This is a genomic window from Actinophytocola sediminis, assembly GCF_054779715.1.
Genome location: NZ_BAAGXS010000101.1, coordinates 1 through 50491 on the forward strand (window position 1 = coordinate 1; position 50491 = coordinate 50491).

At 71.8% G+C, this 50491-nt stretch carries 49 protein-coding genes; 32 read left to right on the top strand and 17 right to left on the bottom strand.

Annotation, left to right across the window (positions count from 1 at the left end; translation table 11 throughout):
- The 3 genes from ACYVIP_RS42605 to ACYVIP_RS42615 form a co-directional block, all read right to left on the bottom strand.
- The coding region (locus ACYVIP_RS42605; RefSeq protein WP_460406810.1) for an HpcH/HpaI aldolase family protein at positions 1–620 on the bottom strand (620 nt) is incomplete at its 3' end.
- Positions 613–1521: a cupin domain-containing protein gene (locus tag ACYVIP_RS42610; RefSeq protein ID WP_460406811.1), complete on the bottom strand. Its 909-nt coding sequence runs from the start codon at positions 1519–1521 to the stop codon at positions 613–615. The genes ACYVIP_RS42610 and ACYVIP_RS42605, both read right to left, overlap by 8 nt.
- Before the next feature lie 14 nt (positions 1522–1535).
- The gene (locus ACYVIP_RS42615; RefSeq protein WP_460406812.1) at positions 1536–2429 is read right to left on the bottom strand and encodes a DUF6282 family protein; all 894 of its coding nucleotides are present in this window, start codon (positions 2427–2429) and stop codon (positions 1536–1538) included.
- A 106-nt stretch (positions 2430–2535) separates the two neighbouring features.
- Here ACYVIP_RS42615 and ACYVIP_RS42620 point away from each other — a divergent pair, with 106 nt between their 5' ends.
- Genes ACYVIP_RS42620 through ACYVIP_RS42640 form a run of 5 tightly spaced genes read left to right on the top strand, consistent with a single transcriptional unit; the run spans position 2536 to position 7324 of the window.
- Positions 2536–3327, top strand: coding sequence for a CoA-transferase subunit beta (locus tag ACYVIP_RS42620; protein WP_460406813.1), 792 nt, complete (start codon positions 2536–2538; stop codon positions 3325–3327).
- Positions 3324–4142: an alpha/beta fold hydrolase gene (locus ACYVIP_RS42625; protein ID WP_460406814.1), complete on the top strand. Its 819-nt coding sequence runs from the start codon at positions 3324–3326 to the stop codon at positions 4140–4142. The genes ACYVIP_RS42620 and ACYVIP_RS42625 overlap by 4 nt, the downstream gene beginning before the upstream one ends.
- On the top strand, positions 4139–4882 hold the full coding sequence (locus tag ACYVIP_RS42630; protein WP_460406815.1) for an alpha/beta fold hydrolase: 744 nt from the start codon (positions 4139–4141) through the stop codon (positions 4880–4882). Before ACYVIP_RS42625 ends, ACYVIP_RS42630 begins: the two co-directional genes overlap by 4 nt.
- Positions 4883–4901: 19 nt before the next feature.
- On the top strand, positions 4902–6452 hold the full coding sequence (locus tag ACYVIP_RS42635) for a class I adenylate-forming enzyme family protein (protein WP_460406816.1): 1551 nt from the start codon (positions 4902–4904) through the stop codon (positions 6450–6452).
- Positions 6449–7324: a CoA transferase subunit A gene (locus ACYVIP_RS42640; RefSeq protein ID WP_460406817.1), complete on the top strand. Its 876-nt coding sequence runs from the start codon at positions 6449–6451 to the stop codon at positions 7322–7324. Before ACYVIP_RS42635 ends, ACYVIP_RS42640 begins: the two co-directional genes overlap by 4 nt.
- Positions 7325–7328: 4 nt before the next feature.
- Here ACYVIP_RS42640 and ACYVIP_RS42645 read toward each other — a convergent pair whose 3' ends face one another.
- Positions 7329–8342 (bottom strand): aldo/keto reductase, encoded by a 1014-nt coding sequence (locus tag ACYVIP_RS42645; protein ID WP_460406818.1) that lies wholly within the window; start codon positions 8340–8342, stop codon positions 7329–7331.
- Positions 8343–8409: 67 nt separating this feature from the next.
- Here ACYVIP_RS42645 and ACYVIP_RS42650 point away from each other — a divergent pair, with 67 nt between their 5' ends.
- The 18 genes from ACYVIP_RS42650 to ACYVIP_RS42735 all read left to right on the top strand — a co-directional run bounded on the left by ACYVIP_RS42650 (position 8410) and on the right by ACYVIP_RS42735 (position 27320).
- On the top strand, positions 8410–9918 hold the full coding sequence (locus ACYVIP_RS42650; protein ID WP_460406819.1) for an aldehyde dehydrogenase family protein: 1509 nt from the start codon (positions 8410–8412) through the stop codon (positions 9916–9918).
- On the top strand, positions 9915–11000 hold the full coding sequence (locus ACYVIP_RS42655; protein ID WP_460406820.1) for an alcohol dehydrogenase catalytic domain-containing protein: 1086 nt from the start codon (positions 9915–9917) through the stop codon (positions 10998–11000). The genes ACYVIP_RS42650 and ACYVIP_RS42655 overlap by 4 nt, the downstream gene beginning before the upstream one ends.
- A 76-nt stretch (positions 11001–11076) precedes the next feature.
- On the top strand, positions 11077–11601 hold the full coding sequence (locus ACYVIP_RS42660; RefSeq protein ID WP_460406821.1) for a VOC family protein: 525 nt from the start codon (positions 11077–11079) through the stop codon (positions 11599–11601).
- Positions 11602–11606: 5 nt separating this feature from the next.
- Positions 11607–12755, top strand: coding sequence for an alpha/beta fold hydrolase (locus ACYVIP_RS42665; RefSeq protein ID WP_460406822.1), 1149 nt, complete (start codon positions 11607–11609; stop codon positions 12753–12755).
- A complete protein-coding gene (locus ACYVIP_RS42670) occupies positions 12725–13954 on the top strand; it encodes an FAD-dependent oxidoreductase (RefSeq protein WP_460406823.1) in 1230 nt (409 codons plus the stop codon). Before ACYVIP_RS42665 ends, ACYVIP_RS42670 begins: the two co-directional genes overlap by 31 nt.
- A gap of 3 nt (positions 13955–13957) precedes the next feature.
- Complete coding sequence (locus ACYVIP_RS42675) at positions 13958–15133, top strand: acyl-CoA dehydrogenase family protein (protein ID WP_460406824.1); 1176 nt, start codon at positions 13958–13960, stop codon at positions 15131–15133.
- Positions 15134–15137: 4 nt separating this feature from the next.
- A complete protein-coding gene (locus tag ACYVIP_RS42680) occupies positions 15138–16751 on the top strand; it encodes an AMP-binding protein (protein ID WP_460406825.1) in 1614 nt (537 codons plus the stop codon).
- Positions 16748–17152 carry an FAS1-like dehydratase domain-containing protein gene (locus tag ACYVIP_RS42685; RefSeq protein WP_460406826.1) on the top strand — a complete coding sequence of 135 codons (405 nt, stop codon included), beginning with the start codon at positions 16748–16750 and terminating at the stop codon, positions 17150–17152. The genes ACYVIP_RS42680 and ACYVIP_RS42685 overlap by 4 nt, the downstream gene beginning before the upstream one ends.
- The gene (locus ACYVIP_RS42690) at positions 17149–17553 is read left to right on the top strand and encodes a MaoC/PaaZ C-terminal domain-containing protein (protein WP_460406827.1); all 405 of its coding nucleotides are present in this window, start codon (positions 17149–17151) and stop codon (positions 17551–17553) included. Before ACYVIP_RS42685 ends, ACYVIP_RS42690 begins: the two co-directional genes overlap by 4 nt.
- Positions 17554–17558: 5 nt before the next feature.
- Positions 17559–18449, top strand: coding sequence for an amidohydrolase family protein (locus ACYVIP_RS42695; protein ID WP_460406858.1), 891 nt, complete (start codon positions 17559–17561; stop codon positions 18447–18449).
- Positions 18450–19943 carry an FAD-dependent oxidoreductase gene (locus tag ACYVIP_RS42700; protein ID WP_460406828.1) on the top strand — a complete coding sequence of 498 codons (1494 nt, stop codon included), beginning with the start codon at positions 18450–18452 and terminating at the stop codon, positions 19941–19943.
- A 40-nt stretch (positions 19944–19983) separates the two neighbouring features.
- Positions 19984–20688, top strand: a complete 705-nt coding sequence (locus ACYVIP_RS42705) for an IclR family transcriptional regulator (protein WP_460406829.1) — start codon at positions 19984–19986, stop codon at positions 20686–20688.
- Positions 20689–20900: 212 nt separating this feature from the next.
- Positions 20901–21848, top strand: coding sequence for an ABC transporter permease (locus ACYVIP_RS42710; RefSeq protein ID WP_460406830.1), 948 nt, complete (start codon positions 20901–20903; stop codon positions 21846–21848).
- Entirely contained in the window at positions 21845–22744 is a 900-nt protein-coding gene (locus ACYVIP_RS42715; protein ID WP_460406831.1) for an ABC transporter permease, read from the top strand. The genes ACYVIP_RS42710 and ACYVIP_RS42715 overlap by 4 nt, the downstream gene beginning before the upstream one ends.
- Positions 22741–23772, top strand: coding sequence for an ABC transporter ATP-binding protein (locus ACYVIP_RS42720; RefSeq protein WP_460406832.1), 1032 nt, complete (start codon positions 22741–22743; stop codon positions 23770–23772). The genes ACYVIP_RS42715 and ACYVIP_RS42720 overlap by 4 nt, the downstream gene beginning before the upstream one ends.
- Positions 23765–24826 (top strand): ABC transporter ATP-binding protein, encoded by a 1062-nt coding sequence (locus ACYVIP_RS42725; protein ID WP_460406833.1) that lies wholly within the window; start codon positions 23765–23767, stop codon positions 24824–24826. The genes ACYVIP_RS42720 and ACYVIP_RS42725 overlap by 8 nt, the downstream gene beginning before the upstream one ends.
- Positions 24827–24879: 53 nt before the next feature.
- Entirely contained in the window at positions 24880–26406 is a 1527-nt protein-coding gene (locus ACYVIP_RS42730) for an ABC transporter substrate-binding protein (protein ID WP_460406834.1), read from the top strand.
- Positions 26407–26423: 17 nt separating this feature from the next.
- Entirely contained in the window at positions 26424–27320 is an 897-nt protein-coding gene (locus ACYVIP_RS42735) for an SDR family NAD(P)-dependent oxidoreductase (RefSeq protein ID WP_460406835.1), read from the top strand.
- Between the two features lie 6 nt (positions 27321–27326).
- Here the strand turns inward: ACYVIP_RS42735 and ACYVIP_RS42740 are convergent, their stop codons facing one another.
- Positions 27327–28982, bottom strand: a complete 1656-nt coding sequence (locus ACYVIP_RS42740; RefSeq protein ID WP_460406836.1) for an FAD-dependent oxidoreductase — start codon at positions 28980–28982, stop codon at positions 27327–27329.
- 99 nt (positions 28983–29081) lie between these two features.
- On the opposite strand from ACYVIP_RS42740, the gene ACYVIP_RS42745 reads away from it, so the two are divergent.
- From ACYVIP_RS42745 to ACYVIP_RS42755, 3 genes are read left to right on the top strand one after another with little or no spacing between them, the layout of a single operon-like run.
- On the top strand, positions 29082–29717 hold the full coding sequence (locus ACYVIP_RS42745) for a TetR/AcrR family transcriptional regulator (RefSeq protein ID WP_460406837.1): 636 nt from the start codon (positions 29082–29084) through the stop codon (positions 29715–29717).
- A 47-nt stretch (positions 29718–29764) separates the two neighbouring features.
- On the top strand, positions 29765–31258 hold the full coding sequence (locus ACYVIP_RS42750; RefSeq protein WP_460406838.1) for a cryptochrome/photolyase family protein: 1494 nt from the start codon (positions 29765–29767) through the stop codon (positions 31256–31258).
- Positions 31259–31301: 43 nt separating this feature from the next.
- Positions 31302–32297, top strand: coding sequence for a LacI family DNA-binding transcriptional regulator (locus ACYVIP_RS42755; RefSeq protein WP_460406839.1), 996 nt, complete (start codon positions 31302–31304; stop codon positions 32295–32297).
- Here the strand turns inward: ACYVIP_RS42755 and ACYVIP_RS42760 are convergent.
- The 8 genes from ACYVIP_RS42760 to ACYVIP_RS42795 are packed head-to-tail and all read right to left on the bottom strand — an operon-like array spanning position 32284 to position 40926.
- Positions 32284–33777: an aldehyde dehydrogenase family protein gene (locus ACYVIP_RS42760; RefSeq protein WP_460406840.1), complete on the bottom strand. Its 1494-nt coding sequence runs from the start codon at positions 33775–33777 to the stop codon at positions 32284–32286. The two genes, ACYVIP_RS42755 and ACYVIP_RS42760, sit on opposite strands and share 14 nt — an antisense overlap.
- A complete protein-coding gene (locus ACYVIP_RS42765) occupies positions 33774–34856 on the bottom strand; it encodes a C45 family autoproteolytic acyltransferase/hydolase (protein ID WP_460406841.1) in 1083 nt (360 codons plus the stop codon). Before ACYVIP_RS42765 ends, ACYVIP_RS42760 begins: the two co-directional genes overlap by 4 nt.
- On the bottom strand, positions 34826–35806 hold the full coding sequence (locus ACYVIP_RS42770; RefSeq protein WP_460406842.1) for a P1 family peptidase: 981 nt from the start codon (positions 35804–35806) through the stop codon (positions 34826–34828). The genes ACYVIP_RS42765 and ACYVIP_RS42770 overlap by 31 nt, the downstream gene beginning before the upstream one ends.
- On the bottom strand, positions 35803–36552 hold the full coding sequence (locus ACYVIP_RS42775) for an ABC transporter ATP-binding protein (protein WP_460406843.1): 750 nt from the start codon (positions 36550–36552) through the stop codon (positions 35803–35805). Before ACYVIP_RS42775 ends, ACYVIP_RS42770 begins: the two co-directional genes overlap by 4 nt.
- The gene (locus tag ACYVIP_RS42780) at positions 36549–37511 is read right to left on the bottom strand and encodes an ABC transporter ATP-binding protein (RefSeq protein ID WP_460406844.1); all 963 of its coding nucleotides are present in this window, start codon (positions 37509–37511) and stop codon (positions 36549–36551) included. Before ACYVIP_RS42780 ends, ACYVIP_RS42775 begins: the two co-directional genes overlap by 4 nt.
- Entirely contained in the window at positions 37508–38338 is an 831-nt protein-coding gene (locus ACYVIP_RS42785; RefSeq protein ID WP_460406845.1) for an ABC transporter permease, read from the bottom strand. Before ACYVIP_RS42785 ends, ACYVIP_RS42780 begins: the two co-directional genes overlap by 4 nt.
- Positions 38335–39303 (bottom strand): ABC transporter permease, encoded by a 969-nt coding sequence (locus ACYVIP_RS42790; protein ID WP_460406846.1) that lies wholly within the window; start codon positions 39301–39303, stop codon positions 38335–38337. The genes ACYVIP_RS42785 and ACYVIP_RS42790 overlap by 4 nt, the downstream gene beginning before the upstream one ends.
- 15 nt (positions 39304–39318) lie before the next feature.
- Positions 39319–40926 (bottom strand): ABC transporter substrate-binding protein, encoded by a 1608-nt coding sequence (locus ACYVIP_RS42795; protein WP_460406847.1) that lies wholly within the window; start codon positions 40924–40926, stop codon positions 39319–39321.
- A 240-nt stretch (positions 40927–41166) separates the two neighbouring features.
- On the opposite strand from ACYVIP_RS42795, the gene ACYVIP_RS42800 reads away from it, so the two are divergent.
- Entirely contained in the window at positions 41167–43086 is a 1920-nt protein-coding gene (locus ACYVIP_RS42800; protein ID WP_460406848.1) for a primary-amine oxidase, read from the top strand.
- A gap of 3 nt (positions 43087–43089) precedes the next feature.
- A complete protein-coding gene (locus tag ACYVIP_RS42805) occupies positions 43090–43695 on the top strand; it encodes an FMN-binding negative transcriptional regulator (protein WP_460406849.1) in 606 nt (201 codons plus the stop codon).
- A 46-nt stretch (positions 43696–43741) separates the two neighbouring features.
- On the opposite strand, the gene ACYVIP_RS42810 is transcribed toward ACYVIP_RS42805, so the two are convergent.
- Entirely contained in the window at positions 43742–44059 is a 318-nt protein-coding gene (locus tag ACYVIP_RS42810; protein WP_460406850.1) for a hypothetical protein, read from the bottom strand.
- Between the two features lie 165 nt (positions 44060–44224).
- Between ACYVIP_RS42810 and ACYVIP_RS42815 the strand changes: the two genes are divergently transcribed.
- The 3 genes from ACYVIP_RS42815 to ACYVIP_RS42825 all read left to right on the top strand — a co-directional run bounded on the left by ACYVIP_RS42815 (position 44225) and on the right by ACYVIP_RS42825 (position 46296).
- Complete coding sequence (locus tag ACYVIP_RS42815; protein WP_460406851.1) at positions 44225–45100, top strand: helix-turn-helix domain-containing protein; 876 nt, start codon at positions 44225–44227, stop codon at positions 45098–45100.
- Positions 45087–45266: a DUF397 domain-containing protein gene (locus ACYVIP_RS42820; protein ID WP_460406852.1), complete on the top strand. Its 180-nt coding sequence runs from the start codon at positions 45087–45089 to the stop codon at positions 45264–45266. Before ACYVIP_RS42815 ends, ACYVIP_RS42820 begins: the two co-directional genes overlap by 14 nt.
- A 166-nt stretch (positions 45267–45432) precedes the next feature.
- Positions 45433–46296, top strand: coding sequence for a hypothetical protein (locus tag ACYVIP_RS42825; RefSeq protein ID WP_460406853.1), 864 nt, complete (start codon positions 45433–45435; stop codon positions 46294–46296).
- A 58-nt stretch (positions 46297–46354) separates the two neighbouring features.
- Here the strand turns inward: ACYVIP_RS42825 and ACYVIP_RS42830 are convergent, their stop codons facing one another.
- Together ACYVIP_RS42830 and ACYVIP_RS42835 are read right to left on the bottom strand one after the other, a co-directional pair.
- Complete coding sequence (locus ACYVIP_RS42830; RefSeq protein WP_460406854.1) at positions 46355–47518, bottom strand: acyl-CoA dehydrogenase family protein; 1164 nt, start codon at positions 47516–47518, stop codon at positions 46355–46357.
- Positions 47515–48621 (bottom strand): CaiB/BaiF CoA transferase family protein, encoded by a 1107-nt coding sequence (locus tag ACYVIP_RS42835; RefSeq protein ID WP_460406855.1) that lies wholly within the window; start codon positions 48619–48621, stop codon positions 47515–47517. The genes ACYVIP_RS42830 and ACYVIP_RS42835 overlap by 4 nt, the downstream gene beginning before the upstream one ends.
- Before the next feature lie 119 nt (positions 48622–48740).
- Between ACYVIP_RS42835 and gabT the strand changes: the two genes are divergently transcribed.
- The gene (gene gabT / locus ACYVIP_RS42840) at positions 48741–50105 is read left to right on the top strand and encodes a 4-aminobutyrate--2-oxoglutarate transaminase (protein ID WP_460406856.1); all 1365 of its coding nucleotides are present in this window, start codon (positions 48741–48743) and stop codon (positions 50103–50105) included.
- Here gabT and ACYVIP_RS42845 read toward each other — a convergent pair.
- A partial coding sequence (locus tag ACYVIP_RS42845) for a PucR family transcriptional regulator (RefSeq protein ID WP_460406857.1) occupies positions 50000–50491 on the bottom strand: 492 nt, incomplete at its 5' end. The genes gabT and ACYVIP_RS42845 overlap by 106 nt on opposite strands.

The window sequence follows — 50491 nt, forward strand, 5'->3', positions numbered from 1 at the left end:
CCGCACGGCTTGCCCGCCGCCGCGGCCGCCGCGCGGCCCGTGGCCAGCAGGTCGCGCACCCGCTCGTCGTTCGGGGTCAGCCCCAGCGACAGCGACAGGTCACCCGCGCCGAGGAACACCGCGTCCACCCCGTCGACCGCGAGGATGTCGGCCGCCGCCTCGAACGCGGCCACGCTCTCCAGCTGCGGGATACAGAGCACGTCCTCGTTGCCGACCCGGACGTACTCCGCGCGGGGACGCAGTCCCCAGCGGCCCGCCCGGCTGGTGCCCCCGGCGCCGCGCTCCCCCAGCGGCGGGAACCGCATCGCGGCCACCGCCCGCCGGGCCTGCTCCGGGGTGTCGACGTGGGGCAGCAGGATGCCGGCCGCGCCAGCGTCGAGGACCCGGCCGAGCGTCGCCGGGTCGTTGGCGGGGACCCGGACCAGCGGGCGGAGCCGCGCGGCCAGGGCAAGGGCGATCATCCTGGCCGTGGTGTCGAGTCCAAGCGGCGCGTGTTCGAGGTCGATGACGACGAAGTCGAACCCGGCGTCGGCCATGATCTCGACGCTCTCGGTGGTGTCCAGCTTGATCCACGTGCCGAGGGCGGGCGTCGCCCCGGTGGCCGAGAACCGGTCAGTCATGCGCCGGCGCCGGGTACTCGTCGGCGTTGCGCACCCAGCCCGGTTTCGCGGAGAAGTCCGCCCTCGGCGGGCTGAAGATGTCGATCAGCTGGTGGCGGCCGGCGCCCATCGCCTGGCTGGTGTGCACGGTCGGCGGCGGGATGATCGTGACGGCGGGGCTGCCCACCTCGGCGTGCTCGTCTGGGAGCCACTGGGACCGCTTCGAGGTCCACGGCGTGCGCACGTGGTGGACGTAGTCACCGGCCACGGTCAGCGAGCACTGCTCGAAGTCGTCGTGGTGGTGCGGGGACATCCGGTCCGGGTCGCGCGGCCCGTCCTTCGGGTCGCCGAAGTTGACCATGAACGCGCTCGACCGGAAGATGCGGCCGAACCGGCCCTGCTCGACCGGGTGGTCGGCGTTGCGGTAGACCCGGACGCGCGGGCCGTCGACCGGGTCGGGCCACGGGTGCAGCGGCGCGACCCTCGGGTGTGCCTCCCGGTAGCTGTCCGCGTTGTGGCACAACGGGAGCAGGTCGGTCGAGCGGAGGTCGAACAGCCGCACCACCTCCGCGTCGGCGTCGAGGGTGACGGCGCTGTCACCGCCGGGGACGATCACCACGCCGCTGTCGCGCAGCGCCGCCGCGCCCGAGGCGTGCTCGATGGCGACGGTCTGGCCGTCCTGGGGCGCCACGATGACGTACTCGTGCGGTTGGGTGCGGCGCAGCGGGTCGCCGGCCACCGCGCGGGAGAAGGCCAGCACGAAGTTCTGGCCGCGGACATACCAGGTGCGGCTCCCCCGGTCGGACACCTCCGTCGGGGGCAGCGTCAGCAGCTCGTAGGTCTGCAGGGCGGCGATCGGCTCGTCGGAGCGGACCGCCGTGCTGGTGGGCAGGCCCGCCCGGGGATCGTTGGAGCTGTACACGGTCGTCCTTCCGGTTACTGGTCGAGGCCGAGGAGGAACGCGGGGTTGTCGCACACGATCCGCCGCAGGTCCTTCTCCGGCAGGCCGAGGTCGAGCAGCGCGCCGCCGACCCGGACGAACGAGTCCACCGGCATCGGTCGGCCCCGCTGGCCGAGGTCGGAGGCCAGCACGGTGTGCTCCGGGCCGACCTGCTCGATCCAGCGCAGCAGGTCGGCCGGGCCGCCGCGCGCCTGCGCGACCTCCGGGTCGTACATGGCGGTCTCGTGCTCGATGTAGGCGCCGAGCGCGGTGAACTCGCGGCAGCGGGCCGCGTCCGAGCCGATCAGGAAGTTGGGGTGGCTGACCACCATCCGCCGCACGCCCCGTTCGGCCGCGACGGTGAACAGCGCGGTGACGTCGTCGGCGGGCAGGTGTCCGGCCGACAGCAGCGCGTCGGCCTCCACGATGAGGTCGAGCACCCCGAACACCTCGGGCACCAGGTCCCCGTCGACGCCGCGCAGGTCGGTCTGGGTGCTGCTCAACGGGATCGTCGGCGTGGGGAAACCGCCGCCGGCGTTGTGGTGGTCGATGTGCGCGGAGGAGGACACGGTCGGGAACCAGACGCACCGGCCGCCCATCCGCAGGCACAGCTCGACGGCGTACGGGTTGATCCCGCCGACCCACTGGTTGAGCGCGATGCCGCCGAACACCTCTGTGGACAGTCCACTGAGGTGCTCGCGCATCGCGAGCAGGTCCATCACCGTGTTGTGGTGGTGGGACTTGGCCAGCAGGGCGCGCATGCCGAGCCGGGCGCCGTCCCGCGCGGCCTCGACGTGGTCGAAGCGTCTCGGCAGCGGGTTGGGGCCGGAGTGGCAGTGCAGGTCGACCAGACCGTGCAGTACCCGCTCGACGGCGGTGGTGGCGGGCATCGGCGACTCCAACTCCGGCCAGTGACGATCGTTGTAACGAAATCCGGACTTGGTGTACGTTAATCGCGAATTCGCTGGCACGCAACGAGGATCTGGAGGCGCCGCGGTGGAGCAGACGTACACCTGGGCCGAGATGATGGCGGTCTCCATCGCGCAGGAGATGTCCGACGGCGAGTTCGGCTCCATCGGCGCGGCCTCCCACATCCCGGCCGCCGGGCTGCGGCTCGCGCAGCTGACCCACGCGCCGGACCTGACGTTCTTCTGCGGCGGCAGCGGCGCGAGCAACCCGAAGATCCGGCGGCTCACCGAGTCCTCGGCGGACTACCGCAACCTGGTGACGGCCGAGTACCAGTACAGCCTGGACGACGTGGTCGACTTCGAGACCGCGATCCGCTTCGACTTCGCCTTCCTCGGCGGGATGCAGATCGACAAGTTCGGCAACCTGAACATGGCGATGATCGGCGACTGGGACCGGCCGAAGGTGCGCGGGCCGGGCACGATCGGGCTGATCTTCACCGGCGGGTTCAAGTCGAGCTTCATCTACACCGAGCACCACACCCCGAGGGTGTTCGTGGACAAGGTGGACTTCGTCAGCGGCGCCGGCTGGCTGTCCGGCGGCGACTCGCGCGCCGAGGTGCTGCGGCCGGAGTCGTCGGGACCGCGGCGGGTGTTCACCCCGCTCGGCGTGTTCGACTTCGAACCGGAGTCCAAGCACATGCGGCTGCTCAAGATCCACCCGTGGACGACCGTGGAGAAGATCCGGTCGGCCACGGGGTTCGACCTGCCGGTGGCCGACGACCTGCGGACGGTCACGCCGCCGACGCCGGAGCAACTGCACCTGCTGCGGACCGAGGTGGACTCCGACGGCGTGCTCGGCCGTTACCCGACGGTCGCATGAGGAGCCGGTACGTCGTCGCCGACGGGATCAGGACCCACTACCTCGACGCCGGGGACGGACCGGCGCTGGTCCTGCTGCACGGCGGCGAGTACGGCGCGGCCGCCGAGCTGACCTGGGAAAGCTGCGTTCCCCTGTTGGCCAGCAGGTTCCGGGTGCTCGCGGTGGACCTGGTCGGCTTCGGGCGCAGCAGCAAGATCCGGGACTTCGCTGGCGGGCAGCGCCGGCTGATGACCAGCCAGGTGGCCGCGGTCCTGCGCACGCTGGACATCTCGAAGGCGTACTTCGTCGGCACGTCGCTGACCGGGCGGATGCTGCTCGACATGGTCAACAAAGCGCACCCGCCGTGGCCGGTCGAGGCGGTGGTGGCCGCGGGCATCGGGCTCGCGCCGCCGCTCGCCGCCGGTAGGAAGGTGCTCGAGGACTTCGACGGCACGCTCGACGGGCTGCGGCCGTCGATGGACGTGTTGTTCCACGACCCCGCGTGGCGCGACAGCGAGGACCTGCTGCGACGCCGGTACGAGTTCGCGACCATGCCGGGTGCCTGGGAGACCGGCGCGGCGGCCGCGCTGCGGTCCCCGGCACGCACGGGTCGTGGTGGTCCGCCGCCCAGCCGCGACTACGGGTCGATCACGGTGCCGGTCCAGCTCGTGCGCGGCGAGCACGACGCGCTGGTCCCGGCGGACACCTGGCGGGCCCTCGCCGACCAGATCCCCGGCGCGCGCACCGTGACCATCGCCGACAGCGGGCACTACCCGCAGATCGAACGGCCGGCGGAGTTCGGCGCGGCCGTGCTCGAGTTCCTGGAGGACAGGTGACGGTGCACCTCGAGCGGGGTGGCGACCGCGGGCCGACCGTGTTGCTGCTGCACGGTTCCGGCGCGACCGGCGCGGTGTGGGCGCCCGTGCTCGCCGAACTCGGTGAGCTGCGCTGGATCGTCGTCGACCTGCCGGGGCACGGCCGGTCCGGGTGGCTGCCGTCGTATCACCACCGTGACTACGCCGCGGCCATCGGCGAGGCACTCGGCCACGAGGAGATCGACCTCGTCGTCGGCCACTCGCTCGGCGCGCTCGTCGCACTGACCCTCGCGGCCGGCTCGCCTGTCGGCGCGGTCACCGCCATCGCGATGAAGGTCGCGTGGACGCCGGAACAACTGGCCGGGCGCGCCGCGCACGCCGGCCGTCCACACCGGACCTTCGCCGACCGCGACGACGCGCTCCGGCGCTTCGCGAAGGTCAGCGGACTGCCAGCGGACTCTCCCGGCCTGGCCACCGGAGTCCGGCACACGCCGGCGGGCCACTGCCTGGCCGCGGACCCCCGGCTCGCCGTCGATCCCCCCGCCACGCCAGCGGAACTGGCCGCCGTGATGGGCCGGGTCACCGTGCCCGTCCGGCTCGCGTGCGGCGACGCCGACCCCGGCATCGACCCCGGCGACCTGGCCGCCGTCCTCGGCCGGGAGGTGACGGTGCTGCCCGGCGCCGGCCACAACCCGCACATCGACGAGCCGGCCACGGTGGCCGCCCTGATCACCACCGACCTCACCGCGGCACGCGGTTGACCTTCGATTCGGAGCCGCCATGCGCATCGAGAACCTCCTGCGGCAGAACGCGGTACGCCGCGGCGACGCGGTCGCCGTCATCGCCGACTCCGCCACGCTGACGTGGGCCGAGCTGGACCGGGAGACCAACCGGCTCGCGCACGCGCTGATCGACCTCGGCCACCTGCCCCAGGAACGCGTCGCGCTCGTGCTCGCCAACGACGTCCAGGTCGTGGTCGCTTACCACGGACTGTGGAAGGCGAACCTGGTGACCGTGGGGATCAACCCCAAGCTGACGGTCCCCGAGATGCGCCGCATCCTGGACCACTCCGGCGCGTCGGCGGTCATCTGCGACTCGCCCGTCGCGGTCGAGGCGGCCAGGGGCGCGCCGGCCGTCCGCCGGATCATCACCGTCGGCCAGACCGAGGGCGGCGAACGTTTCGACGACGTGGTCGCCGCGGGCTCACCCGACCCGGTGCCCGAGCTGGGCAGCGGCACGGACCTGCGCTCGCTGCGGTACACCAGCGGCACCACCGGGGCCGCGAAGGGCTGCATGGCCACCCACGAGCAGCAGCTCGCCAGCACCGCCAACTACCTGTGCGAGGTCGAGGTGCCGCGCGGCGGGCCGACGTGGATCTCGATGCCGCTGAGCCTCGGGGTCGGCGCCTCGTTCGTCACCACCACCGCCTACCTCGGGGTGCCGCTGCTGCTGCGCCGGCGCTTCTCCCCCGAGGCCTTCGTCGACGACGTCGAACGGTACGGGGTCGCGCACGCGTTCCTGGTGCCGACGATGCTGGTGGACCTGGTGGCCGCGCTGCCGGACCTGGACCCCGCCAGGGCGCGCACGCTCGACCTCGTCGGCTACGGCGGCGCCCCGGTGTCCTGGACGCTGATCCGCTCGCTGACCGAGCACCTCGACCTGCGGCTCTACCACGCGTTCGGCGCCACCGAGGCCGGCGGCTTCACCGCGCTGCTGACCCCGGAGGACCATCGGCGGTTCCTGCGCACCGAGGTGTCCTCGATCGTGCCGGTCGGCCGGCCGGCCGCGTTCGCCGAGGTGAAGATCTTCGACGAGCGGGACCAGGAGGTGGCACCCGGCGAGACCGGGGAGATGCGCATCCGCGCCGCCAGCGTCTTCTCCGGGTACTGGTGCCAGCCGGAGGCCACCAAGAAGGTGCTCCAGGACGGCTGGCTGCGGCTGGGCGACATGGCGTGGCGGGACGAGGACGGCTACCTCTACCTCGCCGACCGCGCGCAGGGCGTGATCCGCTCCGGCGCGCAGAACATCTACGCCGGTGAGGTCGAGGCGGTACTGCAGAGCTGCCCGGGGGTGCACCGGGCGGCGGTGGTCGGGGTGCCCGACGAGCGGTACGGCGAGGCGGTCAAGGCGCTGGTGCAGCTGGTCCCCGGCAGCGCGACCACCGCGCAGGACGTGCTGGACCACTGCGCGGTCCAGTTGGCCAAGTACAAGCGCCCGCGCGAGGTCGAGTTCGTCGACACGCTGCCGGTGGACGACGGCGGAAAGATCAAACGAGCGGAGCTGACCAGGGGTACGGGCATGGCCCTGCTCGGCACTAAGGAGACGTCATGAGCAAGGTGACCACGCCGGAGGACGCGGTGGCCGGCATCCCGGACGGCGCGACGATCGCGCTGGGTGGCGTGCATTCGCACAACAGCCCGATGGCGCTGGTGAACGCACTGATCCGGCGCGGGATCCGGGACCTGGAGCTGATTCCCACGCCGAGCGCGGGCGCGCCGGTGGACATGCTGCTCGCCGCCGGATGTGTGCGCAAGCTGCATGTGTCCTATGTGGGCCTGGAGTTTCTCGGACTGGCGCCCAACTTCCGGCGCGCGGCACAGGAGCGCACGGTGGAGATCGTCGAGGCGGACGAGGCCTGGGTGGTGTACGGCTTCCGCGCCGGCGCGAGCCGGCTGCCGTTCCTGCCGCTGCCGCCGCTGTACGAGGGCACCGACCTGCCCAAGGTCAACCCGATGATCCGGACCACCACCGACCCCTACACCGGCAAGACGGTGACCACGATTCCCGCGCTGCGCGCGGACTACGGGTTGTTCCACGCCCAGGTAGCCGACCGCAAGGGCAACACGCAGATCTTCGGCCAACGGCGGTTCGAGGACGTCATGGCCAAGGCGTGCGACCACGTGATCATCAGCTCGGACGAGATCCTCGACGAGTACGCGCCCGCGCCCGATCCCCGGATCGTGTCCATCCCGGGCGCGATCGTGGAGCGGGTGGCGCACGCGCCATACGGGGCCCACCCGCTGTCCTCGCCGGGGCACTACGGGTATGACCGGGACCAGCTCGTCGAGTACCGCGACCTGGCGGCGGCGGACGAGACCGACAAGTACCTCAAGGAGTACGTGCACTCGCGGGCCGACCACGCCGAGTACCTGGAACACATCGGCGTCACCCGCCTGCTCGGCCTGCGCCAGACCTTTCGCTGACGGGCTACCAGGAGTAGGCCTCCGGCGCGGGTCCCCGGCCGGGGAAGATCTCCGCCAGCCGGGCGATGGCCCGCTCGTCCAGCTCGACGGTGAACGCGCCGGTCGCGCTGTCGAGCTGGGCCACCGTGCGCGGGCCGATGATCGTGGCGGACACGCCGGGGCGGCTGAGCAGCCAGGCCACCGCCACGTCCGCCGGGGCGGCGCCCAGCTCGGCGCACAGGTCCTCGTAGGCGCCGATGGCGTCGCGGTGGCGGTCCAGCTTGGCCAGTCGCTTGCCGCGGTGGGTGGCCACCCTGGCACCGGGCAGCGGCTCGCCCATGGTCTTTTCCCGTTCCTTGGCCAGGATCCCGCCGAGCAGGCCGGCGTCCAGCGGCGACCACGCCAGCATGCCGACGCCGTAGTGCTGGCAGGCGGGCAGGACCTCCAGCTCGGCGGTGCGTTCGAGGAGGTTGTAGATGGTCTGCTCGCTGATCAGGCCCTGCCGGTTGCGCCTGGCCGCGGCCTCCTGGCCAGCCGCGATGTGCCAGCCGGGGTGGTTGGACGAGCCGACGTACACGATCTTTCCCTGGGTGCGCAGCACGTCCATCGCGTCCCAGATCTCGTCCCAGGCGACGGTCCGGTCGATGTGATGGGGCTGGTAGATGTCGAGGTAGTCGGTGCCGAGGCGGCGCAGCGACGCCTCGCACGCGCGGCGGATGTGCAGCGCGGACAGGCCCGAGTTGTTGGGCCAGTCGGCCATCTTCCCGTACAGCTTGGTGGCCAGCACCGTCCGTTCGCGCCGGCCGCCGCCGGTGGCCAGCCACTTGCCGATGATCCGCTCGGTGTACCCCTCGCCGAACCGCCAGCCGTACACGTCGCCGGTGTCGACCATGTTGATGCCCAGCTCGTGCGCCCGGTCCAGGATCGCGACGGCGTCGTCCTCATCGGTCTGGGTGCCGAAGTTGTCGGTGCCCAGCACGAGCCTGCTGACCTCCAGGCCGCTGCGCCCGAGATGGGTGTACTCCACACTGACCTCCACCGGCGAACGATTATCGGACTCACTGTCCGATATGTAATGCTGGGCATCGTAGCGTGAGGAGCTGCCCATGAACCAGGTCCTGACCGAACACCTGACCGTCGCCGACCTCCCGCGACAGCACACCTTCCTCAGTGGACGGTTGGTCGCCGGGGGCGGCGCGCCGATGACCGACCGGCATCCCGGCGACGGCAGCGCCATCGCGACCGTCGAGCAGACGGCGCCGGAACTGGTGCGGGAGGCCGCCGCGCACGCGGCCGCCGCACAACCCGGCTGGGCGCGTACCGCGCCGCATGAGCGCGCCCGGGTCCTGCGGACCGCGGCCGACCTCGTCGAGGCCGACGCCGACCGGCTGGTCCGCCTGGTCGCGCTGGACAACGGCAAGACCCTCGCCGAGGCACGCGGGGACGTGTTCGTCGCGGCGGCCCACCTGCGGAGCGCGGCGGCGTGGGCGCCGAGCATCGAGGGCGCCACCCTGCCGGCCGAGGGCGCCGTCCTGCGGATGACCTTCCGCGAGCCGGTCGGGGTGGTCGGCGCGATCATCCCGTTCAACGCGCCGCTGATGTTCGCCGCCCAGAAGGCGGGGCCGGCGCTGGCCGCGGGCAACGCGATCGTGCTCAAGGCCCCCGAGCAGAGCCCGCTCGCTCCCCCACTGCTCGGCGAGCTCCTCACCCGCGCCGGCCTGCCGGACGGTCTGCTGCAGGTGGTCCAGGGCGATGGCGCGGTCGGGCACGCGCTGGTCACCCACCCGGCCGTGACGATGGTGTCGTTCACCGGCAGCACGGACGTCGGCCGCCAGGTGATGCGCGACGCCGCCGACGGCATGAAACGCGTCCTGCTCGAGCTCGGCGGCAAGTCGGCGAACATCGTCTACGCGGACGCCGACCTCGACGCCGCCGTGCACGCGTCGGTCGGCGGGATCTTCCGCAACGCCGGGCAACGCTGCTTCTCCGGCTCCCGCCTGCTGGTCGAGGAGTCCGTTGCCGACGAGGTGATCGCGCGGGTGGTCGCGATCGCCGAGGCCATCCGGGTCGGCGACCCGTTCGACCCCGAGAGCCAGCTGGGCTGCGTGATCTCCACCCGGCAGGAGCGCCGGGTGCACGAGTTGGTCACCACCGCGCTCGCGCAGGGCGCCACGCTGCTGGCCGGCGGCGCGCGACCGGACGGCGTGCCCGCTGGCGGCGCCTACTACCGGCCCACCGTGCTGGCCATCGGTTCGGCCGACACGCCGGACATCGTCCGGGACGAGGTGTTCGGCCCGGTGCTCACCGTGCAGCGGTTCACCTCGGCCCAGCACGCGGTCGAGCTGGCCAACGACTCGCCGTTCGGACTGGTCGGCGGCTGCTGGACCCGGGACCTCACCCGCGCGCTGGACACCGCGCGCGCGGTGCGCACCGGCTACTTCTGGATCAACTCCTACGGCGCGCTGGCGCTGGACGCGCCCATCGGCGGCGTCGGGCTGTCCGGGATCGGCCGCGAGCTGGGCCGCATCGGCCACGAGGCCTACACCGAGCTGAAGACCGTCATCGTCGACACCGCGCCACACCTGACGCCCCACTGGTACGAGGAGCAGCGATGACCGCCACCTACCGCGCCGCCGTCGTCCGGACCGCGCACGGACCCGTGGACATCGAGGCGATCCCGCTGCGCGACCCGGTCGGCGACGAGGTCGCCATCGAGGTGACCGCCTGCGGGCTCTGCCATTCGGACGTGCACTTCATGCACGGCACCTCCGGCACCGACTTCCCGTACGTGGTCGGCCACGAGGTCACCGGCCGGATCACCGCGCTCGGCCCCGACGCGACCGGCCAACGGATCGGCGACACGGTCGTGGTCGCCCCGATGGTCCCGTGTGGACAGTGCGCGCGGTGCACCGGCGGCCGGCCGACCGCGTGTGCCGCCCGGCTGCTGCGCCGCCCCGCGATCCCGCTGGCCGACGGGGTGCCGGGGACCCCGGTGCTCGGCGTCGGCGGGCTGGCCGAACGGGTGCTGGTGCCGGCAAGGAACGTGGTCGCCATCGACCCCCGGGTGCCGCCGGAGATCGCCGCGCTGCTCGGCTGCGGGGTGCCCAGCGGGTACGGCGCGGCGGTGAACACCGCCGAGGTCGGTCCGGCCGACGTGGTCGCGGTGATCGGCGCCGGCGCGGTCGGGGTGGCGGCGATCGCCGGCGCCACCTCGGCGGGTGCCGCCCGGATCATCGCGGTGGACGTGAACGCCGGAAAGCTCGACGTGGCAGGGAAGTTCGGCGCGACGGACCTCGTCGACGCGTCCACTCAGGACCCGGTGGCGGCGGTCCGGGCGCTCACCGGCGGCCGGGGGGCCGACGTGGTGCTCGACGCCGTCGGCGGCGCGGCCACCTTCGGCGTCGCGAACGGCATGCGGGCCACCGGGTCCCGGCTCGTCGTGGTCGGCGCGCCCAAGGCAGGCGAGGAGTTCGCGCTGCCGCTGCGGGACCTGTTCCTCACCGGCGGGTCCATCCGGGTGTCCATCTGGGGCGACTGCGTCGCGGCCCGGGACCTGCCGATGCTCGCGGCCCGCTACCTCGACGGCAGCCTGCCGCTGGACGAGTACCTGACCGGCACGTTCGGCCTGGCCGACGCCGAACGCGGTTACCAGCAACTCCTGTCCGGACAGGTCCTGCGCAGCGTCGTCGTGCCGTAGTTGACAACACCCCTGGCGAAGTCTCACTATCGTTCCTCATAACGGACTCTCTGTCCAATAATCGAGAAGGACTTCGATGACTGGCACTGTCGCTCGTTCCGAGACCCCTGTCCTCCGCGCTCCTCGCTCGCTCAACCACATCGCCTACCCGACGTGGGACTCGCAGCGGACGCACGACTTCTACACCCAGGTGCTGAAGTGCCCGTTCCTCGCCGCGATCAAGCTCGACGTGGTGCCATCCAGCGGTGAGCGCACGCCCTACCTGCACACGTTCTTCGGGCTGAGCGACGGCGGCGCCATCGCGTTCTTCGAGGTCGACGGCCTGCCCCCGGCCCAGCCGGACGGCATCCCGTCCTGGATCCGGCACATCGCGCTGAACGTCGACTCGATGGCCGAGCTGCACGTCTGGAAGGCGCACTTCGAGGCCGAGGGCGTCGAGGTGAACGGCATCGTCGACCACGACGGGGTCTGGGAGTCGCTGTACATCTTCGACCCCAACGGGGTGCGCATCGAGCTGACGCTGCAGACCCGCGACCTCACCGACGCCGACGCGGCCGACGGCGCCGCCGCGCTGCGTGCCTGGAACGAACGCAAGGCCTGACCCCGGTGCTGACCAGAGAACTCCTCGCCATCCCCCTGCCGGCCGGGCAGCGCCTGGACATCAACTCCGGCGTCGCCCGGCTGTCCGGGACGATCTGGGCCGCGCTGTGGCGCGACGACGGGCAGGCGCCGACCACCGCGGTGCTGATCGTGCACCCCGCGTCGAACTTCCTCGGCCACTACGCCCTGCGCGACCTCGCGCGCCGAGGAGTCGCCGCGGTCGGGCTGTGCACCCGCTACGTCGGCAACGACTCGGCGCTCATCATGGAGAACTGCGTGCTCGACATCGGCGCCGCCATCGCGCACCTGCGCCAGCTGGGCTACGCCGAGATCGTGCTCGTCGGCAACTCCGGCGGCGGCGGGCTGGCCGCGCTCTACCAGGAGCAGGCCGAACACCCCACGATCACCCAGACACCCGCCGGCGACCCGGTCGACCTGGCCGCCGCCGGCCTGATCCCGGCCGACCGCCTCGTCATGGCGATGGCCCACCCCGGCCGGGCCACCGTCTACACCGAGGGACTCGATCCCGCGATCACCGACGAGACCCGCCCGTTCGACCGCGACCAGACCGTCGACATGTTCGACCAGGCGAACGGCCCGGCCTACGGCGCCGAGTTCCTGACCAGGTACCGGCAGGCCCAGATCGCCCGCAACGAGCGCATCTCCGACTGGGTACTGGGCCAACTGTCCGAACTGGACACCCACCGGCGGGCGGGGCGCGACGGGGTGAAGACCGGACCGGACGACCTCCCGTTCGTCGTGCACGGCACGGCCGCCGACCCCCGCTTCCTCGACCTGGACATCGACCCGTCCGACCGGCGCCCCGGCACCCTGTGGGGCGACCCGTGGACCGCGAACTTCCAGCCGGCCTCGCTCGGCCACCTCACCAGCCTGCGGTCCTGGCTGAGCCAGTGGAGCTACACCCGCAGCCGGGCCAACGCCTACCGCTGCCTGGCCGGCGTCGACGCCCCGGTCATGGTCGTGTACGGCTCGGCGGACAGCGCCGCCTTCCCCAGCCACGCCACGGGCATGTACGACGCGGTGGCCCACGACCGGCGCGAGCTGGTCGAGATCACCGGCGCCGACCACTACTTCCAGGGCACCCCGGAGCTGGCGAGCGCCATGTGCGACCACATCGTCGAGTGGAGCCGGTGATGGCCGAGCAGAACGTGGCCGTCGTCGGCGCGGGACCGGTCGGGCTGACCGTGGCGCTCGCGCTGGCCCGGCAGGGCGTGTCGGTGACGGTGTTCGAGCAGGACCCCGAGCTGTCCACCGAGTGGCGGGCCTCGACCTTCCACCCGCCGACGATCGAGATCGCGCGCCACCTCGGGGTGGCCGACGCGATGATCGCGGCCGGGCTCGTCGCGGCCAGCTACCAGGTGCGCGACCGCCGGGACGGGCTGATCGCCGAGTTCGACTTCGGGGCGCTGGCCGACGAGACCGAGTACCCGTACCGGTTGCAGCTGGAGCAGTACAAGTACACCCAGATCATCCGCGACGTCCTGGCCGCCGAGCACCCCGGCGTCACGATCAGGATGGGGTCGCCGGTGACCGGGGTACGGGACGCGGGTGACCACGTCGAGCTGATCGCCGGGGGCACCACCACGACCGCGAACTGGGTGCTGGCCGCCGACGGCGCGAGCAGCACCGTCCGCAAGGCACTCGGCTGCCCGTTCGAGGGGCTCACCTACGAGCACCGGTACCTCGTGCTGTCCATCGACCACCCGATCGACGAGGTGCTGCCCGGCATCTGCCTGGTCAACTACATCGCCGACCCGGCCGAGCACCTGCTCGTGCTGCGGGTCCCCGACGTGTGGCGGGTGGTGGTCTCGGTGCCACCGCACGTGGACGCCGCCGACGCGGTGTCCGACGAGTACGTCGACGCCCGGCTGCACGCCCTGTTCGGCGACCAGCCCGACCTGGTGCTGCGCGAACGCAAGACCTACGCGGTGCACCAGCGGGTCGTCGACAGCTTCCGGCATGGCCGGGTGCTGCTGCTCGGCGACGCCGCGCACGTCAACAGCCCGATGGGCGGGATGGGCTTGAACAGCGGGCTGCACGACGCGTTCGACCTGTCCGTGCAGCTGACCGGGTTCCTCGCGGGCGCGGTCGACGAGACCGCGCTGGACCTGTGGGCGACCCGGCGGCGGAAGGCGGCGGTGGAGACCGTGCAGCGGATCACCCACCGCACCACGACCGCGCTCGCCGAGCAGGACGAGCGGGAGCGGCACCGGTTCCAGCGGCAGATGTCGGCGACCGCGGCCGATCCCGAGCTGGCCAAGGCGTGGATGCTGGACGCGGCGATGATCTCCAACGCCCGCGCCTACGACCTCCCGCCACGCGGGCGGGGGTGAGCGGTGGACTTCGCGCTCAATGACGAGCAACGCGACATCCGGGACATCGTCCGGAAGTTCGTGGCCAGTGAGCTGATGCCGAGGGAGGCCGAGTTCCTCCGCCGCGACCGCGATGGCGGTTCCGGCCTGCCGCGCGACGAGCTGCGCGCGTTGCAACTCAAGGCCCGCGAGTTCGGGTTCTGGGGGCTGTCCACGCCGGCGGAGTACGGCGGGATGGACCTGCCGGCGGTGACCAGGGCGCTGATCCAGACGGAGCTGGCGACCACCTGCGTCCCGTTCCGCTTCGGTGGCGCCGCGGACAACATCCTGTTCCACGCCAACGCGGCGCAGCGGGCCGAGTACCTGGTGCCGACCATCGAGGGCGAGCGGCTCGGCTGCTTCGCGCTCACCGAGCCCGGTGCGGGCTCCGACGCGGGCGCCATCACCACCGGCGCCCGCCGCGACGGCGACGACTGGCTGATCAACGGCCAGAAGACGTTCATCACCAACGGGAACGACGCCGACTACGCCATCGTCTTCGCGGTAACCCGGGCCGACGAGCCGGGCGAGGACCGCGGGATCACCGCGTTCCTGGTGGACCGGGCGGCTGGCTGGACCTCAACGCCCATCCCCACGATGGGCAGCTGGCACGAACCCGCCACGCTGTTCTTCGACGACGTCCGCGTCCCGGCGACCGCGGTGCTCGGCGAGGTCCACCGGGGCTTCGCGCTGGCGATGCGCTGGGTCGGCTCCGGCCGGCACGCCATCGCGGCGCAGTGCGTCGGCATCGCCCAGCGGTGCCTGCGGATGGCGGTGGACTACGCGGGCATCCGCACGACCTTCGGCCGGCCAATCGGCGGCAACCAGGCGATCCAGTGGATGATCGCGGACTCGGAGACCGAGCTGGAGGCCGGGCGCTGGCTCGCGTTGCGGGCGGCGTGGGACGCCGACCGGGGCGCGGACGCGCGGCACGCGGGGGCGATGGCCAAGCTGTACTGCGCCGGGATGGTCGGCCGGGTCGTCGACCGGGCGTTGCAGATTCACGGCGGTATGGGCTACACCAAGGAACTCCCGCTCGAATGGTGGTACCGCGCGGTGCGGGTCACGCGGATCTTCGAAGGCACCGACGAGGTGCAGCGCATGATCCTGTCCCGTGACCTGCTGCGCGGGCACACCCGGATCGGAGGACATCTTGCCTAGTTCGGTGAGCACGACGATGAGTGTCGCGGCGGCGCTGCGCGCGGCGGGCGAGGCGGCCGCGGCGGCGCCCGCGGTCGTGCACGGCGACCGGGTACTCAGCCACGCGCAGCTGCACGACCGCGCGAGCCGGGTCGCCTCGGCGCTGGCCGACCGCGGCGTCCGGCCGGGGAACGTGGTGGCCGTGGCGCTGTACAACAGCCCGGAGTACCTGGAGACCGTGCTCGCGGCGTTCCTGCTCGGCGCCGTGCCGGTCAACATCAACTACCGGTACCAGGAGCCGGAGCTGCGGTATGTCCTGGAGTACACCGAGGCCGTGGCCATCGTCCACGACGAGAGCCTGGCCGAACGGATCGGGAACGTCGCGGCCGAGCTCCCCCGGCTCACCGCGGTGCTGCGGGTCGGCGAGTCCTACGACGACTCCTACGACGACGTCGCCACCACCGGACCCGCACTGTCCACTCCGGACCAGGACAGTCCACACGGGATCATCCTGCTCACCGGCGGCACCACCGGCCGGCCCAAGGGCGTGATCTGGGACCGCGACGGCCTGCTCGGCATCCTGACCTCGGTGTTCCGCCAGCACGGCGTCACCGTGCCGACGACCCCGGACGAGGTACGGACCGCGGTCGGCGCGCTGGCCGACCGGGACGGCACCCCGGTGGTGCTGCCGATGTCGCCACTGATGCACGGCACCGGGTTCTTCCACGCGATGCGCACGCTGCTCGGCGGCGGGACCGTCTGCTTCTGTACGTCGCGCTCGCTGGACGGGCACGAGGTGTGGCGCGCGGTCCAGGGTCACCGGATCACCGAGATGGTCATCGTCGGCGACGCGTTCGGCCGGCCGCTGCTCACCGCGCTCGCCGAGGCCGAGGCGGCCGGTTCGCCATACGACATCACCAGCCTCAAGCGGATCACCAGCTCGGGGGTCATCTGGAGCGTCGAGGTGAAGCGCCAGTTGCTGGCCGCCGGGTCGATGACCCTGATGGACAACATCTCCGCGTCCGAGGGCGGGCCGTTCGGCGTCGCGGAGGCCAGGAGTACGGCCGACCTCGCGGACGGCCGGTTCGCGCTGTCGCCGGTGGCCAGAGTGCTCGACGAGCAGGACCGGGACGTGTTGCCGGGCAGCGGGCAGGTCGGCGTGCTGGCCAGTGCGGGCCCGCAGCCGGTGGGCTACCTGCACGACCCGGAGCGCACCGCGCGCACCTGGCGGGTGATCGACGGGGTGCGGTACGCGGTGCCCGGCGACCTCGCGTCCCTGGACGCCGACGGCAAGCTGGTACTGCTCGGCCGGGGCGACGGCGTGATCAACACCGGCGGGGAGAAGGTGTTCCCCGAGGAGGTCGAGCAGGCGCTGCTGGCGCACCCGGCGATCACCGACGCGGTGGTGTTCGGCACCCCGGAGCCAAGGTGGGGCCAGGTGGTCACGGCGATGGTCGCCCCGGCCGACGCCCTGACCGGGTTCTCCGACGAGCAGCTGACCGCCCACCTCGACGAGCGGCTGGCCCGCTACAAGCATCCTCGGCGGCTGGTGCGCGCCGAGGAGATCCCGCGCACCCCGGCGGGCAAACTCAACCGAGCGCTGGCGCGCGAGCTGGCGTCCCAGGAGGTCGCGTCATGACCGAGTTCCCGATCGAACGGGGGCACGTGCTCGCGTTCTCCCGCGCCGTCGGCGCCCAGCCGCCGCCGGATGACGGGGTGCCCCTCACGTTCCCCATCGCCTTCGCCCACTTCGACCAGGACTGGCCGCTGGTGATGCGGCCGGGACAGCCGTGGCACGGCTCGGGCGGCGAGGCGGGCGAGCGCCGAGGCGGCGGGGGCCTGCACGCCGAGCAGGAGTTCGAGTACTTCCGTCCGCTGCGCGTCGGCGAGACCCTGACCGTCCACAAGCGACAGGGCAGGACGTGGACCAAGGATGGCCGCTCCGGCGTGCTGGCCTTCGCCGAACGCCACACCGACTTCCACGACACCGACGGCGAACTGGTCGCCCGCACGACAACCGTGACGGTGGTGCAGAAATGAGCACGGTCAAGCTCGGGGAGACCGCACAGTCGGTCGTGGTCACGGACTTGAAGCGGACCCAGATCGCCATGTACGCCGGGGCGTCCGCGGACTTCAACCCGCTGCACACCGACGAGCCGTTCGCGACGAAGGTCGCGGGCAACCCCACGGTGATGGCGCACGGCATGCTCGTCATGGGCATGGCGGGCGAGGTGCTGGCCGACTGGTTCGGCGTCGCGAACGTGCGCCGGTACCGGGCCCGGTTCCTGGCGCCGACCTGGCCGGGCGACACCATCACGGTGACCGCCACGGTCGAGGCCGTCGCGCACGTGGACGGCGAGCGCCACGCGGAGATCACCCTCAAGGCCACCAGCGAGGACCGGACGGTGCTCACCGGCACGGCGACGGTGGTGGTCCCGTGACCGGCATCGAGCTGGACCGGATCGAGGCCATCGACGTGCACACGCACGTGCACCTCTCGGTCGCCGACGGTCCACAGGGGACCGAGACCGGCGGCGACGGGTTCGCGGCGATGGCGAAGTACTTCAAGGCGGGCAAGGTCAGCCGGTTCACCGTCCCCATGCTCGCCGACTACTACCGGGAACGGCGGCTGGCCGCGGTGGTGTTCACCGTCGACTCGGCGCACCTGACCGGCACGGATCCGCACCCGGCCAACGAGGAGATCGCCGAGCTGGCCGCCGAGCACCGCGACGTGCTCATCCCGTTCGCCAGCGTGGACCCGCACCGAGGCGCCGCGGGCGTGGCGCTGGCTCGCCGGCTGATCACCGAGTACGGCGTGCGGGGGTTCAAGTTCCACCCGACCTCCCAGGGCTTCTTCCCCGACGACCGGATGGCCTACCCGCTCTACGAGGTGCTGCAGGAGCACGGGATGGTCGCGTTGTTCCACACCGGACAGACCGGGGCCGGCGCCGGCCGGCCGGGTGGCGGCGGGCTGCGGTTGAAGTACTCCAACCCGATGGCCGTGGACGACGTGGCCGCCGACTTCCCCGACCTGAAGATCATCCTCGCGCACCCGTCGTTCCCCTGGCAGGACGAGGCGCTGGCGGTGGCCATGCACAAGCCGGGGGTGCACATCGACCTGTCCGGCTGGTCGCCCAAGTACTTCCCGCCCCAGCTCGTGCAGTACGCGAACACGTTGCTCAAGGACAAGGTCCTGTTCGGCTCCGACTTCCCGATGATCACCCCGGAACGGTGGCTGGCGGACTTCGCGAAGGCGGACTTCCGCGACGAGGTCCGCCAGCGGATCCTCAAGGACAACGCGGCCCGGCTGTTCGGCCTCGACGGGGCGGGAGGCTAGGTGCACTTCACCGGAGAGTTCGACGAGCACGTCGACGTCGCGGTGCTGGGGTTCGGCAACGCCGGCGCCGTCGCGGCGGTGACCGCGCACGACGCGGGCGCGCGGGTGCTGCTGCTCGAGAAGCAGCCCGCCGCCAACCACCGGCCCAACAGCCGCTACGCCGCCGGGTTCTTCCTCGTGCCCACCGACGTCGACCGGGCCTGCCGTTACCTCGCGGCCCTGTACGCGGTGAACGGTGAGCGGGTCAGCGAGGCGCTGATCCGGACCTGGGCCGAGCAGACCGCCGCCAACCCGGCGTGGCTCACCACGCACGGCGGCGACTACCGGGTCCTGGATCTCCACGGCGAGCACGACACCCTGCCCGACCACGACGCGGTCACCGTGTACCAGGCACTGCCGAGGACCCCGTACGCCGGTTGCCCGCTGCACGGCTTCCTGCGGTCGCTCGTCGACGACCGCGGCATCGAGGTCCGCCACGACACCGCCGCCACGGCGTTGCTGACCGGACCGGACGGCGAGGTCACCGGTGTCCGGGTACGCCACGGCGACACCGACACCACCATCGGCGTCCGGCGCGGGGTGGTGCTCGCGGTCGGCGGCTTCGAGGGCGACGAGTCGCTGAAACGCCAGTACCTCCCGGTGACCCCGGCGCACTTCTACGGCAGTCAGGACAACACCGGCGACGGCGTGCGCATGGCCCAGGAGATCGGTGCCGACCTGTGGCACATGAACACCTGGCCGGGGCATTTCGTCGCCCGGTTCGACGGCACCGGCTACGGCGGCGGCACCGGGATCGACCTGTGGGGGTCCGGGCGGTTCGGCCCGGCGCCGGCCGGCAACCCCGGCGCGATCTTCGTCGACGGCGCCGGCCGGCGCTTCCTCGGCGAGCCGGGCCGCCAGCACGCCGCCAACCTGGAGCTCCTCGCGATGGACGCGCGGGCGCTGACCCACCCGCGCGTCCCGACGTGGTGGATCTTCGACGACGCCCGGTTCACCAAGGGACCGCTGGTGCCCACGTACTCCGGCCCGGCGGGTCCGGTCGGGGACCACGCCTGGAGCGCCGACAACGTCGCCGAGCTCGAACGGGGCTGGATCCGCGACGGCTCGTCGATCCCGGAGCTGGCGAAGGCCTGCGACCTCGATCCGGACGCGTTGGCCGCGACCGTGGCGCGCTACAACGAACTGTGCGCCCTCGGCCGGGACGAGGACTTCGGCCGCGACCCGGTCACGATCACCCCGCTCACCGGTGACCGCTTCTACGCCGTGCCGCTGTGGCCCGGCGGGTCGCACACCGTTGGCGGACCGCGGCGCGACGAGCACGCCAGGGTGGTCGCGGTGGGTGGTGGCGCCGTGCCGAACCTGTACTCGGCCGGCGAGCTCGGCTCGATCCACGGCCTGCTGTACCCGGCAGGCGGCGCCAGCCTCGCGGAGTGCCTGGCCTTCGGGCGCCTCGCGGGCGCCGGCGCCGCAGCGAACCGGACGGGGGTGCGCTGAGGTGTCCCCACGCGTCGATAGGCTCGGAGAGGTGCCAGAGATGACCAGTAACGGCCGCGACAGCGACGGTCCAACCCAGGGCGGCTCGCTCACCCTCGACCGGGGGCTGCGGCTGCTCGAACTCCTCGCCGTCGAGGATCGCGACATGACGGTCGCGGAGCTGGCGAACTCCCTGGACGTGCACCGGCAGGCGGTGTACCGGCTGCTGGCCACGCTGCGCTCCCACCGGTTCGTGGCCGAGGGCGGCTCCGGCCGCTATCGGCTGGGGCTGGGCGTCATCCAGCTCACCCGGCAGGTCAACCACGAGCTGCGCCGGGCCACGGCCCCGCACCTGCGCCGGCTGGCCCACGAGCTCAGCGCGACCACGCAGTGCGTCGTGGCCGACGGCGGGGACGCGGTCGCGCTCACCGTGGTCGAGCCGCCGGAGTCGGTGTACCACCTCTCCCAGCACAGCGGCGCCCGGCACCCGCTCGACCAGGGCGCCAGCGGGCTGGCGATCCTCATGGCACGCAAGCCCACCCCGGCCGACGCGCCCGCCCTCCAGGACGCGCGCCGCGTCGGGTACGCCGTGTCCCGGGGCAGGCTGACCGCGGGCGCGGTCGGCGTGGCCGTGCCGCTGTTCGACGGCGACGGCCACTCGCTCGACGCCGCCATCGGCATCGTGTCGATGGCGGAGGTCGACGTCGAGCACGTGGCCAGGCGACTGACCGAGGCCGCCGAGCAGATCGCCAACGGCGACAGCTGACCCCACCGGGGACCGACCGCGAGGCCCGTGCCTCGCGGTGCTGCCGGCTGCCCTGGCGACGATGTGCCGCCGCTGGACCGCCTCCTTGACCTGGAGGTTTCCGCGATGCACAATGCTTTCAAAATTTGAACATTCAGTCCTATTATCGGACACTTCTTCGAACACGCAGCTCATCGCGTGTCTCTACCGCCCAGCGCCGGACGGAGAAGACAATGAACGCACGGATGGTCATCCGCCGGGTCGGCGGTGGGCTGCTCGTCCTCTGGCTGGTCTCCCTGCTGACCTTCCTCATGGTCAAGCTCATTCCCGGGGACCCGGCCGAGGTCATCGCGGGCGAGAACGCCACCGTCGCCGACGTCGACCGGATCCGCGAACAACTCGGCCTGAACCGGCCCGTGGTCGAACAGTACGTGTCGTGGCTGGGCGGAGTGTTCCGCGGCGACCTCGGGGAATCGCTGTTCACCGGCCGCCCGGTCACCACGAGCATCCTCGACGCCGCGCCGCCGACGCTGGCGCTCGCGCTCACCGCGATCGTGCTGGCGGTGCTCATCGGGGTCGGCGCGGGCGTGCTCGCCGGGCTGCGCCAGGGCACCTGGCTCGACCGGCTGATCTCGACCATCGCCACGCTGGGCATCGCGATGCCCAGCTTCTGGGTCGCGATGCTGCTGGTGTCGGTGTTCTCGCTGTCGCTCAAGTGGTTACCGGCGACCACCTACGTGCCGCTGGCGAACGGCTTCGGGCCGTGGCTGTCCCACATCCTCATCCCGGCGCTGGCACTGGGCCTGGCCACCGCGGCCGAGCTCGCCAGGCACACCCGCGGCTGCGTGGCCGACGTGCTGGCCAGGCCCTACATCAGAACGGCCCGTGCACGCGGCTCGACCACCACGCGGCTGGTGCGCCGGCACGTCCTGCGCAACGCCGCGATCCCGGTGGTCACCGTGCTCGGGCTGCAGACCAGCCGCCTGCTCGGCGGGACGATCGTCATCGAGGCGGTCGTCGGGATCAGCGGGCTCGGCTCGCTGGCCGTCAACTCGGTCCTGCAACGCGACTACCCCGTCATCCAGGGCTACGTGCTGTTCTGCGCGGTCGTCGTGGTGGTCATCAATCTCGTCGTCGACCTGGCCTACGGCTGGATCAACCCGAAGGTGCGCGCGTCATGAGCACGGAGTCGACAACCATCGCGGCGGACACTCCCCCGCAACCGCCCCCTCGGGCCCGGCCCCGCCGCGGTCAGGTGGTCCGTGCGGTGCTGCGCAAGCCGGCGGGCGCCGCCTCCGTGGGGTTCGTGGTGCTGCTCGCGCTGCTGGCGCTGCTCGGCCCGCTCATCACCCCGCACAACCCGGACGCCCAGGACCTCGCCATCCGCTTCACCGGCCCGAGCTGGACCCACTGGTTCGGCACCGACGACTTCGGCCGGGACGTGCTGAGCCGGATGATCGAGGCGTCCCGGATCACCATCCTCGCCCCGTTGATCTCGGTCGGCATCGCGGTCCTCGTCGGCCTGCCGGTCGGCATGCTGGCCGCGATCCGCGGCGGCTGGGTCGACGCCGTCGCCGGCAGGCTGGCCGACACGGTGCTGGCGCTGCCCGCGCTCGTCGGCGCGCTGGCCATCGTCGCCATCCTCGGCCCCGGCCTGGTCACCACCATGATCGCCGTCGGCATCATCTTCACCCCGACGATGTTCCGGGTGGTGCGCGGCGCCTCGGTCGCGGTGGCCGAGGAGACGTTCGTGCGCTCGGCGACGGCCATCGGGTCCTCGCGCCGCCGGATCCTGGTGGTGCACGTCCTGCCGAACATCGCCGCGCCGGTGATGGTCCAGGTGACCATCCTGATGGGCGTCGCGCTGCTGGTGGAGGCGAGCCTGAGCTTCCTCGGCCTCGGCGTCCAGCCGCCGGACGCGAGCTGGGGGTCGATGCTCGAGGCCGCCTACGCCAACCAGTTCAAGGCGCCGTTCGCCGTCGTGCCGCCGGGGGTGGCGATGGTGCTCACGGTGCTGGCGTTCAACACGATCGGCGACGCGATCCGCGACGCGGTCGGCATCAGGAGGCGCGCGTGACCGCGACCGCAAGCCCCGTCGACGGCGACGCGCCGGTCGGCACCCCGCTGCTGTCGGTCGACGGCCTGACCATCGACCTGCCCGGCCAGCCAGGCCTGGTCGACGACGTGCGCTTCGACCTGCACCGCAAGCGGTCCCTGGCGTTGATCGGCGAGTCCGGCTGCGGCAAGAGCCTCACCTCGATGGCGATCCTTGGCCTGCTGCCGCCCGGGATGTCGGTGCGCGCCGGTTCGGTGCGGTTCGACGGGGTGGACCTGCTCGCGGCCGGCGAGCGCGACCTGCGCCGAGTTCGGGGCGGCCCGGTCGGCATCGTGTTCCAGGAACCCATGAGCAGCCTCAACCCGACGATGACCGTCGGTGACCAGATCGCCGAGGCGCGGCGGATCCACCTCGGCGAGCGCAAGGCGACCGCGCTGCGGGCCGCGGCGGCGCTGCTGGACCGGGTGGGGATCCCGAACGCCCAGCAGCGGATCAGGTCCTACCCGCACGAGCTGTCCGGCGGCATGCAGCAGCGGGTGATGATCGCGGCCGCCATCGCCTGCGACCCACGGCTGGTCATCGCGGACGAGCCGACCACCGCGCTGGACGTGACGATCCAGGCCGAGATCCTCGAACTGCTCCGGGACCTGCGGCGCGACCTCGACCTCGCGGTCCTGCTGGTGACCCACGACCTCGGCGTGGTCGCGGACTTCTGCGACGACGTGGTGGTGATGTACGCCGGGCACGTGGTCGAGCGGACCTCGGTGCACGGCCTGTTCTACGAGCCGAGGCACCCGTACTCGAGCGCGCTGCTGGCCTCGGTGCCCCAGGCCGGGCGGCCACGGACCCGGTTGACCGTCATCCCCGGCCGCGTGCCGCCCGCCGGCCGGTTCCCCGCCGGGTGCCGGTTCCAGCCGCGCTGTGCGCACGCGGCGCCGGAGGAGTGCGGGCTACCCCAGCCGGAGGCCGAGCTGGCCGGCGGCCATCGAACCCGGTGCGGCCGGGTGGCCGACGGCGCCGTGACGCTGCGGGGGGTGTCCCGTGGCTGAGCAGGAGGACGTCGAGCAGGAGGTGGCCAAGGAGGAGGTCGTCGTCCGGGCCACCGGTCTGGTGAAGAGCTTCCCGCTGACCAGGACCGTCCTTGGCCGGCCGCTGCGGACGGTGCGGGCGGTCGACGGCGTCGACCTGACCGTCGTCGCGGGCACCACGCTGGGGCTGGTCGGCGAGTCGGGTTCGGGCAAGACGACGGTCGCCCAGCTGATCGCCCGGCTGACCGAGCCGGACGAGGGCAGCGTCGAGGTGCGCGGCACCGACGTCACCCGGGTGCGCGGCAAGGCGCTCAAGGGTGTCCGCGAACAACTGCAGTACATCTTCCAGGACCCGTACGGCGCGCTGGACCCGACGAAAACCGTCGGGCACGCGGTCACCGAGCCGTTGCTGGTGCACGGCCGGGTCTCCCGCCGCGACCTGGCCGACCACGCCGGGCCGCTATTGGAACGGGTCGCGCTCGACCCCGAGTTCGCGTTCCGGCGCCCGGACGAGCTGTCCGGCGGGCAGCGGCAGCGGGTGTGCATCGCCAGGGCGCTGGCGCTGTCGCCGAGCGTGCTGATCGCCGACGAGCCGACCTCGGCGCTGGACCTGTCGACCCGATCGGAGATCCTCAACCTGCTGATGGACATCCAGCAGGACAGCGGTCAGGCGGTGGCGCTGGTCTCCCACGACTTCGCCACCGTCCGGCACCTTGCCCACCGGATCGCGGTCATGTACTTCGGCCGGATCGTCGAGGAGGGCACGGCGGCCGAGGTCGCCGAGTCGCCCGCCCACCCCTACACCAGGGCCCTGCTGTCGGCGGTGCCCGTGCCCGACCCCGAACGGCAACGGTCCCGGCAACGCACCATCCTGCACGGCGACCTGCCCGACCCGGCGGCGCCACCGGCCGGCTGCCGGTTCCGCAGCCGATGCCCGGTGGCGATGGACGTCTGCGCCACCGACGACCCGCCACTGATCCCGATCAGCCCCACCCGCCGGGTCGCCTGCCTGCGCCACGAGCCCGCCGCGCCGCCGTCGCCGGCCCGCGCCCCCGACCGGGCGGCGACCCGATGACCGAACCCCTTCTCCCGGCGAAAGCCCCACAGCTGACCAATGGAGGTCACCCCATGAGACAACGCATCCTCCGGACCTGCGCCCTGGTGGCCACGGCCGCACTGGCGCTCGCCGGCTGCGGCGGCGGGACGGACGCGGCCGGCGACGGCGCGTCCGACCCGAACGCGATCTTCCGCTACGCGGTCCCCGGCATGCCCACCTCGTTCGACCCCCGGCTGGCCGCGCCGCTGGACCCGGTCTTCCTGGACGTGGTGTACGAGAGCCTGGTCGGGCGGACCCCGGCCGGTGAGCTCCAGCCGGGACTCGCGACCGAGTGGGAGTTCTCCGAGGACCACACCTCGCTCACGCTCACCCTCCGCGAGGGCGTCACCTTCCACAACGGCGCGCCGTTCGACTCCGCCGCGGTCGTCACCTCCCTGGACACCTTCCGGGAGAAGGGCGCGCAGGCCGCGTCGCTCAGGACGGTGAAGAAGGTCGAGGCGCTCGACCCGCACTCGGTGCGGATCGACTTCTCCCAGCCGTCGGGCTACATGCTCAACATCCTCGCCGGCGAGGCGGGCATCATCGTCGAGCCGACCGCGCTCGCCGATCCCGACCTGGGCACCAAACCGGTCGGCACCGGCGCCTTCGAGCTCAGCGGACTCCAGCAGGGCAAGATCACCTTCACCAAGTTCGACAAGTACTGGGACGCCGAGAACACCACCATCGGCGGAATCGAGATGACGGTCTTCGCCGACGAGCCGACCCGGCTGCGCTCGGTCGTGTCCGGTGAGATGGACGGCTCGACGATCTCGGCCGGGCAGATCGAGGAGGCCGAGGCCAGCAGCCTGTCGATCGTGCGCGGCCCGAACAGCACGATCAACGGGATCCTGTTGAACACCAAGGCACCCGAGTTCGACAAGCCGCTCGTGCGCAAGGCGCTGATGTACGCCATCGACCGCGAGGCGATCAGCACGAGCCTGTTCGACGGCGGCTGCACGCCGACGGTCCAGCCGTTCAGCAAGGGGTTCTGGCCCAACGTGCCCGACCTCGACGACGCCGGCAAGTACCACGACGTCGAGAAGGCCAAGCAGTTCCTCGCCGAGGCCGGGCTGCCGAACGGGTTCTCCTTCGAGCTGGTCAACGGCCCCAACACCACCTACCAGGACCTCAGCCAGATCCTCCAGGCACAGCTCAAGGAGGTCGGCCTGAACGCGAAGGTGCGCACGCTGGAGTTCAGCCAGATGATCCAGGACCGCCGGACCGGCAACTTCAGCGCGGCGGTCTCGCTGCTGCAGGTCGGCAGGCCGGACCCGAGCCAGTTCGTCGCCGACTTCTACCTGCCGGGCGGCGGCTACAACGCGGGCGGCTTCTCCCTCGACGGCGTGGCCGAGCTGCTCGCGGAGTCCCGGGCCAGCAGTGACGAGCAGGAGCGGCAGGGCCCGACCCGGCAGATCATCGCCGACGTCTTCGAGGCGGGCCCGCCGGTGATCCCGGTGTGCGGGGTGCAGTGGGTGGCCGCCTTCGGCCCCGGGGTGACCGGGTTCGAGGTGCCCAAGTTCGGCGACTACAACTTCGCCTCGATCAAGATCAGCCGTTGACCGCGGGAGGACGAGAGATGCGCGACGAGATCGACCTGACCGGCAGGGTCGCCGTGGTCACCGGATCGGGACGGGGGCTCGGCCGCGCCTACGCCGAGGCCCTCGCCCGCTCCGGGGCCGCGGTGGTGGTCAACGACCTGGACCCCGAGGCCGCCGCCGACGCCGTCGAGGCCATCACCTCGGCGGGCGGCACGGCCGTCGCGCAGGTGTGCGCGGTCGGCACCGCCGAGGCCGCGGACGCGCTCGTCGAGTGCGCGGTGAAGGAGTTCGGCCGCCTGGATGTCATGTGCACCAACGCGGGCGCGTTGCGGGACCGCACCCTGCTGAAGCTGACCGACGACGAGCTGGACCTGGTGCTGGACAGTCACCTGCGCGGCACCATCACCTGCGGCCGGGCCGCCGGGCGGCGGTTCCGGGAACAGGGCGAAGGCGGCCGGCTGATCCTCATCGGCTCGCCCGCCGGCCAGTCCGGCGGCTTCGGCCAGACCGCCTACGCCGCGGCGAAGGCGGCGATCATCGGCCTGGTCCGCGTGTGGTCGGTGGAACTGGCGAAGATCGACGTCACGGTGAACGCCGTGGTGCCCAAGGCCCTGACCAGGATGGCGGCCACCATCCCGGCCCTGGCGGACATCGTGTCCAAAGTGGAGGCCGGCGAGCCGGTGCCCCGGGAGCTGCGCCGCCAGGGCACCGGCACCGTCGAGGACGTCACGCCGCTGGTCGTCTACCTCAGCGCACCGGAGTCGGCGGCCATCACCGGCCAGTACTTCAGCTTCGGCGGCGACCGGTTCGCGATCTGGGCCCACCCGACCGAGTCGTTCGTGACCCACCGGGACGGCGGCTGGACCCCCGCCCAGCTGGCGGCCGACTTCGCCGAGTACGCCCAACACCTGCAACGCCACCCGAAGGCGAAATAGCGCCGGTCACCGCCGGCCGATGACCCGCATGTAGGCGGTGCCCAGCATCCGGCGGGGGTCCTTGCTCAGCCCGATCCCCGTCGGACGTTGCCGGCATCGCCAGGCGACGATGCCGTCCGGCCTGGCCAGCAGTGCGCCGTCGGGTGCGAGTCCCGCGCGGGCGGCCCAGATGCCGTCCTCGTCCACGGCGTCCACCCCGTCGCCGGCGGGGCCGATGCGGTAGACGGTGAACTTGGCGCCAAGGCGGGCACCGACCTGGGTGGCCGCCGAGCGCCATGCCTCACCGTCGCGCCCGACGAGGAGCACGAAGCCGTCGCCGAGCAGATCCAGGGTGGAGACGGTCTCCCCGTCGCGCTGGACCCAGGCGTGCGGCACCCGGGTGCCGGGACGGCCGTCGAACACCATCTCGTCGATCGACAGCGGCTTGGCCAAGGACTCGTCCTCGGGAACGACCGCCGGGGACACGTACTGCTGCCCGCCGCCAGTCATCCTGGGGACGGAGGTCTCCATCTGCCCCAGGTGGGACAGATCGTTGTCGTGCAGGACGGACTCCTCGGCGAACTCGAGGGCGATCGGCCGCCGTTCGGCGTCGTAGGTGGACAGTAGGGACGGGTCCGCCTTCCCTGCCCGCACGGCGGCGATCTTCCAGGCCAGGTTGTGCGCGTCCTGGACGGCGGTGGTCGCGCCCTGCCCACGCCACGGCGGCATCCGGTGGGCGGCGTCGCCGAGGAGGAACACCCGGCCGTCGGCGAACGTGTCCGCCACGGTCACCATCGCGGTCCACGGCAGCACGCTCCGGACGGTGATGTCCAGCCCGTCGACACCGATCGCGGCGGTCACCAACTCGGCGACCCGTTCCGGCGTGTAGTCCTCGAGCGGTGGCCCGTTCTCGATGTCTCGGAACACCAGGAAGATCCACCGGTCCTTGTTGTTCACCGGCCCGAGAACGCCGTAGATATCCGGACTCTTGATGACCGCCGCGTTGAACTCCCGGTCGCGCACCAGGTCGGCGAGGTCGGCCTCGATCAGGATGTTGAGCATGTGGCTGTACGGCCCGCCGATCTTGGCCGGAATGCCGAGCTGTTCCCGGAGCTTCCCGTTGGCGCCGTCGGCGGCCAGCAGGTACTCGGCCCGGACCGTGCGCTCGTCACCGCTGGCACGATCGACGATCGTCGCCGACACCCCGGACGCGTCCTGGGTGAAGCCGGTCAGCTCGGTGGCGAACCGGACGTCGACGCCGCGCTCGCGCGCCGTCTCGAGCAGGATCGGCTCCAGGACGTCCTGGGTGCACCGCAGCGGGCCGGTCGGGCTGATGTCGAGCAAGCCACCGGGGCCGAACGCGAACTCCATGCGCGCTTCCTGGGCGACCTCGCGCTCCGCCGGCGAGATCGCGTCGAGCGCGGCACGCAGGGACACCCCGCGCGGTTGACCGAAACTGGGCGCGAGCGCCGCACCGCCGGCACTGATCCGCTCCTGAAGGCCGAGCTCGCGGTACAGCTCACCGGTCCGGCCGAGCATGCCGCGCGCCCTCGGGTAGATCGAGGTCGTCTCGTGCCGTTCGACCAGCGTGCTCGCCACGCCGTGGCGAGCAAGGAACAACGCGCTCGTCAGCCCCGCGATCCCACCGCCCACGACCAGCACCGGCGTGTCGATGTCTGCCATGTTCCGTACCTTTCGCCGAAATAGAGGACGCTGCGTATTCAACGGAACCGACAGTAGCGCGCTCAGCTAGAGGACGCAACGTCCTCTACGATGGGCGTCGTGACACCAGCCCAGGACTTCCGGAAGGGCCCGCGACGGCGGGGACAGGCGCTCAACGACGCGATCTTCGCCGCCGCGATGAGCGAGCTCACCGAGTTCGGCTACCAGAACTTCAGCATGGAACGCGTCGCCGAACGGGCACGAACCGGCAAGACCTCCGTGTACCGGCGCTGGCCGAGCCGGGCAGAGCTGGTCGTCGACGCGCTGCTGCACAACCTGCCAGGGAAGCAGGAGCCACCCGACACCGGCGACCTACGCCGCGACCTGCTCACCACGTTGCGCCACATGGCCGACTTCCTCGACGGTCCCACCGGCGAGGCCGTCCGCGGCCTGATGAGCGAAACCCTGCACGACCGCGAACTGGCCACCGTCGCCCGCGCCAAGATCCTCGACACCGCGCCCGCGCCATACCTGACGATCCTCACCCGCGCCGCCACCCGAGGCGAGATCCGCCCCCAGGCACTCCAGGACCACGTGGCGGCCGTCGCCCCCACCCTGCTCAGGCAACACTTCCTCATCCACGGCGCCCCCATCCCCGACGACGTCCTGACCAGGATCGTCGACGACGTCATGATCCCCCTGGTACGCGCCCCCGAGGAGCGGCCGACCCCGCCGAAAGCGCCTCAGCACCCGTAAAGCCCTGTCGATGTGCGGCGGTCGCGGTCGCCGGTGAGAATCCCGATATGAGCGAGCCCGTCCCCCTGCTGCTGTTCGGCGACCAGCTGGGTCGGCATTTCCACGGCGGCGAGCACCGGAACCGCGCGGTCGTGTTGATCGAGTCCACCACGGCGCTGGGTCGCCACCGGTACCACCGGCAGAAGCTGCACCTGGTGCTGTGTGCGATGCGTCGACTCGCCGCCGAACTCGGCGACCGCGCCACCCTGATCACCGCCGACAGCTATCGGGCCGGGCTCGACAGGTTCGGCCGTCCGGTCATGGTGCACGAACCCGGCTCGCATGCCGCGCAGCGGCTCGTCGAGGACCTGCGCGAAACCGGACACGTGACGGAGATCCTGCCGACGGCCGGATTCGTACTGTCCAAGACCGACTTCGCCGAGTGGGCGGGCGAGCGAAGCCGGTTCCTCATGGAGAACTTCTACCGCGACCAGCGCCGGCGGTTCTCGGTGCTGCTCGACCCGGACGGCCAGCCGGCCGGCGGACGGTGGAACCTCGACCGGGAGAACCGTCAACCACCGCCGAAGCAGTCGACGCTGGCCGTCCCCGCGCCCTACCAGCCACGCGAGGACGACGTCGACGAGCGGGTCCGCGCCGATCTCGACCGGCTGGTCGCCGACGGCCGCGTCGACCCGGTCGGCGTCGACGGCCCCCGGCTGTTCGCGGTGACCCACGACGAGGCACGACGCGCGCTGACCCGGTTCCTCGACACCCGGCTGTCCACGTTCGGGCCGCACCAGGACGCCGTGCTCGGCGAGGACTGGGCCATGTCCCACGCGCTGCTGTCGGTGCCCCTCAATCTCGGCCTGCTGGATCCGCTCGATGTCGTCGCCCAGGCCGAGGACCGGTACCGCGGCGGCGACGCGCCCCTGGCCAGCGTCGAGGGGTTCATCAGACAGGTGCTCGGCTGGCGGGAGTGGGTCTGGCACCTCTACTGGCACCTCGGACCGGACTACCTCAACCGCAACGCGCTGCGCGCCACCACGCCGCTGCCGGACTGGTGGACGGACCTGGACCCCGATCGGGTCACCGCGCGCTGCCTGCGAACGGCACTCGCCGGTGTTCGGGACCGCGGCTACGCCCACCACATCCAACGGCTCATGGTCCTGGGCAACCACGCGCTCCAGCGTGGCTACGACCCGAAAGCACTCACGCACTGGTTCGCCACCGCGTTCGTCGACGGCTTCCCCTGGGTCATGCCCGCCAACGTGATCGGCATGAGCCAACACGCCGACGGCGGCGTTGTCGCCACCAAGCCCTACGCCGCGGGCGGTGCCTACATCAACAGAATGAGCGACCACTGCCGCCCCTGTGACTACGACCCACGCAGCCGACTCGGCGACCGGGCGTGCCCGTTCACCGCCGGCTACTGGACCTTCCTGGACCGCAACGCCCATCGCCTGGCCGGCAACCACCGGATGACCCAGCCGCTACGGGCCCTGCGCCGACTCGAGGACCTGAAAGCCGTCGTGGAACAGGAACACCACCGAACCACCTTCTAGCCGAGCCCCGCCGGGTGGCGGGTGGAGCGGCTATCGTGCCAGGGTGAGCACCGACGAGCCCGTCACCCTGGTCGCGCTGGCGCGCGCGGCGGGGGTGTCGAAGACGACGGCGTCGGACTCGCTGCGTAACTCCGGTCGGGTGTCGCAGCGGACTCGGGAGCATGTGCTGTCCGTAGCGAATCAGCTCGGGTACTCGCCCAACCAGTCGGCGCGGTCGCTGCGCAAGGCGACCACCGGTGCGATCGGGCTGCACCTGCCCGAGATCCTGACCCGGTCCGAGTACTACATGTCCTTCGTGTTCGGTGTCGTCGAGCAGGCGGCGCGGCGCAACCACGACGTCACCTTGATCACCTCCCGGCACGTGCCGACGCACGGCGCGTTCCACCGCGTCGACGGCGTGGTGCTCGGCGACCCGCTGGAGACCGATCCCGTGGTCCGCGGCCTCATGGAGTCCATGGTGCCGATCGTCACCTGCGAGCGGTTCACCGGCGACGCCGAGCCCGCCGGCGTGGTGCTGTCCGACCACGGCGCCATGCTCGGCGAGTTGCTCGACCACCTCCGCGCCGCCGGGGCGCGCCGCGTCGCGCTGCTCGCGTCCAGTGCGGTCACCGACTGGGGCGCGACCCTGCAGCGCACCTACCGGGCCTGGTGCGCCGGCCACGGGCTGCCCGCGCTGCTGCGCGACATGCCGTACGGCTCGCCGACCACCGTGATGCAGGAGCACATCCGGGCGTTGCTGGCCGACGACCCGGGCATCGACGCCCTCGTGTGCGCGCCCGACGGCGCCGCCATGGCGGCATTGCCGGTGCTGCGCGCCGCGGGGCGCCGGATCGGCGCGGACGTGCTGCTCGCATCCTGTGTGGACAGTTCGGCACTCGAGCACGCCGATCCGCCGGTCACCGCGATCGACCTGCGGCCGCGCGAGGCCGGCGCGGCGTGCGCGCAGCTGCTCTTCGACGTCCTCGCGGGAGACACGCCCAGGGGCACGGTCCGCGCGCAGCCGATCGGCCTCGTCCAGCGGCGTTCTACCGCGCGCTGACCCCGTCCACCCGGCGCGGCAGCCGCCAGGGGTTGGCCGCCCGCAACGGCTCGGGCAGCGCGTCGTCCGGGACGTTCTGGTAGGCGACCGGGCGGGTGAAGCGCGCGAGCGCGCCGGCGCCGACGGAGGTCGTCGCGGGGGCGGTGGTCGCCGGCCAGGGGCCCCCGTGCTGCTGGGCCCAGCCGACCGCGACACCCGTCGGCCACTCGTTCACCGTCACCCGGCCGGCGAGCGCGGTCAGTCGTGCCACCAGGCGGGCGACCTCCGGGTCGTGCTCCTCGCTCATGACGGTCGCGGCGAGTGTTCCCGGCAACTGGGCGAGGGCGTGGTCGAGTTCGTCGGCACTCCCGTACTCGGTCACGACGGCCACCGGGCCGAAGCACTCCTCGAGCAGCCGGGATCCACTGTGGAGCTTCTCGATCGGCACGGACAGCACCGTCGCGGGGGCACTCCATCCCGTGTCGGGGCCGGCGAGCTGGGCGGTGACCGTGCCGCCGGTGGCCACCAGATCGTCGACCCCCGCGGTCGCCGCGGCCGCGATCTGTGAGGTCAGCAGCCAGCCGGTGGGTGCCAGTCGCTCCAACGCGGCCGCGACGCGCGCCGCGGCGTCGCTGCCGGCCGGGGCGAACAACAGGCCGGGTTTCGTGCAGTACTGGCCGGTTCCCCGGGTGAACGACTCGACGAAGCCGACGGCGAGATCGTCCATTCGCGACACCGCGGCGTGCGTAACGACCACCGGGTTGACCGTGCCCATCTCGGCGAACACCGGAATGACGACGGCACGTTCGTTGGCCATGCGCCACAACGCGAGCCCGGCCCGCTGGGACCCGGTGAACGCCACCGCCGCCGTGTGCGCCGAGCGCACCAGCCGCTCACCCGCGGCGAACCCGGAGACCAGCGCGAACACGCCGGCCGGGGCGCCCACGGCGGACAACGCGCCGAGGGCGAGGCGACCCAGCCGCTCGCTCAGCCGGGGATGCGCGGGGTGTCCCTTCACGACCACCGGACAGCCGGCCGCGAGCGCGGACGCCGTGTCGGTGCCCAGCACGCTGAAGGCGAACGGGAAGTTGCTCGCGCCGAACACCGCGACCGGACCGAGTGGCACCCCGGTCCTTGCCAGCCAGGGACTTCCGTTGTCCACCGTCACGTCCAAATAGGACCCTTCGACCGCGGCGTCGGCGTAGTACCGCAGCTGCCCCGAGGTGCGGGCGATCTCCATGCGCAGCCGGTCCTCGCCGAGCGCGGTCTCCTCGTCGGCGAGCCGGACCAGCTCCTCGACCGTGTCCGGCACGTCCAGCGCGTCGGCGATCGCGTACCACCACCCGGCTCGCTTCGCGGGTGCGGTCGCCGCGACCGCCGGCGCGGCCGCCGCAGCCGCGCTCAGCGCCGCGTCGACCTCGGCGGCGGTACTGGTGGCGACCTCGCCGACCGCCCGGCCGGTGCGAACGTCGTAGCTGGGTTGGGCTGCTGGGGTTGTCATCGGGGCTCCTTCGCGGACAGGGACTGCCAGGTGGCCGGCGACACCTGGCACGGGCCGCCCGCGTGCACGTCCAGGCGGCGGTCGGCCACGTCCAGGCCGATCGTCGCGAGACTCTCCCAGCGGGTGTGCGGCGGCAGGGCGGGATCGGGGTGCGCGCACACCGGCGCACCGTCCGCGCGGTGGGCGCGCAGCGCGTCGACCCTGGCGGCCCGGTCCACCGCACCCAACGCGCCGATCCGGTCGCGCAACAACGCCAGGCGTTCGAACGTGGTCGACAGCAGCGCGGTGGTCCGCTCCCCCTCGGCCAGCCGTGGGTCGAGAAAGTGGTTGGTGTGTAACAGGAAATCGTCGGCCGGTAACTCGGCCACGCCGTCCGGGCTCAGTTCCAGACAACGCGCGTCGTCGATCGTGACGACCGTCAACGCCGAGGACGCGGACAGCCGCGCGGACCGCGCCAGCTCGACCGCGTCGTCCACAGTGGTCGCCTCGTCCAGGATCCGACGAGCCACGACGTGCACGGGCACCCCGATGCCGGCGTGGTCGGACCCGTGCCGGAGCACGTTGAAGTGCAGCCCCAACCCCGCGCTGTTGACCCCGATCTTCCCGACGACGCCGAACTCGGTGAACGTGCACACCCGGAAACCGGTCCTGGGCCGAATCGAGCGCAGCACCATGGCGTGGCGCAACGTGTCGTGCCAGTCCCAGGTCTGCACGGTGCGCGGCGCCGCCCCACCGCCCGGCAGCACCACCGACGTCGTGCAGTCGCCCTCACCGGTGACCCCGGCGGCGGCCAGGATCTCCGTCCGGCCGTTCAGCGCGCCCACCTGCCACGGCGCCAGGCCCGCACCCGCGGCGACGTCGTCGATCTCGTCGGCGAGCAGGGGCGCCCACGACCGCGTCTCGGTCAGTGCGCGCTCACCCCAGTCGCGCACCTGGTCCCGGCGCACCCCCAGGGCGGCGAACAGCTCGGCGTAGCCGGTGAACGTGCGCTCGATCTGGGCCCGCCAGACGGTGCCGAACTCCCGGCCGTGCTCGGTGCTCTCCGGGATCATCGCGCGCTCGACAGCACCGCGTCCCACGCCAACTCCGAGGCCAGCGTGCCGAGCCCGGCCGCGGTGCCGACCAGGTCCACCTCGTCGGTGGTCAGCGCGAACAGGGTGTCGCCGTCGAGCTCGGTGTGGAACGGCTGGATGGCCCGGTGCATCGAGCTGTGCACCTGGACGCCGAGCTGGCGCAGCGCGACGTCGGTCAGCCGGACGTTGGTCACGAGCACGGTGAGCGTGGTGTTGCCGGCGGGCGTGGCCACCGGCGCAGGCGACGCGTAGTCGATCGAGGGATGGCGGCGCTCGCCGGTCTGCTGGTCGTAGTTGCCGCGCACCACCCGGCCGTCCCGGTCGACGATCACGCCGACCGCGTTGACCACCGTCGCGACGAGTACCTTCGCCTCGCCGAACGTGCCGAACGCGGCGCCCTGGCCGGCGAACTCGGCCCGACTGAAGTCGATCTTGCCGACGGACGCGGAGCGGCCGGCGCCGCAACGCCCGACCGGGAACCGCCCCTCGACGGCGTTGTTCAGCGCCGCGCGCCCGAGCGCGGTGTCCGGGGAGATCGCGGTCTCGCGGGTGGAGAAGTCGTAGACGACCGCGCCGGACACGTGCTGCAGCGCCGCCCAGTGCGTGCGGTTCTCGACCCGGTGCAGCAGCTCGGTGCTCACCCCGGCGGCCGCTTCCAGCCCGTACACCGACCCGCCGGCGAGCACGATCGCGTGGTGGAACTCGTATCCGCCCGACAGCCCGACCGCGCCGCCGCGCGCGTCGACCGCGGTACGCGCGCCCTGGGGCAGGTGGATCACCGTGCAGCCCGTCGGGCCCTCGGCGTACTCGGCCGTGCCCACGTACACGCCGGGGAGGTCGAAGGCCACCGTGTCCCGGCCGGGGCTTGGCTGCGGGACCAGCGGCAGGTCGTCGTTGGTCACCGCGCCCGGCGCGAAGGCCGACCGCCTGGCCAGCCGGGGCGGATCGCTGGTCATATCGCCTCCATGAGTTGACGGGAGTACTCGTGTGCTGGCGTGCCGTAGAAGACGTGCGTGTCGGCGGTCTCCACCACCTCGCCGTGGCGCATCACCGCGATCCGGTCCGCGACGTAGCGCACCGCGGCGAGGTCGTGGCTGACGAACAGCGCGGCGAAGGCGAACTCCGCGCGCAGGTCCTTGACCAGGTTGAGGATCTGCGCCTGCACCGACACGTCCAGCGCGCTCACCGCCTCGTCGAACACGACGAACGGCGGCCGGGTGATCAGCGCCCTGGCGATCGACACCCGCTGACGCTGCCCGCCGGAGAGCTCGTGCGGGTAGCGCTGCGCGAACGACGGGTCGAGCCCGACCTGCTCCAGGGTCGCCGCGGCGCGGTGTGCCTGCTCGGCCTTGCTCGTGGCGCCGAGCACGGCCAGCGGCTCGGCGACGCAGTGCCCGACCCGCATGCGCGGGTTGAGCGACCACTGTGGATGCTGCGGCACCGCCTGCATCCGGCCGGCCAGCTCGCGCCGCCGCCTCGGGAACGGCCGCCCATCGAACCGCACCGAGCCCGTCGTCGGGGCCCGCAGTCCCAGCGAGACCATGGTCGTGGTCGTCTTCCCCGAGCCGGACTCCCCCACCAGCCCGAGGATCTCCCCGGCCTCCAGGCGCAATGACACCCCGCGCATGGCGTGCACGTGCCGGCGGCGCCACGGCGGTCCGGCGGTGAACACGACGCCGACGTCGTCGAGTTCCAGAATCATCGGCCGACCCCCACGGTCTCGTCCGCCCGGTGACACAGCACGTCGCGGTCCCGCACGCTGCTCAGCGCCGGGCGGTGCGTGCCGCAGGAGTCGAGCACCTCCGGGCAGCGCGGGGCGAACGCACAGCCCTCGACCGACCCGGTCAGCACCGGGGGCTGGCCGGGGATCGACACGAGCCGCTCGCCCTCGCCGGCCACGCCGGGCACGGCCCGCACGAGCGCGGCCGTGTACGGGTGCCGGGGAGCGCGCAGGACGCCGTCGGCCGACCCGGACTCGACGATCCGGCCGCCGTACATCACGACCACCCGCGAGCACCGCTTGCCGACGGCCGTCAGGTCGTGGCTCAGCCACAGGATGGTGGTCCCGACCTCGGCGGTAAGAGTAAAGATCACGTCGAGCACGTCCTCGCGGATCTGGCTGTCCAGCGCCGCGGTCGGCTCGTCGGCGACCAGGATCTCCGGCTCGCAGGCCATCGCCATCGCGATCGCCACCCGCTGGGCCATCCCGCCGGAGAGTTGGTGCGGGTAGGACCTGGCCACCCGCGCCGGATCCGCGAGCCGGACCCGGTCCAGGTGGGCCAGCACGTCCGCGCGGGTGCCGTGACCACGCAACGCGAGCGCCATCTGCCGGCCGACCGGCATGGTCGGGTCGAGCGTGCCGATGGGCTCCTGGAAGACGAACCCCAGCCGGTTGCGCCGCAGGGCACGCAGCTCCTTGGCCGGCAGCCGGTGCACCGCGGCGCCGGCGATGCGGACCTCGCCGCCGACGACGCTGGCCGAGGAGGGCAGCAGCCCACCGACGGCAACGCCGAGCGTCGACTTGCCCGATCCGCTCTCGCCGACGATGCCCACGGTCTCCCCCGGCGCCACGCGCAGCGCCGCGCCGTCCAACGCCCGGACCGTCCGGCCGCCCGATTCGTAGTCCACGACGAGGTCGTCGATCTCGAGTATCGCCTTCATCGGAGTACGCGCGCCTCCCTGGGTTCGAGGCCGTCCCGCAGGCCGTCGCCGAACACGTTGATGGCCAGGATCGCCACGACCAGCACGATCCCGGGACCGATGACCAGCCACGGCGCGGTGAGCAGGTAGGTGCTGCCCTGCTGGATCAGCGCGCCGAGCGAGGACTGCGGCGGCTGCACCCCGAACCCGAGGAAGCTCAGCCCGCCCTCGACGAGGATGCCGACGGACAGGGCGTAGGTGCCCTGGACGGCGATCGTGCCGGACACGTTCGGCAGCACGTGCCGGAACAGGATGCGCGGCCACCCGGCGCCGCTGACGATCGCGGAGGTGACGTAGTCGCGCTGCGCCACGGTCACCGCGGCGGCGCGCACCAGCCTGGTCATCAGCGGGATGGTGATCAGCACGATGCTGCACATCGTCGCCACCAGGCCGGGACCGACCACCGCGGCGACCAGGATGGCCAGCACGATCGTGGGGAACGAGTACAGCACCTCGACCAGCCGCATGACGATCTCGCCGAGCCAGCCGCCCCAGTAGCCGGCGGCCATGCCGAGCAGGGTGGCGAGCACGGCGGTCACCAGCACCGCGAGCGTCGAGAGCAGCAGCGTGGTGCCGATCCCCTCGAACAGCCTCGGCAGCACCGAGCGCCCGAGCTGGTCGGTGCCCAGCAGCCACTCCCCGCCCGGCGGCGCCAGCCGCGGTCCGGCGATCGCGTCCGGCCGGCCGCCGATGCCGAACACCGTCCCGACGACCGTGACGAGCACCAGCACCGCGAGACACCCCAGGCCGGCCCTGGTCAGCCAGTCCGCTCTGCGCCACCAGGTCACGACGTCCTCCCCGACCTCGACGCCGTGCCGAACCGGGGGTCGAGCACCCCGGCCACCGCGTCGGTCAACACGGTCATCACGACGAACACCACGGCCGCGAGCAGCACCCCGGCCTGTACCACCGCGTAGTCCCGCCGGCCGACCGCCTGCACCACATAGGAGCCGACGCCCGGCAGGTTGAACAGGTACTCGATGATCACCGCGCCGCCGAGCAGGTAGGCGGTGATCGTGGTGAGCACCGTGATCACCGGGATAGACGCGTTGCGCAGGACGTGGCGGGCGACGATGAACCCGGGGCTCTCGCCGCGCGCGACCGCGGCCGTGATGTAGGGCTCCACCAGGACGTTCAGCACCGCGTCCCGGGTGGTCCGCGCGGTCACCGCGATGACGAAGACCGACAGCACGGCCGCCGGCAGCACCATCGCCGCCAGGTTCGCGCCGGGGTCCTCGCCGAAGGGCACGTAGCCGCCGACCGCGAGTCCCAACCTGGAGAACAGGAACACCACCAGGCTGCCGAGCACGAACTCGGGCACGCTGACCCCGAACCCGCTCACCAGCCGGCCGAACGCGCCGCCGCCGCGGCGGCCGGCCCGGATCGCGGTGAGCACGCCGAGCGGGATGCCGATCAGCACCGCGGCCGCGATCCCGAGGAGGGTGAGCTCGGCGGTCACCGGCAGGCGCAACCCGAACTCGGTGGTCACCGGCTCGCCGCTGATCATCGAGATGCCGAAGTCACCCTGTAGCGCCGTGCCCAGCCACAGCCCGTACTGCACAAGGACGTTCTGGTCGAGCCCGTACTTCGCGCTGACCTCCGCCTTCTCCGCCGCGCTGGCGAAGGGACCGAGGACGACCTCGGCGAACCCGCCCGGCATCAGCCGCGACGCCGTGAAGATCAGCAGCGAGATCAGGAACAGGGTGACGACAGCGCTCAACAGCCGCCGCAGCCACCAGGAGAACAGCCGCACACCCCGCCCCTTTCGCTACTTGGTGAGCAGTCGGAAGTCGGCGATGGCGCGCAGCAGGTTGCCGTACCCCTCGCTCTTGTACAGGGTGGGGCTCACCGCGTCGGTCCGGTGGCCGATCAGCGCCGGCCGGGTGACCAGCGGGATCATCTGCGCGTCGGTGTCCACCGCGGCGCACAGCTCCCGCAGCGCGGTCGCCCGCTCGGTGCCCTCCGGCGTGGCGAGCGCGGTGGTGATCGCCGTGTTCAGGTCCGGGTTCGGTGCCATGAAGCCGACGTTGAAGCCGGCCGACTCCGGGTTCCACCACTGCGGCACCATGCCCGCGTCGGCGTAGCCGGCGAACCACGACATGGCGGCGTCGAACTTCGCGGGCACCTCCCCGTAGACCTTGCCCGCCCAGCTGCCCTCGTCCAGCTGCTCGATCGACACCTCCACGCCGATCTCGGCCAGCTGCTGCTGGATCACCTGGGCGATGGCGGGCGCGGGTTCGGTGGAGAACACGGCCAGCGAGAACGTCAGGTCCGTCGCGCCGGCCTCGGCCAGCAGCGCTCGGGCGCGGTCGAGGTCCTCGGTGGCCGAGGGCAGCGCCGCCGGGTCGCAGGCGTCGGGCAGTCCGGCCGGGGTGACCGCGGTGGGCTTGCCGAGATCGTTCAGCGCCGTCTTCGCGATGCCCGCCCGGTCCATGGCGATGTTGAGCGCCATCCGCACCCGCTGGTCGGCGAACTTCCCGCCGGGGGCGTTGCTGTTGAGCATGAGGTAGTAGAAGTCGGTGGTGGACTGGCTGCCCACGCTGGCGCCCCGCACGCCGCCGAGCAGGTCGGGCGCGTCCACGTTGCCCAGCGCCACCAGGTCGGCGCTGCCGTTCTGCAGTGCGGCGATCCTGGACTGCTCCTGGGCGGCGATGGCGATGTTCACCGTGTCGACGGCCGGCTTGTCCTTGGCCCAGTACCCCTCCCGGCGGGTGAACCGCCACGAGACGTCCTGGCGGTGTGCCTCGACCACGAACGGCCCGGTGCCCAGCATGGTCGTGGCCAGGTCGACCGAGCCGTCGGTGACCTCCGTCATCGGCAGGACCGCGGCGGGCGTGTTCGCGAGGGCGGCGAGAAACGGGGAGTACGGCCGGTCCAGCGTGACCTCGACGGTCCGCTCGTCGACCGCGGTGACCGCGCGCACCGGGCCGATCTGCGCGCGCCAGACGCCCTCGCCGGTGCGTAGCCGGTCGAGGCTGCCGACCACGTCCTCAGCGGTCAGCGCGCGGCCGTTGGAGAACGTCACTCCGTCACGCAGGTGGAAGACGTAGGTCGTGTCGTCGGGCATGTCCCAGCTCTCGGCGAGCGCGGGCTCGATCGTGAAGTCGGGGCCGACGGTCACCAACGTCTCGTACACCAACGACATCAGCTGCCAGGAGACGGCGACGTCGGCCAGCTGCGGGTCCAGTCCGCTCGCGGCGCCGCTGTCCACCGGAATCTGGAGGTCGAGGGTGCCGCCAGCGGTCACCGCCGAGTCGGCCACCGCGAGGTAACCGGGTTGTTGCTCGCCGGTGGGCGCCGCGCCACCCGCGCCCGCGGAGCACGCCGCGAGCGCGGTGACGGCCGCCACGGCACAGAACAGTTTGCGGATCCCCATCGGACCTCAGCTTTCCTGGTCAACCTGCACACTGTGACGCCGCGTGACCGTCGGCTCGAACCGCCATGAGTTGCCGGAACGTTCCGACATGGGCAGTGATTAAACGATGGCCCACCGCTCACGTCAAGGCATCGGCCACAGGATTAACCAGATCATTGACCGGAACGACCTGCGCGGCTAACGTCCGAACGCGGTTGCCGGAACGTTCCGGCGTTACCCGTTCGATCCAGGGAGTCGCAGGTGACGGACAGTCGCGAAACACATCCGCTCGCGCCGCTGAGCGCCGAGGAGATCACCGACGTGCGGAAGATCCTCGATGCCGGCGGCGTGCTGCGGGCGGCGACCCGCTTCTCCTACGTCGGGCTGGCCGAGCCGGCCAAGGCCGACGTGGCCCGCCACGAACGCGACGGCTCCCCGGTGCCCAGGACCGTCCGCGCGCTGCTGCTCGACATCGAGACCGGCGCCGCGGAGGACGTCCTGGTCAACCTGACCGACCGCGCCGTGGCCGCCAGGACGCCGATCGACCCGGCGCACGGGCAGGTCCCGGTGCTCGCCGAGGAGCACGACCTGGTGCGCGAGATCATGGCCGCCGACGACGGCTGGCGCGCGGCGTTGGGCCGCCGCGGCATCGACGATCCGGCGCAGGTGTACCTGGCCGCGCTGTCGGCCGGCCGGTTCGAGTCCACCGCCGACGGTGGGCGGCGGATGGTGCGGGTGCTCGCCCACTGGCGGCCCGAGGAGTCCACGATGGTCTGGGCGCATCCGGTCGACGGCCTGGTCGCCTACGTCGACCTCATCGAGCGTTCGGTGCGCGAGATCGTCGACACCGGCGCCGTGCCGATCCCCCAGGAGTCCGGTGACTACGACACCGAGGAGGTGTCCGGGCCGCCGCGCACCTCGCTGCGGCCGATCGAGATCACCCAGCCGGAAGGCCCGAGCTTCACGCTGACCGACAACCTCCTGCGCTGGGAGAACTGGAGCCTGCGCCTCGGCTACGACATGCGTGAAGGTCTGGTGCTGCACCGGATCGGCGTCACCGACGGCGGGCGCGAGCGGCCGGTGGTGTACCGGGCGTCGGTCGCCGAGATGCTCGTGCCCTACGCCGACCCGGGGCCGGTCCGGTTCTGGCAGAACTACTTCGACACCGGCGAGTACCAGCTGGGCCGGCTCGCCAACTCGCTAGAGCTGGGCTGCGACTGTCTCGGCGAGATCACCTACGTCGACGCCGTGGTGGCCGACGGCGCAGGCGACCCGGAGACGATCACCAACGCGATCTGTATCCACGAGGAGGACGTCGGCGTGCTGTGGAAGCACACCGACCCGGCCAACGGCAGCCGGCAGACCCGGCGCCAGCGGCGGCTGGTGATCTCGTTCTTCGTCACCGTCGGCAACTACGACTACGGGTTCTACTGGTACCTCTACCTCGACGGCACGATCGAGCTCGAGTGCAAGGCCACCGGCATCGTGTTCACCGCGAGCCACGACGAGCGGATCGCGCCCTACGCCTCGGAGGTGGCGCCCGGTCTCGCGGCGCCCTACCACCAGCACCTGTTCAACGTGCGGCTGGACATGTCGGTCGACGGGGCCACCAACGCGGTGGACGAGGTGGAGGTGGAGCGGGTGCCGATGAGTGCGGACAACCCGCACGGCAACGCGTTCCGCCGCAGTAGCCGCCGCCTCAGCACCGAGCGGGAGGCGCAGCGCACGGCCGCGCCCGAGCGGGGCCGGGTCTGGCACATCGTGAACCCGCAGCGGCGCAACCGACTCGGCGCGTCGCCGGCGTATGTCCTGACACCGCAGGGACTTCCGGTGCTCCAGGCGGCCGAGGGCTCGTCGATCCACGGCCGGGCCACCTTCGCCACCAAGCACCTGTGGGTCACCCGGTTCGACGAGACCCAGCGCTACCCGGCAGGTGACCTGGTGAACCAGAGCCCGCCGGGCGCCGGGCTGCCCGCCTACACGGCGGCCAACCGGGACATCGACGGCGCGGACATCGTGGTGTGGCACACCTTCGGCCTGACCCACTTCCCCAGGACGGAGGACTGGCCGGTGATGCCGGTCGACACCTGCGGCTTCACGTTGAAGCCGGCGGGTTTCTTCGACCGCAACCCGACCCTCGACGTGCCGGCACCCTCGGGCCGGCACTGCCATCCGGCGTAGGTCGTGCACGAGTTCGCGCGGTACGCCGCGCCCTCGCCGGCGCACGAGGTGGAGCTGGTGCGGGCCAACCCCTTCGCCCTGGTGGTCAGCGCACCGCCCGGCGGTCCGCCGGTCGCCTCCCACCTCCCGGTCATCCTCGCCGAGGGGGAGCACGACCGGCTGCGGGGCGCGACCCTGTTCGGCCACCTGGCCCGCGCCAACCCACAGTGGCAGTCGTTCGGCCAGGAGCTGCTGCTCGTGTTCTCCGGCCCACACGGGTACGTCTCCCCGACGGCCTACGGCTACACCCCAGCCGTGCCAACCTGGAACTACGCCGCCGTACACGTGACCGGCACCGTCGACCTCCTCACCGACCGCGCCGCGACCCTCGACGTCGTCGAGAACACCGTGCGCGCACTCGAAGCCCCCCGCACCCCGTCCTGGAACCTGACCTCCTCCCGCGAAAAGTTCGAGTCCCTGATCGACGGCATCGTGGCCTTCCAGGTCAACGTCCACTCCGTACACAGCAACTTCAAGCTGAGCCAGGACATGCCACCCGACGTCCGCGCCCGAGTCCGCACCAACCTCCGCGCCCACCACCACAACGCGGTGGCCGACTTAATGCCCTGAATGAGGCATTGACGACGTTCAACGTCTCATATGAGGCATTCAGGGCTCATAGCCGGTTGACGTGATTGACGATCCGGTAGAAGACCCGGACCGGATCCTTGACGAGTGCGTAAATGGATTCCGTCATCATGCACGGCCAGGTCGTGCCGCACTTCTTGCACTGTCCCAGTGTCGATGACTCGTGCTCGGCGATCAGGCCGCGGATCACGGTGGTCAGGTCCGGAATCACTTTGCGAACCAACTCGTGCTGCTCGTCATTCCAGTCATCGAACTGCACGAGGTACTCGATCTCGTCCAGCTGGCGGTAGATGTCGGTGCGCAGCAAGCAGTACGCCTGGTCAAGCACCGGCGAGATGGCGGTCATGGTTACCTTTCGTCCCGGCGAGGCACCATGCTTCGCCGACACTGCTACTTCAGCAATTTCTGTTGGGACAATCAACGGGCCTGATCGGGGGATTGTTGCGTGCGGCACCTGAAATTGCCACGGCACAGCCCTAGCATCCTCGTTGTGCCCACCAGGGGGGATGCCATGCAGGATCAGGAACCCACGATACGCAGCCGGGAACTGGGCGACGGCCTCCGGCTGGCCATGGAACGCGCCCAACTCAACGGCAAGCAGGTCGCCACTCGGTTGGGCTGGTCGCCGAGCCGGGTGTCCCGCCTGCTCACCGGCCGGCGCGGCGCCGACGAACTGGAGCTCGCATCGTTCCTCGGTCTGTGCGGAGTGAAGGGCTCGGAGCGCAAGCGCCTGCTGAACCTGTGCCGGGAGCAGGACACCAGGAGCTGGTTCCAGCAGTTCGGCTCGCGGATCCCCAAACAGGTCCGCACCTACGTCGACCACGAGAACAGGGCCACCACGATCACCGACTTCAAGGCGCTGGTGATGCCAGGAATCCTGCAGACCGATGAGTACGCCCGAGCGTTGTTCGCGCGATCGGCGACGGTGCCGGCGAACGAGATCGACGACCGAGTGGTCGCCCGCGCCGGGCGAAAAACGATCTTCAGCCGGCATGACCGGCCCGAGTGCGCCTTCCTCATCCATGAGTTCGTGCTTCGGCTCCCGGTCGGTGACCACGAGGTGATGTCCGAGCAACTACACCACCTCCTCCGGATGACCGTGCGCCCGTACATCACGATCCGGGTGATCCCGGCCGCGTTCGGCGCGCACGCCGGCTTGGCCGGCTCGTTCATCCTGTTGGAGTCCCACGAGTACAAGCCGGTGGTCTACCTGGAGGGTGAGACCTCGGGCGTGTTCCTGGAGAAGCCCGAGGAGATCGCGGCCTACCGCGACGTCGTTAAGGAGTTGGCCTCAGCCGCGCTCGACGAGGCAGAATCGAAGGAGCTGATTGCCACCGTGGCAATCGAGCAGTACGCAGATCGAGAGGACCACCATGACCAGGCCTGACCTGGGCATCACCTGGCGTAAGAGCTCCTACAGCAACGGCGAAGCCGCCTGCGTCGAAGTCGCCCCCACCCCACCGGGCGTCGCCGTGCGTGACTCCAAACGCCCCACCGGCCCCACCCTCGCCTTCGACCACCGGCCCTGGCACCTCTTCCTCGCCACCTTCTGACAGGGCACTCGAGTTATCCACAGGCGAGCGAACTGGTCTTTGGTGATTCACGTGGGTTGCCGACGATCAGGACATGCGACGAGGAGAATGGGCTCACAGCCCACAGCTGTTGATCAAGCACAGCCGTCACGGCGCTGTCGCCGTGTCGACGTTGAACCAGTTGGGGGTGCCGCCACGCACCGCCTATCGCCGATGCGTGCCAGGCGGGCCGTGGCAGCGGCCACTTCCCGGCATCGTCGTGTTGAGCAACAGCCCACCGAGCCGTCGGCAACTGATCGAGGCCGCCCTGCTGTACGCCGGTGAGCAGGCGATGGTGACCGGCATCGAAGCATGCCGACAGCACGGCCTCAAGAACCTGCCGGACGACACATCGGTGCACCTGCTGCTACCGGCCGACCGCAAGATCATCAGCTGCGACTACGCGATCATCGAACGAACCACGCGCCTGCCGGAGCCCGTCGCCCGCGACGGCATACCGGTCGCGCCGCTGAGCCGGTCGGTGCTCGACGCGTGTCGACGGCTACGCGCGCACGAGCCGGTGAGCGCGATCATCGCCGAAGCGGTCCAGCGCAAACGCCTCCATCCGGACCACCTGCGCGACGAGTTGGAGAAGGGAAGTCAACGCGGCAGCTCAGTACCGCGCGAAGTGCTCCGCGACATCGCCGCCGGCGCACGTTCGGTCGCGGAGATCGACGCGATGCGGATCTGGGCACGAACCGGGCTTACTCCGCTGGTCTGGAACTACGAGCTGTTCGATGCCAGCGGGGCATTCATCGCCCGTCCGGACGCCTGGTGCCCCGAAGTCGGCCTTGCCTGGGAAATCGACTCGTACGAGTTCCATTTCACCAAGAACGAGTACGCGCGAACGATCGAACGAAACGCCCGCTACGCAGCGAACGGGATCGTGGTCCTGCAAACCCTGCCACGGCGACTCCGAACCGACCCGGACGCAGTGGCCGCGGAGCTGATCGCGGCCCACCAAGCCGCCGCCCGACACCCTCTCCCCGAGGTCTCCATCCGACGTCCGTGAACTGCCCTGAATGCCTCATTCGGGGCGTTCAACGTCCTCAATGAGGCATTCAGGGCCTTCAGCGGTAGGCGGGGACGCCGGTCATGGTCTGGCCGATGACCAGGGTGTGGATCTCGGCGGTGCCCTCGTAGGTGAGCACGGACTCGAGGTTGTTGGCGTGGCGCAGGGGGGCGTAGTCCAGGGAGATGCCGTTGGCGCCCAGGATGGTGCGGCACTCCCGGGCGATCGAGATCGCCTCCCGGACGTTGTTCAGCTTGCCGACGCTGATCTGTTCGGGGCGGATCCGGCCGGCTTCCTTGAGGCGGCCAAGGTGCAGGGCGAGCAGCATCGCGGTGTTCAGCGCGACGCCCATGTCGGCGAACTTGCGTTGGGTCAGCTGGAAGCCGCTGACCTGCCGGCCGAACTGCACCCGGGTGTCCGCATAGGACAGTGCGGCAGCGAGGCAGTCGCGAGCCGCGCCCACCGCGCCGAACAGGATGCCGAACCGGGCCTCGTTCAGGCACGACAGCGGCGCGGACAGGCCCGTGGCCGCCGGCAGGCGCGCCGAGTCGGGCAGCCGCACGCCGTCCAGCCGCAACTCCGAGGTGACCGATGCGCGCAGTGACAGCTTGTGCTTGATGTCGACGGTGGTGAAACCCGGCGTGCCGCGCGGCACCAGGAAACCACGCACACCGTCCACTGTGGACGCCCACACGGTTGCGATGTCGGCGATGCCGCCGTTGGTGATCCACGTCTTCGTGCCGTCGAGTACCCAGTCGCCGCCGTCGCGCACGGCCCGTGTGCGCATGCCGGCCGGGTCGCTGCCGAAGTCGGGCTCGGTCAGCCCGAAGCAGCCGATCGCCGTACCCGCCGCCAGCCGGGGGAGCCACTCCAGCTTCTGGTCCGCCGAGCCGTAGCGCCAGATCGAGAACATCGACAGCGATCCCTGTACCGACACGAAACTGCGCAGTCCGGAGTCTGCGGCCTCCAGCTCGAGGCACGCCAGGCCGTAGCCGACCGCGTCGACCCCGGCGCAGCCGTAGCCGTCCAGGTGCATGCCGAGCAGCCCGAGCTTGCCCAGTTCCGGCACCAGCTCCCGCGGGAAGTGCGCGTTCTCGAACCACTCCGCCACGTGCGGGCGCACGCGGTCGGCGAGGAACCGGCCGACCGTGGCCTGGATGGCGCGCTCCTCGTCGGTCAGCACCGACGAGATGTCCAGCAGGTCGAGCGGGTCGTAGGTCATCCAAGCTCCTTGGTGATCTCGTCGGTGTGCGCGCCGAGCCGGGGCGGTGGCCGCCGGTAGGTGGGCGGGGTGCGCGACAGGCCGATCGGGCTGGCGACCACGTCGACCTCGCCCAGCGGCACCCGTGGGCGCAGTTCCAGGTCCTCGGCGAGGTCGAACGCGGCGGCCAGGTCGTTGACCGGGCCACACGGCACGCCCAACGGGGTCAGCAGGTCGAACCACTCCCCGGCCGTGCGCCTCGCCAGCCGCTCGGCGAGCACCGCGGCCAACTCGGCGACGTGCGCCACCCGGTCGGTGTTGGTCGCGAACCGGGGATCGGCGGCGAGGTCGAGTGCCGCCCACAGTCGGGCGAACTGGCGGTCGTTGCCGACGGCGACGACGATCGGGCGGTCCGCGGTGGCGAACACCTCGTACGGCGCGATCGAGGGGTGCCGGTCGCCGAGGATGCCGGGCACCACATCCGCCATCGTGTAGCCGGCGCTCTGGTTCACCATGCTGGACAGCAGACACGTCAACAGGTTCACCTCGACGAGCTGGCCCTCACCACTGGTCTCGCGCTCCCGCAGCGCGGCGAGGATGCCCACCGCCGCGTGCAGCCCGGTCACCACGTCGACCAGCGCGACGCCGGTCTTCACCGGCCGGCCGGGCTCGGGTCCGGTGACGCTCATCAACCCGCCAACCGCCTGCACCAGCAGGTCGTAGCCGGGCAGCGCCGCGCCCGGCCCGGCGCCGAAGCCGCTGATCGAGCAGTACACCAGGCGCGGGTTGATCTCCTTGAGGTCCGCATAGGACAGTCCGAAGCCGGCCATCGTGCCCGGGCGGAAGTTCTCCACCAACACGTCCGCGCGGCCCACCAGCGCACGCACCCGGTCGGTGTCGCGGCGCAGGTCGGCGGCGAAGGACCGTTTGTTCCGGTTGACCGACAGGAAGTAGGTGGCCTGCTCGCCGGCGAACGGCGGTCCCCAGGCCCGGGTCTCGTCGCCGGTGACCGGGTGCTCGACCTTGATCACGTCGGCGCCGAGGTCGGCCAGCATCATCGTGGCGTACGGCGCGGCCAGTACCCGGCTGAAGTCGGCGATCACGACCCCGGAGAGAGCGGACATGCTGGCGATGATGCTGGACGGCCGCCGAACCCACACTGGCCGAGATGTCCAGTCGTCAGCCACGCGAACCGCCGATCCGGCCATCGACCCCATCGCACCGGCGCTGGTTCGCTGACGCCATGACCGTCGACTCCCCCACCGGCGGACCCGGCCTCGCCCAGGTCCGGCACGTCCGTACCGAGCTGCCCGGCCCGCGTTCCCGGGCGCTGCTCGACCGCCGCGACGCCGCACTCCCCGCCGGCCTCGGCTCGGCGCTGCCGGTGTTCGTCGAGTCCGCTGGCGGCGGGGTCGTCGTGGATGTGGACGGCAACTCCTTCATCGACCTCGGCAGCGGTATCGCCGTGACGACCGTGGGCAACGCGGCGGCCGCGGTGACCTCGCGGGCCACCGAGCAGCTACAGAACTTCACCCATACGTGTTTTCTGGTGAACCCGTACGAGTCGTATGTGGCCGTGTGTGAGCGGCTCAACGAGCTCGCCCCGGTGCCGGGACCGGCGCGGACCGCGCTGTTCAACACCGGTTCCGAAGCGGTCGAGAACGCGGTCAAGGTGGCCCGCGCGGCCACCGGCCGGCCGGCGGTGGTGGCCTTCGACCACGCCTACCACGGCCGGACCCTGCTGACCATGACGCTGACGGCGAAGAACCACCCGTACAAGCACGGTTTCGGGCCGTTCGCCACCGAGGTGTACCGGGCGCCCATGGCCTACCCGTACCGCTGGCCGACCGGGCCGGACAACTGCGCCGTCGAGGCCGCCGACGCGCTGGCCGACCTGCTCGACCGCCAGGTCGGCGCGGACAACGTGGCCGCCGTGCTGATCGAGCCGATCCAGGGCGAGGGCGGGTTCGTCGTGCCGGCGCCCGGGTTCCTGCCGAGGGTCGCGCGGCTGTGCCGTGACCGCGGCGTCCTGCTGATCGCCGACGAGGTGCAGTCCGGCATCGCCCGCACCGGCGCCTGGTTCGCCTGCGAGCACGAGGACATCCAGCCGGATCTGGTGGCCACCGCCAAGGGCCTCGGCGGCGGCCTGCCGATCGCGGCGGTGACCGGACGCGCGGAGCTCATGGACGCCGTCCCCGCCGGCGGCCTCGGCGGGACCTTCAGCGGCAACCCGGTGGCCTGCGCGGCGGCGCTCGGCGTGTTCGAGGAGATCGAGAACCACGGCCTGCTGGCCCGTGCGAGCGACATCGGCGAGACCATGCTGGCCGCGCTGCACGGCCTGCGCGCGGACCACGACGTCGTCGGCGACGTGCGCGGCCGCGGTGCCATGGTCGCGATCGAACTGGTGGCCGGCGGCGGCGACACCGCGCCCGACGCCGCGCTCACCGGCCGGATCGTCCGCCGCTGCCACGAACAGGGCGTGCTGGTGCTCACCGCGGGCAGCTACGGCAACGTGCTGCGGCTGCTGCCCCCACTGTCCATATCGGCCGCCCTGCTCACCGAAGGGCTCGCCGTGCTGCGCGCCGCCGTCGCCGCCGAGTGCTCCTGACCCCAGGCGACCAGCGCGAGCAGTAGCTCCGCGCGCACGTGCGCGGAGTCCAGGTCGACGTCCAGCAGGTGCCGGATCCGGTCCATCCGGGCGCGCAGGGTGTGCCGGTGCACGCCCAACGCCGCGGCGGCGGCCTCGACGTGACCGTGGTGTTCGAGGAACGCCCGCAGCGTGGCCACCAGGTCCGAGCCCGTCTCCCGGTCGGCGTCGGCCAGCGGGCGCAGCCGGATCTCGGCCAGCTCCGCCAGCGCGGCGTGCGCCTGCGGCGTGGCGGCCAGCACCTGCCCGGCCAACGACTCGAACCGCACCAGCGCGCCCCCGCGGGAGCTGGCGAACCGCGCGGCCGTGACCGCCTGGCGCAGCGCGACCGGCAGGCCGTCGACACC

What these genes read in the sequence shown, in the direction of transcription:
- ACYVIP_RS42615 (WP_460406812.1), bottom strand. Translation starts at nt 2,429, where the DNA reads ATGCCCGCCACCACCGCCGTCGAGCGGGTACTGCACGGTCTGGTCGAC.
- ACYVIP_RS42795 (WP_460406847.1), bottom strand. Translation starts at nt 40,926, where the DNA reads ATGGGGATCCGCAAACTGTTCTGTGCCGTGGCGGCCGTCACCGCGCTC.
- ACYVIP_RS42830 (WP_460406854.1), bottom strand. Translation starts at nt 47,518, where the DNA reads ATGACCTACGACCCGCTCGACCTGCTGGACATCTCGTCGGTGCTGACC.
- ACYVIP_RS42655 (WP_460406820.1), top strand. Translation starts at nt 9,915, where the DNA reads ATGACCGCCACCTACCGCGCCGCCGTCGTCCGGACCGCGCACGGACCC.
- ACYVIP_RS42780 (WP_460406844.1), bottom strand. Translation starts at nt 37,511, where the DNA reads ATGAAGGCGATACTCGAGATCGACGACCTCGTCGTGGACTACGAATCG.
- ACYVIP_RS42750 (WP_460406838.1), top strand. Translation starts at nt 29,765, where the DNA reads ATGAGCGAGCCCGTCCCCCTGCTGCTGTTCGGCGACCAGCTGGGTCGG.
- ACYVIP_RS42635 (WP_460406816.1), top strand. Translation starts at nt 4,902, where the DNA reads ATGCGCATCGAGAACCTCCTGCGGCAGAACGCGGTACGCCGCGGCGAC.
- ACYVIP_RS42660 (WP_460406821.1), top strand. Translation starts at nt 11,077, where the DNA reads ATGACTGGCACTGTCGCTCGTTCCGAGACCCCTGTCCTCCGCGCTCCT.
- ACYVIP_RS42810 (WP_460406850.1), bottom strand. Translation starts at nt 44,059, where the DNA reads ATGACCGCCATCTCGCCGGTGCTTGACCAGGCGTACTGCTTGCTGCGC.
- ACYVIP_RS42740 (WP_460406836.1), bottom strand. Translation starts at nt 28,982, where the DNA reads ATGGCAGACATCGACACGCCGGTGCTGGTCGTGGGCGGTGGGATCGCG.
- ACYVIP_RS42650 (WP_460406819.1), top strand. Translation starts at nt 8,410, where the DNA reads ATGAACCAGGTCCTGACCGAACACCTGACCGTCGCCGACCTCCCGCGA.
- ACYVIP_RS42820 (WP_460406852.1), top strand. Translation starts at nt 45,087, where the DNA reads ATGACCAGGCCTGACCTGGGCATCACCTGGCGTAAGAGCTCCTACAGC.
- ACYVIP_RS42625 (WP_460406814.1), top strand. Translation starts at nt 3,324, where the DNA reads ATGAGGAGCCGGTACGTCGTCGCCGACGGGATCAGGACCCACTACCTC.
- ACYVIP_RS42640 (WP_460406817.1), top strand. Translation starts at nt 6,449, where the DNA reads ATGAGCAAGGTGACCACGCCGGAGGACGCGGTGGCCGGCATCCCGGAC.
- ACYVIP_RS42710 (WP_460406830.1), top strand. Translation starts at nt 20,901, where the DNA reads ATGAACGCACGGATGGTCATCCGCCGGGTCGGCGGTGGGCTGCTCGTC.
- ACYVIP_RS42685 (WP_460406826.1), top strand. Translation starts at nt 16,748, where the DNA reads ATGACCGAGTTCCCGATCGAACGGGGGCACGTGCTCGCGTTCTCCCGC.
- ACYVIP_RS42715 (WP_460406831.1), top strand. Translation starts at nt 21,845, where the DNA reads ATGAGCACGGAGTCGACAACCATCGCGGCGGACACTCCCCCGCAACCG.
- ACYVIP_RS42705 (WP_460406829.1), top strand. Translation starts at nt 19,984, where the DNA reads ATGACCAGTAACGGCCGCGACAGCGACGGTCCAACCCAGGGCGGCTCG.
- ACYVIP_RS42815 (WP_460406851.1), top strand. Translation starts at nt 44,225, where the DNA reads ATGCAGGATCAGGAACCCACGATACGCAGCCGGGAACTGGGCGACGGC.
- ACYVIP_RS42690 (WP_460406827.1), top strand. Translation starts at nt 17,149, where the DNA reads ATGAGCACGGTCAAGCTCGGGGAGACCGCACAGTCGGTCGTGGTCACG.
- ACYVIP_RS42730 (WP_460406834.1), top strand. Translation starts at nt 24,880, where the DNA reads ATGAGACAACGCATCCTCCGGACCTGCGCCCTGGTGGCCACGGCCGCA.
- ACYVIP_RS42770 (WP_460406842.1), bottom strand. Translation starts at nt 35,806, where the DNA reads ATGACCAGCGATCCGCCCCGGCTGGCCAGGCGGTCGGCCTTCGCGCCG.
- ACYVIP_RS42835 (WP_460406855.1), bottom strand. Translation starts at nt 48,621, where the DNA reads ATGTCCGCTCTCTCCGGGGTCGTGATCGCCGACTTCAGCCGGGTACTG.
- ACYVIP_RS42735 (WP_460406835.1), top strand. Translation starts at nt 26,424, where the DNA reads ATGCGCGACGAGATCGACCTGACCGGCAGGGTCGCCGTGGTCACCGGA.
- gabT (WP_460406856.1), top strand. Translation starts at nt 48,741, where the DNA reads ATGACCGTCGACTCCCCCACCGGCGGACCCGGCCTCGCCCAGGTCCGG.
- ACYVIP_RS42775 (WP_460406843.1), bottom strand. Translation starts at nt 36,552, where the DNA reads ATGATTCTGGAACTCGACGACGTCGGCGTCGTGTTCACCGCCGGACCG.
- ACYVIP_RS42760 (WP_460406840.1), bottom strand. Translation starts at nt 33,777, where the DNA reads ATGACAACCCCAGCAGCCCAACCCAGCTACGACGTTCGCACCGGCCGG.